Genomic DNA, 56,348 nt, shown 5'->3' on the forward strand with positions numbered 1-56,348 from the left:
AACATCGAGACGAAGAGGTAATAAGTGTTAGAGCGTCAGCAAGAGCTAATAGAAGTGATGACAAGAGTGGATGGCGCCGCTCCAGGCAGTGGCTTGAAAAAGCACCGCAAGATGACAATTAGTCCCTTTGTGATGCTACGTGGCGCCTCTTCCGTGTTTTACCAAGACTTGGCTAATATGACGTTTCGATTGCCTGATGAAATCGAGTCATGGCCGTTGACGATGGTCATGGGCGATTGCCATGTCTCAAATTTTGGTTTCTTTAGCGAAGAAGGCTCCCACGGCGAAGACGTGATTTTTGCGCCGAATGATTTTGATGATGCTTGTGTCGGACATGCGGGTTGGGATTTACTGCGCTTTGGAACGAGTCTATTGCTCTGCACAGATCATTGCCAAGGCATTGTGGAAGGCCGCTATCAACCTCTTGAACCGCTGAACAAAAACAAAGTGGTGGAAGCCAGTGAAGCGCGTCTAGCGTTAACGGCTTTTTGGCAAAGTTACCGTGATACCTGCCAACAACTGCTTGATAAAGACATGGATTACCGTCATGTACTGCAGGACTTTCCAGAGGAACATCTGCTTTATAAGCTGGAGCAAAAAGCGCGTCGTCGCCAAGTTGATGGTGAGGATTTTCTCAGTAAGAGCTCCTTGGCGAAAGCGGTTGATCTTGAACAGCGTCCACTGCGTTTTCGAGAGATACCTGAGAAGTTTAAAATCATCGAAGACGGTTCCACCTATCGATTGATAGAGCAAGTCTTTTCGCCTTATGTGGACGATACGATTCATCATATTGTAGAACGAGTTGGGGCAGGGACGGGCTCGGTCAATATGAAGCGTTATTACTTACTGGTCGGTCCAGAAAATGTGACAGCTGAGGACCTCGGGCTGTGTCATATTGTTGAAGTTAAGAAACAACGGGCGGCCGCGCCCTTGTTTGAATACCAAGATTTGAGCCTAACGAACTTACTGTCTCCTGCCCACTTGACGGTGAATTGTCAGCGCCGCATGCAGCGTAACCCAGATTTGGTTTTAGATGATGTGCTATGGCGCAAAGCGCATTGGTTAGTACGCTCTCGTCATCATGCTCGTGTCGGCATCGATCCAGACAATATTGCCTGCGGCAAACGCGCCATCAACGGTGGACTGCGTGAATACGCTACGGCATGTGGCGCTGCCTTAGCGCTTGCTCATGGTCGCTTTGACCGACGTTCCCAACGTTTCGAACAAGCGGTAGTGGCAACATCGGACGCTACTTGGTCTGAGCTTGAGCAACTCCAAATTGATTACGCCCAGCAAGTCATTGAAGACTGGCATTGGTTGTCATCGATTGAAACGTGCTACGAATCTAATTAAGAGATCTGGGGTTTTGTGTCCGTTAAACCTGCTATTTCAAATAGCCGCTGAGTATTGATCGGGTCAATCTGTTCTGGTTTAAGATGTCTTTTTGCGTAATTTAAGTAGACTTTGGAGTCGACAAATAATTTAAAGAGAGCCCCATCTAGGTGTTCATCTTTGACCATGAAGGCGATGATTTGCAGCGATTCAGACAAGGTTTTGGCAACCTTGTAAGGGCGATCTGCCGCGGTTAGCGCCTCAAAAACATCGGCAATGGCTAAGATGCGATCTTGTACTGACAATTGCTCTCGCTTGAGCCTCCTAGGATATCCTGTGCCATCCAGTTGTTCATGATGATTACCGGCGATATTGGGTACGTTTTTCAGCTCTTCTGGGAACGGGAGGGATGAGAGCATTTTTATTGTTTGTACCATGTGATCTTTGATGATGAAACGTTCTTCCTCTGTCAACGTACCGCGTTTTACACTAAGGTTATAAAGCTCGCCTTTGTTGTAGGCTTGAGCTGGTAGTTGCATATCAAAGCCCCAAATGTTCTGTGGATGATCGAATTCCACAGGGGGGCGTCGTTCGCCCCAGCTTTCAACATGCTCTGGTTTATTGGCCAGTAGTGTTTCGCGCCATGGCAGTGTTTCTGGATAGTGTGGAAGGTTTTGCTTCTCTTCTTGAGATAGTCCAATTCGATTGCTGAAATGTCTGACCCACTCTTGTTTGCCTATACTATGAAGTCTTTCTATATCATTCGACTCCATAAATTCCCCCCCAATATTAGCCTGGGCAATGAATGCAAAGTCTGCTTGCAATTGTTCCTGACGAGCGAGTTTTTGCTGGTTTAGAGCCGCTTCACTTTTTCCATCCAGACAGCCATTTAGGTAATCAATCTCGGCATCACGCCACAATACTTCAAAGCGCGTTCGAATTTCATGGATACGGTTGTAGATGGTCTCGAGCTTGGTCGCTTTATCCACCACATGGACCGGACTGGTTATTTTGCCGCAGTCATGAAGCCATGCGGCGATATGAAACTCACGACGCTGATATTCGGTCATGCTGAATTCAGCCAACTCTCCATCTTGCGAGCGTTCCGCTGCATCAGCTAATAGTTTGGCCAGTTCAGGAACACGCTCGCAGTGTCCACTGGTATAAGGAGACTTAGCGTCAATCGCATCGGCCAACAAGTGAATAATGCCATCTAAGAGGGCTTGTTGTGCTTCGAACTGTCTGCGGGTCGAAACAGCAGTGGCTGCCGCCCCCGAAACTTCTTCCATAAAACGATGGAAAGTTTCTTTATGTGCTAATGCACTTTCAGGAAGTTGAAGCACTAATGTGCCCAATATGGTCGCATCTCGGTCTATAAGTGGCGTCAGGAAAAGGTTTTCTTGATCAGCTGATAGCTGTTTTTTGATCATGCTTTCAAGCTCACTCCAGTGCTGACTGTGACAGGGAATGAGTACTGGACAATTTAAGTTTGTTTGCGTTGCCAGTTCCATGACTTGGTTTTCTTTGTTGAACAAATAGACGGCGCCGGCTTTAGAAGCGGTGATTGCCTGTAGATGATCGGAAACTTGTTCCAGCATACGCTCCATGTTTGGGTCATGTGCCAATTTATCCGTGATTGACTGGAAGTTATGAATCGTCAATGCCATATGATCCGTCAGCGATGACAGGACATTGATTTCTTTAACGGGAGAATGCACATCAATTTTACGGCTAAAGTCAAACGACGCCAGAGCACTGACCTCTTGTGACAACTGGTGTAACGGCCTTGAAATTGTTCGGCCAATTAGCCAACCGAAGATCATTAGGATCGCAATCACAGCGAGTGATAAAAGTAATTGGTTAAATAAATTAGCATTTACATCTTTCAATAATTCAGACTTGGGAATGGCATAGAGAAAATTCCATTGCTGCTGATTATTACGAAAGACTGGTAGGTTCATGCCGTACCAAGCCTCTCCTCCCACTTTAAAGTCGCTCAGTCCCTTGGTTGTTTGTGGTTGCTTCAACAGCTGAGCGAAAGTTGAATTTGGCAGATCCTGTATGGTTTTTAAGGTCGTTGAAGTCTTGTCCGATGAATGACCAATCAGTGAGATGTCCAAATTGCTGTGTCCCAGTACCCATTGGTTTTGATCAACAAGCGCCATCTGTACAGACTCACTGGGTGATAGTAGGTGCATAAAATTGGACAGATCATCGATGGATGCATCCACCCCTACTACGGCTTTCTTGCTCTCATGACGTTGAGCAAAGGTGGCGCCAATTTCTTCCGTCGTGAAGAACACATATGGGTGCGTTAATATTAGTGTGTCACTTGATTGAGCCTCTTGATACCAGAGCCGGTTTCTAGGGTCATAAGCATACTCTTTTGGTGTCACAGCACCTTCAATAGGTTGAAATGATGCATCATAGAAAGCCCATGTCGTTGTAAGTATGTTGCCGTAAAAGTCTCTATCAATGGCCTGAAGTAAGTAATTCGCACTGTCTGGTGCTGAGACACGCTCACGAGCTAGGGAGCTTTTTAGTGAGCGCAGTAAGAAAAAGTCACCATCCTCATAACCCACATAGACAGCACTAATAATGTGATTCAATGCCATCATACTAGCGAGTTTGGGGATTTGTTGTAGGCGATCTGACGTAGAAACCATGCCAGTAATGTCATCCATGGCGAGCAGATGAACACTCTGTTTTGCGGTATTGGTAACCGTTTCAATCTGCTTTTCCAGAGATAAGGTCGTTTGGTGAGCGGTTACCTCTACTTGATCGGTTAAAGAAGATCTTGCGTAAAAATAGGAACAGATCGTTAATGCAGAAGCCAAAATCAGCATGCTAATGATAATAGTGCCACTGAATAATAGTCGAACAGGAATGCCCATTCTTTTGGTGTGCTTGTCCATCCTTGAAAATCTCCGAAATAGATGAAATTACGGAAAAATAAACTGAGCTATATTTCAGTATTAGCTAGGAGTCTGGAATGGACAAGTTTTTTGAGACGATTTGCTTCTTTGGCGGATGAGAAATACGCAATTTTATCCAATACGTTTGTCGATCTTTCCGCTACTCTGAAGGAGTATCTTGTGCATTTGAAAAGAGGAGGGGGGAGATGTCAGACGGTAATCAGTTTCAATTTCTAAACAACCGAGTGCTAGACAATGTGATGCTGTTGAAAGCGTCGATGACGAACTTTTCCTACGGTAATCATGCCCATGAAGAATACTCCTTTGGTATCACTCTGTCTGGGCGTCAGGATTTCTTTGCTAATGGAAAATTGAACAAGAGTAATCCAGGGCAGGTGATCGCGTTGAACCCTGGGGATGCTCATGATGGTGAGTCAGGTGGTGATGCCGCGCTGACTTATGAAATGCTTTATGTGCATCCTGAACAATTTGCGCCACACCTTAAGGCGTTGAATGTGCGCCATGCGGAACATTTTCGTGTAAACGAGACGGTTTTTAGTGATCCTCAAGTTCAGGATCGTATTTTGCGGCTGGCGCGATTAATCGAGTCTCAAGGCGCAACGTCGAGCGAATACACCATGTTGATGTTTGAGCTGGCTGAGCAGTTAGTGCGTTACGAGTCTAAACGAGTATTGAGCCGTGACACTAAACGCCAATCGCGACTTGAACGTGCCAAAGAGTATTTACAAGATCACTATCAAGACGAAGTGTCTTTGGACAGTTTGTGCCAAGTGGCCTGCATGTCAAAGTATCACTTCTTGCGACTCTTCAAAGACTATACCGGTATGACGCCACACCAGTACTGGCTTAATATTCGTATCAACCGAGGTCGCCAAGCGCTTCGTTCAGGTGTGCCAGTTTCCGACATTGCTAATCACTTAGGCTTTAACGATTTAAGCCATTTTAATCGTCGCTTTAAGCCAGTATTTGGCATTACCCCGCGTCAGTATCAGCAGTTAATTCTGATTCCTTAACGCTTACTTTTTTCGTTCTTCTCTCGAATCTGACATTGCCCGTTGGAGGGTATCCTATGCTTGAAATTCTACTGTTTGCACTGGTGATGATGTATTCCCCTGGCCCAGTAAATATGCTGTCACTGTTTTCTGGAGTAAGCCACTATGGCTGGCAGACGTTACGCTTCTGTGGTGGTGTTGCCTTAGCGATGTGCACCCTGTTCTTATTGGTGGGCTACATTGGTGGTGCGATGGTGACGCCTGTCATGCAAGGTGTCGCGGCCAGTCTAGGAGGCCTGTATATCGCGTATTTAGCCCTAAAGCTACTGATCGCCAGCTATCGTCCACAACAGGCGGCCAACGCCAATCACGATATGACGTTTGTCTCGGGTCTTATTATGCAGTTGACCAATCCAAAGGCGATGATTGTCGTGTTGCCAGTGGTGACGGTGCAATTTCCTAATGCTCACATTGAAGGCATCAATGTGTTTTGGGTGTCGGTGTTGCTAGGCCTGATGGCTGGCGGTGCTCCAGCGTCTTATTTTCTTGCGGGTAAACAATTGAAACAGCTAGTACTCAAACCCTCTGTTATGTCATGGGTGCAACGTTTAATGGCGTTTTTAATGCTTTTGTTAGCAGGGCAGTTCTTATGGGATGGTGTTGGGTTGATGGCGGCGATAATTTAATCAAACCTTTGTCTAAACCTTGAAACAACCGTGTAGGAGCCGTGCAATCCTGCCGATTGGCTTGAAAACAGTACTTCTTTCTCCCAGTTTAATAATCACATGCAGGCACTTATTGAGTGCTGCTTGATTCACTTAAGTAACCAAGGAGAACGTTATGCAAGCGCAAACAACTGAGGTTCATCATATCGCCGACATCATTAAAGTTATGAACAGCGGCATTGAGTTTTATCAAGAAGCGAAAAGCAAAATTGAGCAGCCAGAATACACCGGCTTCTTTAATCGAATGATTGATGCCAAGGAAGAGGCTGTGTTTGAGTTACAGAAATTCGCCGTGGCGGAAACGGGCGCTGTAGAAAATGGTTCAGACACCATGACCCAAGCCCGCAAAGCTTACTCAAATTTGGTCGACAAGATGTCTTCCTCATCTACGGAAACTTATGTGAGCCAGCTTGAGGAAGTGGAAGACAAGGTGTTGGATGAAATTGATACGGCACTAAAGAAAGAACAACCTGCAGATTGTGAAGTTACTCTACGTCGAGTCTACACTCGTATGAAAGAGTGTCATGATGAAATGCGTATGCTGCAAAATGGCATTATGCACTAAATCATTTTCTCTGAAAGGTAAAAGCGCTGTTTCAATCGTTATTGAGGCAGCGCTTTTTTAATGCTCCGCCACCAGTGCTCGCTCTATGGGTTGCTGCACATTGAATCCTTTCAACGTAGATGCTTCATCGTACTGGGAAAAGTATTCTACAAAGCCTTCATCAACGACCTTTTTGTAACGTAAGCTGGCGTGACGTAAAAACAGTTTGCCCTGCTTTCGAATAGCAAACGCCTGATGTGTGATATTTAGATGCGTTCCGATCCATTGGCTCACATCGTAGTTAGGTCGTACCATGCTAATGACGCTGCCAGAGGGAATACGGTCTAACACTTCAGGTTGATTCAGTGCTGTTAGTGGTACGTAAGGCGTACGTACATAAATTTTAGGTAGGTTTTTACCAGCCTCATGCAGCGCTTTAAGCTGAGCTGTTTTATCGATTGAATCGGGCAAACCTTGCAGTCGATCCTGTTGCATTGCCTGATACCAGGCTGGTTTATCAATCAAGGTCTCTGCAAATGCGGTATGGTCTAGCGCGATGTCTTGCGTAATATCTCGTAAAGCCCACTGGTTGTTGGGTATCCAATCTGCGCTGGCGAAATGATTACGTGTGATAAAATCGACGTTGCCGTGTTGATAGCGAAGCTTAATCAAATTGCGCTCAAACTCAGAGGGCGAATAGGACATGGCGCCAGCGAGGACGGTTTCGACAAACGTTGTGCAATCAAACAGGTCAAAGCGAGATAATGGATCACGATCGAATTGACCGTTGGGGCCTTCACCTAAACCGCCATCTACATAGGGCAGTCCCAACAAAGGCTCGCTGAGAGGGATAATGCGCTCGCTGATCTTATGAGATGGTGAGGTAGTCATTTCTTCCATAAAGGTGTTTCTTGGCTGTGGCTTAAAGACGGAGCAGCCGCTTAGGAGGCTAAGTAATAGCACAAAAGAAAGATAACGTTTCATAACAGGCGCACTAATATTCAAAAGAGAAAGTGTGCCTGATTGCGAAGGGATCAACCAGCGAACTTACAAACATAAAAATCATTGCTGGCTTTGTTGGTTGGAATTGAGACCTGAAAGCGATTCAAATTCGTAAAGAATATGTCTGCCATTGAATTGATCATGTGTTGCTCGTATCTATGAGGCATCAAGATAAAATTTTATGGGAGAAAGACATGTCTCAATCAGAATCCGCGTTGTTTAAACCTGTTCAGCTAGGTGAATTATCGCTGCCGAACCGAGTCATCATGGCTCCTCTGACTCGTACTCGTGCGATCAACCACCAACCGAATGCTTTAATGGCAGAGTACTATGCACAGCGTGCCAGCACAGGGTTATTAATTACCGAATGTACGATGGTATCAGAAGGTACGTCATCGTTTGGTCATGATCCAGGCGTGTATTCAGCAGAGCAAGTAGAAGGCTGGAAGTTGACCACTGAAGCAGTGCACGAAGCTGGAGGCCGAATCTTTATGCAGATTTGGCACGCAGGTAGAGCAGCGCATCCACTACTAAACGATCATAAAGAAGCGGTTGCCCCTAGTGCTATTGCGATTCAGGGCGAAACTCATACCCCGGAAGGTAAGCAGCCTTACACGGTTCCTCGCGAGCTGACACAGGCTGAGATACAGCAGATCGTAAAAGATTTCCGTCGTGGTGCTGAGAATGCCAAAGCAGCAGGCTTTGATGGCGTAGAGATTCATGCCGCGAATGGCTATCTGATCGACCAATTTTTACGTGACGGCTCTAATAAGCGCCAAGATGAGTACGGCGGTTCTGTTGAAAACCGTAGTCGCTTCTTGAAGCAGATATTGGATGAAGTGACGTCAGTATTTGGTTCAGGGCGCGTCGGTGTGCGTTTGTCACCTTTGAATAGCTTCAATGATATGCGTGATAGCGATCCAGTGGCGCTGACCAAATACTTGGCATCTATGCTCAATGAATACGACTTGGCGTACTTACACCTGATGCGAGCGGACTTTTTCGACCAACAGCATGCAGATGTGGTGTCGGCTGCTCGCTCAGTGTACCGAGGTCATCTTATGGTAAATATGGGCTATACGCCTGATGAAGCGAACCAAGTGCTTCAAACGGAGCAGGCGGACAGTGTGGCATTTGGTACGTTGTTATTGGCTAACCCAGATTTCGTTGAGCGTATTCAAGCAGGAGCTGGCTTTAACGAGCCGAACCCAGAAACGTTTTATACCGCTGGCGCAGAAGGCTACACAGATTATCCCTTTATGAATACTTAAGATAGGGTAAGGTAACGCATTAATGTTTGCGCTGACTTTGTCGACTATCTTATTAAGCATAGGTGGCCAGCAATAAACCAACCACGCTGGCCACGATCAAAGGAATACTGGCTTTCATGCCCATTACTTTTCCTCCAATGCTACTGACTAAGCCCGCTTTCAAAATGCCGTTCACGCCTGCGGCGATCACGATACCCAATACCGCTGTCTCCAAACTCAGCCCTTCACGGCTCATGCCCGATAAGGATAGGTTGATTGGATCCACATCAGCGACGCCGGAGGCTGCGGCTAATAACAGCACTCCGGCATCCCCTAAAGTAGCTTGTAATCCTGCGCTCAGCAGCAGAATACCTGTGAGCAGTGCGCCAAAGGCTAACGCCGACCAAAGCGATAATGGCGAAGCGGGCGGGGCGACGTTTTCAGGCACACTTTGATTGCCTTGGTGCCAGAACCACAGCGCTGGTAAATAGGTCAAAATGGCCATCGTTAACGTCGGTAGTGCAAGGGGTTGCAGCAAGTCTGGGTTGATCACGCTAGCGACCAACAACACTCGTGGATACATGGTGCCGCAGGCAAACAGAACGCCTGCAGCCAGCAGCGGTGAGGCTTGAGGAACTTGTTTCGCCATTCTTGAAAATTGCAGTGTCAGAGCGGTAGAGGAAGCAAAACCTGCAAACAATGCCGTGGCCATGATGCCTTTTTTCGCACCAGCAAACTTCATGGCAAAGTAGCTGATAAACGAAATACTGGAAATCAGCACCACCATCCACCAGATTTCATAGGGGTTCAATGCTTGCCAAGGTCCCATATCTTCATTTGGAATAACGGATAAGATCACAACGGAAATGATCAGCAACTCAAGTGCTGCCCAGAGCTCTTTTTTTTCGATCAACCACAGCCAGCGGTGCATTTCGCCTTTTAAGCTAAGTAACAAGGTGGTGATCACAGCGAGTGAAGCCGCTTCGACCACGTAACCAATCATGACCATGGCGCCAAAGCTAAAGGCTAATAAGGATGCTATCAAAGAAGTCAGCGAAGCTCGGTCACGGGTACTGTTGATCACGTAAGAAGCGGTTAGGGCGATGGCCAAGCCGATGAAAAATACGCCCAAAAGGAAAGCGCCAAGTTGGTTGGCGATCATGGCGGATACTGCACCGAGTAACGAAATCAGGCCGTAAGTTCGAAGCCCAGCAATACGAGAACCTTCTTTTTGATCTCGGTATTTAAAACCCCGTTCAACACCAATCAATAAGCCCAGTGAAAGCGCGATAGCTAACAACACAATGGTATGGAAATCACTCGACTGCATAGCACCATCCTATTGTTTTTATTTGACTTATTTATTCTAAAGCGTAGCACATACGCAAAAATAAAATAGTTAGCATGTACTATTTAAAGCCTTTTTAGATGAGTGCTGATGTTTGCAGCAGTGTGCTTTAAAATAGCTGCATAGTCGTTAGCGAATGTCTTTTCACTAGCAAATACCTTAGGCCAAACTAGATTAATACAAGCTTCAACTTTATCTTCAAACATAATTGGGACAGCAATAGCTCGAAGGCCATCATTGGCTTTTCGTTCGCCAAAATAGGATGGAGAGCGATATGCGAACCCTTGTTGAAGAATTTGTTTATACAAAGCAGGCCAAGTTTCGTAAAACTGTTGTTGAGTGCTAGGAGGAAAATTTTTCCAAATGGAAGCTAGATAGCGTTCGCGGTCATTTTCAGTGCTGTATGCAAGTAGAGCTCGACCTGCTGCCGAGCGAAGCATGTTGACCTCTGTCTGGATACGACAATGATTAATGTGAAGTCTCGTGATCGCGCGCGTGCTTTCTACAAGAAAAAGCTTGTCACCAATTGGGATAAAAATATCAGAAGGCCAAAGTACTTTATCTGTCAATGCTTCCACGTGCTGACAGATAATTTCCAGCAGTGGCTGAGCTGTTGGAGGAATATGCATTTCAGTCTGTTTCGGTAGTAGCACATTGCTCCGATAGCGTTGATCAAGCAGATTTTGCCTGACGAGGTGCTGTTCAGTCAGACGTTTTAATAAGCGATGTGTGGTGCTTTTCGGAATCCCTGTACGTTGTGATACTTCCGACAGGGTTAGCCCTTGAGCATTACCAAGTTCCGCTAAGATTTGGATGCCGCGATCAAGGGCTAGGGTCATATATGGCACTCGTTAACTATTCAAATACGTCCAGGTCGTTGGCTAACACTACTTTGCCATCGTAATGCTGACGAACTTGCTCGGCAGTGGATTCTACTGGCTCAGCATAGAACAGTAAGTGGGTCAGTACCAGTAAACCAGGCTGAACTGCATTGGCGACCTTGGCCAATTCTGCTGCGGGCGTATGGGCTTGGGAGTGATAGTTTTGCCAAGCTGGAGAAACCTTTTTTAAAGCTTCATCATTGATCACTTCATGCACCAGAATATCGACCCCTTTGGCCATCTCAATTAGCTTCTCGCTGTAGCCTGTATCACCAGAAATAACGATGCTTTTATCCGGTGTGGTGATCTTATAACCGAAGGCTGGTTCAATATCTCCGTGGGGCACATCAAAGGCTTCGATGGTGACATCGCCATCTTTAAATACCCAACCGCCGTGCTCGTATTCGGTCACCTTGGTTTTATACAGCTCAGGGTTTTTCACCGGTTGCAAACCATGCAGTCGTAAATCCAAATCCACCTGCAGCATGTCATAGTAGCCGTTGGTCATAGCTTGAATACCTTTAGGGCCGAACACGGAAATTTGGTTATCACGACGCCACCACAGGGTGGATGCCAGCTCCCCATAATCTAAAATATGGTCACTGTGTAAGTGTGTGATGAAGAGGTTTTCGATTTTTGTCGGATGCAGTTGCGGAAAGCCATTAGCGGCCGCTTGGATAGTGCGGTGTACCGCGCCGGGCCCAATATCAAAAAGGTACGCTTTATCGTTGTACACCACGGCTGTAGCTGAGCCAACGCGCTCAGGATTGGTTACTGGTGTTCCCGTGCCTAGGGTAACGACTTGGGTTTTTGCCAATACTGGCAACGCCACCATACCAAGTGATAAAAGGGTGCATTGAGAGAGTTGTTTGATCATCGTCTTAGTCCACTCTGTTATTTTTATTGGGAAGACATCTGAGTACGGCCATACGCAGTGCAGCAGTGTTAACTGCCCGCTTATAATTGCGATCAAGATTGTAAAGGTAAATGGGAAAGTGCAAAGTGTTCCACTGACTGGAACACTTACATTAGGAGGGTGGACGTTTACGGATTAACTACTGGCTATCAAGTTGCTAAAGGCCTTGCTGATTAGGTCTTTTTTCACCGTAGTGCGTGCCACTGATTGATCAAACCAGAAGCTCATAGGTTGATCAAAGCCAATACCGTGCATGTAGTTGTAAAGAGCCTTGCGCAGGCCATTGCCGAGCATTTCATGGTCGGTACCGGTTGGGTCAAAGAAGTCCACGTCGTTCTCGGCAAACAGCGTCTCTGGGCGCTCTGCCAAGGTGATACCGTATTCTTCTGGCTTGATACCGATTGGGCTGTGAATAGTGGCGGCGAAGCGGTGCCAGTAAGCCGATTGGAAACAACCGTGAGACATCATTTGGCGTACCATTTCTAGGGCATCAACGGTCTCTTGCTCGGTTTGCGTTGGGAAACCGTACATCAGGTAGGCGTGGACTAAGATGCCTGCATCACTAAAGCCTTTGGTGACGCGGGCGACTTGCTCGACGCTAACGCCTTTTTTCATCAGTTTCAGTAGACGATCCGAGGCGACTTCCAATCCACCACTAACAGCAATACAGCCAGAGTCCGACAGCAATTGGCATTTCTCTGGGGAGAAGGTTTTCTCGAAGCGAATATTGCCCCACCAGCTGATGACCACGCCACGCTCGATTAAACGTTCCGCTAGGGCAAACAAGGCCTTCGGCGGAGCTGCTTCATCAACAAAGTGGAAGCCGGTCTGACCGGTTTCTTCGATCAATTGCTCGATACGATCTACTAAGATATCGGCACCAGCGTAGTCGTAGCGTTCGATGTAATCCAAGCTCACATCACAGAAGCTACACTTCTTCCAGTAACAGCCATGGGCAATGGTCAGCTTGTTCCAACGGCCATCGCTCCAGATACGGTGCATCGGGTTGAGCATTTCACACAAAGACAAATATTCCGTCAGGGGCAAACCATCGTAGACCGGCGCGCCCACTTCGGTTTGCGGAATGTCTTTTAGGTCTTTGTTGTCGTTGAAGTACACAAACGGCTCGCCGTCTTGGTCTTCAGCAAGGAAGTAAGTACGTACTAAATCATCGACTTCACACTTGCCATCAAAGTAATCCAACAAGGTCATAAACGGACGTTCGCCATCGTCGACACAGATAAAGTCGACGAACTCAAACACGCGGATATCTTTCAGTGCACGGAGTTCTGTATTCACAAAGCCACCGCCAAGCACCACAGGAATGTCTGGATTAATCTCTTTACAGGTTTGCGCGATACGTAGCGCACCTAGCATATTGCCTGGGAAAGGCACCGTTAGCGCGACCACGCTGGGTTGGGTTTCTTCAAGGTAAACTTCCACCAACTGCTCAAGGATCTCTGAACTAAAGCTCGGCTCGCCCATCAGGGTGTCGTACAGATCATCAAAAGTTGGGTTGGCTGCGGCTAAGCGCTCACCGTAACGGCTGACTTCAAAGTAAGGATCGACTCCTTGAGTGATCACGGAAGACAAATCATTGATAAATAGAGTCGCTAAGTACTTTGCTTTGTCTTGTACGCCTAAGTTACCAAATGCACTTTTCAGTACATCACCGGACACAGACTCCATCTGCTCAATGGCATCAAAGGCTGGGCCTTCTGGTAGAAATCGGCGCGAGTTAATGCGCATAGCAAGACTTGAGTCTTTGCCTTGTAAAAAGCGAATTACTGGCTCAACGCATAAACGGTAGCGATCAAACTCGGCTAGAAAGGTGTAAATCACATCCGGTAGCTCATCGTCATCGAAGGACTCGAAGTGCTCTTCCACATGCTGACGCATAATGTCCAAGCCCTGTACTGTCATCATCTCAAGGAATAACTCAATCGCAGGATCACGCTGCACCGCCTCGTAACCACGGGAGCGCAAAAAGCCCGTTAGATACGCCGTCGCGGGGTACGGGGTATTCAACTGAGTCATTGGAGGAGTCATTAAAAGAACGGTCATGGCAGGCCTATTGAAGAGTGGAGATAAGCTAATAATTTGTGAGGATTTTAGCATTTAATCACAAGAAAGGCGCGAGCCCCTTAATCTAATAAGGGGCTAAATGATCACTCTTCAGACGTTAAAAAATGGCTGATATCTTGGAAAATTTCAGCGTGTAATTGCTCTCTGGTGACGCCTTCGCCATCTAAACAAATGATACCATCCCCCTGTTCTTCTGCTTCTAAAAGTTCATAAGCATTTGCTTTACAAAGCTGCATGAAACTGAAATGCGTCGCTTTTGGGTAAATTTTGTAGCGGTTTGTCGGTAGCTCTAGTGATCGCGCGATAAAGCCAGATTCAATATCTACTGGTAAATCCCCAATATCGATGCCTGCTCCTAGTACCATTACCGAAGGCAAAATCTGCTTTAAGCTGGCGACTGAAAATGAATGTGCCAGTCCGAGGTCCAAACTAACGATTTTGTTAATACGCGAGTCTTCAAGGCCTGCGAGCATTGGTTCGGGGTTATCCAACTTCATTTCATTTGCTACGCTTTCAATTCTAGGGTTAGGGTGCTTGTTATAAAAGGTTCGCATTGCATGTGCGTCCACTGATGCGCCAGCGAGGAGCATCACCGTCCAACCACCTAGAGAATGGCCAATGGCACTGATCTGCTCAAAATTAATAGAAGGTTGCCATGCTGAACTGCTCAGCCAGTCAAGTGTGCGAGAAATATCCTTTGGTCGCTCCCACCATTGTGCGGCTGTATCAGTATTATGGTCAAAGGTCGAGGTGCCAGGGTGGTCTACAGAGGCGACCAGATAGCCTTGCTTGACGAGCAGGCTTGCCAACCAGTTTAAATTGCGCCAATGACCGCGATAGCCATGGGATAACAAAATTAACGGGTAGTTACCTGCTTTTAGGGGCGTATTGTTAGCCGCTAGCGTACCTTGAAAAGCGATATTATCGGCAATTAATGTGACTTCACGCTCTGCTGAGGTTGGATACCAAATGGTTACATCAAGCGGCCGATATGAATCATTAAGAATAGTTTTGTGCTGTATGCCTACTACGTGATTAAGTTCTACGGCAGAAGTGAGTTGAGTAAACATAAGCAAAGTTAAGTAGCAACAGGCAGTTGAGATCGTATTGTAGGTATTCATAGGGGGCTCCGAAAACAGTTGAATTGAGCCTTCATAATCAGTGAAATCTAGAGTAAATGCGTCCTCGATCCTGATCTAGTACGTCCTCAAAAGGGATATAGGTCAGCCATCATAGGCTTTTAGAAAGGCAGAACTAACTATGGTCAAACGAAAAAATCGAATCGTTCAGTTAAAGGGCACCACCGTAGAACGTGCGTTTGAAAAGGAGAGTGAGCTGCTAAAAAAGGTTCAGCAAAATACGTTGCAGCAAGCCTTGTTACTGTGGCAAACACCTGAGCCAACGGTGGTGTTGCCTGCTAGTAAAAAGTGGTTGGCCACTCCTGAGTTGATCGACCGGTTGCATGCAAAGGGTTGGCAAATATTGTCACGTAGAACAGGTGGCGCCCCTGTACCGCAAGTGGCGGGGGTATTAAACGTGTCGCATATGTATGTTTGGGATACAGATCAACCTTATTCAATTTCAGACAGCTACGAACGTTTTTGTGCCGCATTACAGCGCTTTTTCAAAGCCCTTGGCATAGAAACAGAAGCTCATGCCACGCCATTTTCCTATTGTGATGGGGATTACAATATCAATATTAAGGGCCAAAAAGTGGTGGGGACCGCACAGCGTGTCACGTTAGGACAACAAGGGGAAAAGATTGTCTTGGCGCAGGCTTGCATCTTACTCGAAGCAGACCTTGAACAACTGATTTATCCGATCAATTTGAGCAACTCACTCAATCACATTGACGAACAAGTGAAAGCGGAGGCTCATACCTGTTTAGCGGACCATCTAGTATCACTGCCAAGTGAGCAGAGCTTATATCAACAATTAATCCAAGCGTTCGCACCCGTGGCGTGAACGCTTATGGGTTTGGTCCTAGGGAATTCTTGTCACTTGTAATTGTTCGGCTGGCCTGCCTTCTAAGCCTAGAGCTTCAAGCGTCTATTGATTATTTTTCAACAAGTTTTAGTGGAGTATGGTATTGAGGTGGGCATCACTCAATTGGCGCATTTGACGCTCAATCCATTGCACTCTTTCAAATAAATGAGCACTGAGTCGATTCGGATTTCGCTGCTGTGGGTTAGGCAGTAATACGGCTAAACGAGCCGCTTGATTGGGGGTTAAATCACGTGCTGAGCGACCATAGTAATGTTGGCTAGCGGCTTCTACGCCGTAAATGCCTTTGCCAAATTCAGCAATGTTGAGATACACCTCAAGGATGCGCTTTTTACCCCAGATAGCTTCCAAACTGATCGCTAACCCTGCCTCTAAGCCTTTACGGATCAGGCTACGTCCAGGCCAGAGAAATAGGTTTTTGGCGGTCTGTTGGGAAATAGTGCTGGCGCCACGCAGACCTTCGCCATCGCTGTAATCTTCCAGTGCATTGCTGATGGCTGTGAAGTCGACACCAAAATGGTTTGGGAAGCGTTGATCCTCAGAAGCAACCACCGCGAGAGGCATGTAACTGGGTAGCTCATCGATCGCTACCCATGACTGTTGCACGGGGTAAGAACTTTGTAGCATAAACGCTGACGTCGGAGGCGGCACGAAGCGAAACAATAGCAAAACCAATACCAGCAGTAGAGCTAGCTTCCAGATAATGGACCAGAGCCAGCGGAGCATTTTAGATTTAGGTTTTGCCATTCGGATTCTCAATACGTAACAGAGTATTACTTCAGATATGACGTTAGCTTAACTCAAACGAAGTACAATATATTGTCTATATTTTGATCTCATTCTTCTGTTTGTTCGTATGAACAGTTATAAATTTATTTAATGGGATCTCTTATGAAAAAGTCAATTGTCATGCCTGTTTTGTGCTTGGGCTTAATGGCTTCACAAGCCAATGCTACCTTATCAGAATTAACAGATCTAAATAAGTTAACTTGGCAGAGCCGCATCATTGTTGCAAATAACCCAAACAACTCTCAGCAACTGATTAAAGTTTTTAACGATGAAAATATTGGTGTTATCGATCGAGACGTTGTTTGGTTCGTTATCAATGACGATGGTTCGATCAAGACAAATTACTCGGGTTTGGTAACTTCCGGCTTATCCGAAAGTGTCGTGAGAAAATATCAACTGAAAGACAATGAAATCATATTAATTGGTAAAGATGGTGGTTTGAAGGAACGTATCTCGGGGTTAGACTTAGAACGACTTTTCAGTGATATAGATCGTGTGCCTATGCGCATAAGTGAAATGCAAACAAAATAAGAATAGGGAGATAATCGTAAACTCACCGTAATGAGCAGAGCTCTGTGGTCTTTTGTTATAGAGTATAAATTGATTTAGAAATGATGTATTGCTGAAGGATTAGATATGAAGCTTTATTTATACGATCACTGTCCATACTGCATTCGTGCAGAAATGATTGCAAACTACAAAGAAGTAAATCAACAAAACGTTTACCTTGCCAATGATGACGAAGACTCTTGCTACAAATTGATTGGAGCAAAAATGCTGCCAATATTAGAGGATCAAGACGAAACTATTGGAGAAAGCCTAGACATTGCAAAAAGGCTCGATGAAATAGGAAAGACTGAAAAAATTATACGAAAGGGTGGTAACGATAAGCCGTTTCTTGATGTCCTCGGTGACGCAAACTTTTCTATTAATTGTTTACTGTTTCCTAGAAATATTCGAATTGGCCTTCCTGAATTCGAAACCATATCAGCACAGAACTACTTTGAGGCTAAAAAAGAGAAAATTATTAATATGACGTTCTCTACGGCCCTAGCTCAGACGGAAGAGCACATCGCACAGGTCGAAAAAGTGCTCAACAGCTTGCCAGATCTTCCTTTACCATCTCTACATGGAGGAACAATCAGCTGGGATGATGTGTTGATTTATCCAACTCTGAGAAATCTGACGATGGTCTCAAATCTAAAATTTCCTGCTCAGGTTTTAGAGTACATTGATCAAGTATCAAAGCTTACTTCTACTCATACCTATTTTGATAAGGCCATGTGATAGTTCAGTAGCAGAGTAGCTACATTGCTTATTGATAACGGCTAATACTTAAGTTTTCCTTGGGGTTATGGGTAAAACGATTAGCGTCACCGTAATCTCAAAGAGACAAGATACACTTGTCTCTTTGATTAGATGGATCACTACTCAGAAGCAATGATGTAACAGTGTGGGATGGAAGCATGGGTGTTTATTTTGCATTGTGACAGGGCATTTAACTCAGCTTCTTGCTTGGTGTCTCCTTCAGAGCCTCCTAGGACTCCTGAACGGTTGCCTGCAATGGCTTTATGTCCTGAGGTCGATAAGTAGTCTCGCCAGTGGTCAACATCACGATAAGCAATAATTTCTTTGGGGTAATCGGCTGGATTCAAGGGAGCACGATTTGTGGTTTCCTGATCCTCAACCAGACAATTGGCATGTTGTGACTGGCTGTAAGCCTGACATAGTCTGAGTGCCTCTTTACGTGCAATGTCGATCGAAAGTTTGTCATCTGCAAAGCCACTTGCAATGGGGCGTCCCGCCTCATTCCAAAAAACAGCAAACGCTTTATTACCCTTTTTGTTAAGGTAGGTGCGATATTCGTTTGCTAACCAATCTTCCGACTGCAGCATGCGAGTAAAGTGCATGCCAACTTGGCGTTGGTTGAGTTCATTTTGCTCAAAAACCCCCGTCTTCTGGAAAGCTGAGCAGGCCGTAATGAGTAAAAGTGTTGAGATAGCAGAAGTGGTTTTTAATAACGATAAGGCGGTCATATAACGTTCCTTGATAATGTAACCGTAAGAAGTGAGGTATCACAGCGCATTATAATGACTTTGCCAAATAGCTTAAGCACTTTATGACGTAAAAACTTGCAAAATTATAGCGTTGTTTTGCATTAGCCATCACACCGGTCACTGAGGTCAGTATTCTTCAATACTTTCCGTTTTAAACCGCCCATGCTCCAAGCTTTATTAATTAGCGATGGAGTCTTTTATGATCCTTTCCACTTTTATATCTATGAGCTTATTTGCGCTGGCAGCGTCTCTTTCTCCTGGGCCAGTCAATTTGGTCGGCGTCAGTAGCGGCGCTCGTTATGGCGTATTTGTAGGTTTAAAATTTGTCACCGGTGCGACCCTAGGTTTTATCGTGCTTTTTTTATTTATTGGTCTTGGCTTACAGCAATTGATTCAAGTTATGCCTACGCTGATGTTTTATCTCAAATGGGCTGGCGTCGTCTTTCTTTTATACATTAGCTATCAACTATGGCGCGACTCAGGCGAGTTGTCCTCAGACCAGCAAGAACGCCATCCTTCACCTTGGCTTGGAGCCGTAATGCAGTGGCTTAATCCGAAAGCTTGGCTAGCGTCGGCTTCAGGCATAGCGGCTTATATCGAACCCACTGATGTTCATGGGGTTTGGCTATTCGCAGGTATATATTTGGTTATCTGTTGGCTGTCGCTTATGGTGTGGGTACTGATTGGTGCGTGGATGAGAGAGTGGTTGGCTACCTCCAGTCGCATTAGACAACTTAATCGAGTACTTGCGATAGGTCTTTTGTTGAGTTGTGTGGCGATTCTGTATTAAGAGAATGAGCGGTTTGCTTTATATTGTTTAGGAGTAGCAGCGACTCTTTCTTTAAACGTACGTTGAAAATGTGCTTGATCGCTAAAACCAAATTGACTGGCGACATCGATTATCGAGACGCCATTTTTAAGGGCAATTTGTCCCAGTTGAATCCGACGATTTAAACGAAATGCGTGTGGTGATAGTTGGTAATAACGTTTGAACTGACGAGTAAGGTAGCCTGAACTCATTTCAAACTTCATGGCTACTTCTTCAATGCTCTCTTCTGAGTGAGAGTTCTCAATAAGATAATAGGCAACCTCTGATAAGGCGGTCGGAATTTTATTGGTTTGCGTTACCTCGGTACTTTTCAAGAAATTAAACAGCTTAAATAATGTGGACTGTAAGGCGTGAGACTTTGATGGAATGGAAGCATTCGACATTAAAAGCTGACAAAGACCTACAACTTCTTGGAACATCTCTGGATGCTGAATGATGTCTTGTTGAGTCGGTTCCCATCTCGAAGACAGGGCCTGTCCATTATTCAATAGCAAATGACCTAACCAATTACAGTCCAGGTGCAGCATATAGTATGACCAAGGAGAGTTTGACTGCGGATTACATGCATGTACTTCATGAGCATTCATGATCACCAAATCGCCTTGACTAACCTGATGGATACGATCACCACATAAGAATGAGCTATGGCCATCAAGGATCGCACCCAGAGACCATTGTTCATGGCTATGAGGTGTATAGCGAACATTGTGTCCGTCTTTGATATAGCGTAATTCGATTTGTTCCAAGCTTGAATCACGCCAAAAAATCGGTTGTGTATCAGGTGCCATATAGCGTCCTTTTCCGCAATGCCTGCTTTATTAGAAACGATATACGCAAGAATAAGATTAAGCCAGACTAAGAAGCCTTTTATTCCGCCATCAGTCTAAGGGGAGGGCTTAAGCCGTCGCCAAGAAATGGTTGCCTTTGTGACAAAGAATCTCGAAAGAGCTGCATAGCTTGCGGAAAGTTTTAAATAAATAGCCATCGATCAAACGAGTGAAGAAGGGAAAGATGTTGAGTTCCTAATTGTGCTACGTGTTAAAGAAAGAGCGTAATGAAAGCGAGATAGGCTACCCTGTGTTCAGGGTAGCCAGCCAAGCGTCAGATTAAGCGATTTTCTGACCCGCTGTTGGGCCTGATTTTAGTGTAAACACTTCATCGACTTTAATAAGCACGGCGCACTTAGGTGTTTTCATACCGTTGTTTTCTGCATATTGAACGGCATTATCAAAGTACTCACCGTCGTAATGCACTTCTGGAGAGCCGACAAAGCGGTAGCCATCCAAGTTTGGTCGATCAATGACCGCAATGGCGATTTTAGAGCCTTGCTTAATGTTTTCTAGTGTCTGACCGCCAGTGTTTTCATTGAAAATCAGATGGTTGCCATCAAAAACACGTAGTGAACGTTTAGGGCCGATGTTTGGCATACCTGATTCTTTGATGACGGTAGCTAGAATAGGGGTTTGCTCCGCTAGCATTTGCTGCATAGCATCGTTTAATTTTTGCTCAGACATATTATCATCATTCCTATATGACAGATTGAATTCTATTTTGAGAATAATAATCTATATTAATTGATAATAATTGTCATTAATGTTTTTAGGTGATGTTGTTCTTGAGGGTGGGCCAGGCACTCGGGTACCTGGCTGCGTAGGGAAGCTACTCTTTAGGAGGGGCGTAGGGCCCGTCAAGCAATCCGTAATTTAGGCGATTGATGGCGATGTGATTGGCTTTTCTCGACAATTCAGGCGTTTGATCGTCCATCGAGTTAATGATCTGCGTCGCCACGGCATTGATGACATTGCCTAGCAAGCCGCCACCCCCTGAGTCAGAACGCTGTGCGGCTGAGGCGTGAGCATCCCAGAGTAGGACTCCGGTTTTACTGTCGACCAAGCGCATACTGACATCGACCACAGTATCAGATGACAAGATGTTATATTTTTGTCCCCAATCGTTGATTTCGGTGTAAAGCACTGCGTCAGCACCTATGTGCTCATAGAGCTTGTCCATTGGCACTAAGTTCATTTCTTCGGGAGTGGGTAAACCATTTTCCTTGAGAAAGGTTTCAATGACGGCAACGGGGAAGACGTAATAGCCTTTTTCACCGAGAGGTTTACTGATTGTAGACAAGAAGACATACGGTGCATTTACTTCTAGAGAGCTATTTTTTGGCGGGATCACCAGAATAGAGCGTGGTTTTGCCGCCAGTAAAGCGTCGTAATTGTAGCTTGAAGGCGTTGTAGAGCAGCCTACTAAGAACAGGCTCAGTAAGCTGCCTATCAGCCATAACGATTTTCGCCATAACATCATTACTGCTTGGCTCCTTCTAGACGATTCAACATGCCATCGATTAGAACGGCCGATTCAGGAAACAGCGTTTTCTCTGTTTGGAATTCAGCTTTCGCTTGAGCCATATTACCTTCCAACGCGTACATGTAACCTAAATGAGCATGTATTCCTGGTGCGATACGTAAGCCATTTGCTGCGCTTTTTTGTATCACGGTTTCTAACTCTACAATTTGCATTGAAGCATCCGCACTGCCTGGCTCTAAGTACATTTTATAAACCAGCTGTTCGTAGTTGCCCCAGTAGAACGTTGGCTGGTGTGTAGAGCAGCCTGACAGGACAATCATACCGATGCCGAGAATTAGCCCGCATACTTTGCGGGCTTTTAAAGTTGGGAAATAAGCATGCATCTTATTGGACAGTCCAAGTACCGTTTTCTAAGTCTCGAACAATGTGGTTAACGGCTTCGGTGATGGCGAAGTTTAATACTTTGCCGTTCAGCGTGGCATCGTAGCTCGCTATTGAACCAAATCCGACCACTTCACGATTGCTCAACTCGTACTCGCCTGCGGCTTGGGTCGAGTAAACAATCTCACCTGTTAACACGTCTACGATATTCAAACTGACCTTGGCATAAGCGGTTTGCGTTTTGCCTGATCCAAGAATCCCAAATAGCTGTTTGTCACCTGTGACTTTGCGGCCAAACTCAGTGACGTCTCCGGTCAGTGTGTAACGAGCGCCAGTAAGTGCTTGCTTGGCACCATTTAGCTCAGCTTCACGTTTTAGGATCTCTAAGTTCTCACGATCAACCACTTTAAAACGGTTAGTCTGTTGTAAGTGTGTCTTAAGGATGGTTTTAGCTTGGTTCCCCAAACGGTCTGTATCGGTTGAAAACAGTCCTTGCATATAAGAAGAGCGGTTTTGAAAATTGCCGACGACCAAGGTGGTTTTAACGCCTTGATAATCTGTCTTGTAACTGGTCACGGTTTCAGACGCAACCACACGGTTTGATTCGGTAGTTGAACATCCTGTTGTTACTAGTATTGTTGCAGCGGCTAAACACATCAGGGACTTCTGAAGAACGGAAGACTTTGCCATGGTGTACTCCATTTAAATGCTGGTATGCGAAAGGTAGGCGGTGCCATGCACCGTGATAAGTATCATCTATTGTACATGATACTTATCACGGCAGAAGCATGGCTTGTAGAAAACACTACCTTACTCAGTTTTAAACTTGGCAACCATCAAATGCAGTTCTTTTCCTAAGGTATTTTGCTTATCACACAGCTCTGCCACATCCTTAGAAAGGTTTGAGACAGTATGGGCAGAATCACTTATCTGAGAAATATTATTATTGATATCTTCCGTTACGGCTCGTTGCTCCTCAGCTGATGCGGCCGTTTGCATTGTCATGTCTCTCATTTTCTTAACAACCTGTTCAATCTGCTCGAATGCATCGAGAGCTTGGTCGGATAAGCTAATGGCCGTTTTAGACTCATCAAGGCTGGTCTGCATAGAGTTGGATGCTTGTTTTGTCCGGCTAGCTAGTAAGTTAAGTATGTTACCTATTTGTTCAGTCGATTCCTGAGTTCTACCCGCGAGTGTGCGAACTTCATCCGCTACGACAGCAAATCCTCGTCCTTGCTCGCCTGCTCGAGCGGCTTCAATGGCGGCATTTAATGCTAGCAAGTTAGTTTGTTCGGCAATATCTTGGATCGTTGACAAGATCTGATTGATATTACTTGTTTCTTTCTCTAGTTCATTAATAATTTCATTAGAAGATTGAATACGTTGTCCCAGCTGATTTACACCTTGGGCACTGCTGAGCAATAAGTTTTTACCAGCAATAGTTGTTTCAAGCCCCTTATCTGAAAAGTCTGCAGAATGACTGCAACTTTCCGCTGCGTCGTTTGAAGCGATTAACATTTGTCGGCCTGATTCAACGATAAGCTCGATGGAGGCTAATTGTTGTGCCGAGGAGTCTGCTACTTGCTGGGCTTTAGAGCTGGTTTGTGACACAACGTTATTCATTTGCTGACTGGACTGTTTTATGTTCAGCATGAGACTTCGCGTGGAGTCAATAAACTGATTAAACCAGCCCGATAGCACGCCTGTTTCATCATTGTTTTGAGTGTCAATTTTAGCCGTTAGGTCGCCTTCTCCTTCAGCTAGTACTTTCAGCTGACTCGATACAGATTCGATTGGAGTCACTAAGCCTTTTGCTAGGAAGATTGCCGCGAACAAACACAGAGCCAATACGACAACACATGCAATAACGGTAGCTGTGATCAATTCGTTTTTACTGGCATAAATTTCTTCACTGGGCATCAGGCCAATAAACTTCCACTGCAAATTGGGCGACACAAAAACATTTGCGAAGTAGTCTTTACCATCTAACTCAAAATGGATGAGGCCTGAGTTAGTTCTCGCTATGCTCTGGTATGCTTCGCCTTTAAGCGACGAGATGTCTTTGAAGTTATTGTTGGGGTGCAGTGAGTCAACCAGCACCTTGCCAGTATTCTCAATGACCATGAGGCTACCCATGTCTCCTAATTTAGTCTTTTTAGCCATTTCTGTGAGTGTTTTAATAGATACGTCAATCGCAACAACTCCAGCCGGGGCACTATCTCGACCGTATGTGCGAACCGCGGAAACGTAAACTGCCTCATCTGGCTCCCAATAATATGCTTCCCGCATGACTGTTTTTCCTGGATTTTGCATTGCTGCAGAGTACCAAGATCGTTTTTTGGGATGCCATTCTGCGTATTGATAGGTACCAGGCCATTCCAGGTAGCCGTCCCCTTCATCCCCTATGTAGACGTATTCATAGTTAGGGTTGCTCTCACCCAAGCTTGAAAATAGCTCATATAATTCTCTTTCTCGACCGCCGTTTTGAAGGGCCGTGTCTTTAGGTGCTTTACCTTGTTCTTCGAAATAAGTGGTCAAGGGAAGGGCGTTTGTTTGAGAAACTGCCCTACTTTGAGAGAGAAATGCGACATTGTATTTCACATCTTCAAGAAACTTATCAAATGTTTGCTCGACTGCTCCGAGTGTCTGAGAACTACTTTTTTGAAAACTTTGTATTGCTTGTTCGGATGCCAAAAAACCAACAATAGAACTGATGATGAGGATGGGAATGAGGGTGGCGAGTGACAGTGTCAGCAGTAATTTCGTCTTAATTTTCATAGATATGTCCCAAGAAATATAATGGAGCGATGTCGATCAATTCACCATCCGTAGCACGAATACACATCATGCAAAGCATAGACAATGAGTGTTCAATTTACACGCACATATTGTTTTTTTTTAGGGTTAAATTGGTTTAGGTCATGAAGAATTAAGTATGCATAAAAAGTGCCAAAAATGAGGGTTTAATGTGGCTTTCAAAGTTTGGCTGCTAAAATGAGAGGATGCTAGCTAACGTTCGCAAAGCGAGTCGGTTGTTGTAGTGAGCAACGATTGTCTGACTTCGAAACAGCGCTGGCACTTCAATAACTGTTACTAAAACAATAAGGCTTAAGCCTACGGTGGGAAGTCCGAAGAGCATGAAAATGCCCAAGGCCATAATACCAAAATCTAAACAGCCTAATAGCCACTTTCCAAGATAGAAGTGGTGGGCTCCAGCAATAAACAGCCAGTTAAGACTGGCATAAGTATCAGGGTCTTTCAAATGGGGGGTATAGACTTTATAAAATGCTAAGCGCTGCTCTGCCGTTAAAGACCTTAACTGGCGACGAATCTGCTCTTCATCAGCCTGTACTTGTTGTTGGCGCAAATGCCAAGCTTCAAACATCAAACTCACCTACAATAATGGGTCATCAACATGTCCCACTTGGTCGCGAATGTTACAGCGTCGCAGCCGTTTTAGGGTTAGCCAGCCGCCACGCCTCAAACCATACTTCTCAATGGCTTGGATAGCGTATTCAGAGCAAGTAGGGTGGAAGTTACACGACACGCGAAACTGCTCCGTGCCGCCACCATTGGCTCGATAGTGGCGGATTCTGCGTATAACGAAGTGCTTTAAGAAAGCCATCAACAGATTATCGACCTAAGGTGATAATAACGGTTTCACGGGTCCAGAAAAGCCAGAAACGTTTCTTCTCAATGACCTGAAACACCAACTGCCAGCCCTCACTTGCGGCCTCGTTTAGCTTTGCTTCTAGACGCTTAATGGGCAAGCCCGAAGAACCTAGTAACAGGGTGCCACAACCCCCTTCCGTGACAATCTCGACTTTATATTCTTGATACATATCTTATCTCCATGACAGCGTTGAATAGAGCTAGTATGTCGCAAGTTAGAGCAAATGAACAAGGTATGGCATATGCCTTACTTGAGAGTCCGAGCCAAGCTGAAGGAATAGAGGTGGCGTATCAAGTGGTTTGCTTGCCCGTGCTAACGATTTGGAAAAATGTCGGCACTGAAAAGGAAGTCCAAGCCAGCAAGCAGCACATCGCCAATATACAAGACGGTTCGCCTCTTATTGTCGCATCTGCGCCGACGGTGCGAATAAATGAACAGTAGTAGCTAATAGAAGACTAACGAGATATTAGTGCAGCTTTGCGTCGCAGACGGCCCAGTCATGGCCGTCTGTCCAAACGTTACCTTCTTGTTTGGTAAGATCGGGGGAACCTTCACTAGGGCTAAAAAAGATGCCATTCGTCGCAGAAAGAGCTCGGCCATAAACAGCAATTTGCACGCGGTCTTGCTCAACCTTTTTCACCGTGCCGACACTGTTTTGCCAAGTACAGACCGTAGTGCCGACTGACTTTTTCAAAGTCAGATTCTGCTCAAACTTTGCTTTACGAAGTCGATTATCTTGCTCCTTCGCTGCTTGTTCCTGCTCCGCGGCTTTTTCATCGGCCTCTAATTGCGCCAGTAAACCGTCATCTTCTGACTCGGATGTTGCGTGTGTTGAAGGCTGCGTTTCCATAGCGGAAGGCATTTCTGTTTTCATCGTGCCATCGAACGAGTGATTGGGTGTCGAGTCACAAGCGACTAACAAAAGGGGGAGGGCAAAAAGACTGATAATGCGTACTAGCACGAAGTTTTCCTTTGAGTTCTAAACATGCAGCTATCATACCACGCTTAGAAACCAGCTATCTTTAAGAACTGCGCAGATAAAAACCAATAAAAGGGGACTTTTTATTGGTTTCACTGATTCTATTAGTGGCTTTATCACCATTTTGAATGGCGAGTAAAAACGCACAGAGGCTATTGAACCCCTTTCCACCAGCGCTTTTCAATAGGTGATCCCAATGGTGAGAAAACCTCTCCTACAACGGGAGTAGATAAGGTCACATTGTTCTGATTTGCGGCGCTGAGCACTCGTTCCAGCGGATCAGACCAAGCATGAAAGGCCAAGTCAAAAGTGCCATTATGAACGGGCATCATGACTTTACCTTTGACGTCTAAGTGAGCTTGAACACTTTGTTCGGGTGTCATGTGAATGTCTGCCCAGTCTTTGTCATAGGCGCCGGTTTCGATAAAAGTTAAATCAAACGGGCCGTAACGTTCACCAATGCGTTTGAAACCATCAAAGTAGCCAGAGTCGCCGCTGAAATATAGCGACGTATCTGGCGTTTTGATCACCCAAGAACCCCATAGGGTGCTGTTGCTATCGCTCATGCCACGGCCTGAAAAGTGTTGCGTGGGCGCAAAGGCTAATAAAACATCACCGATACTTTGCTCCTGCCACCAGTCGAATTCTTCAATCTGTTGCGAGGCGATACCCCAACGTTCAAGATCGCCACCTATGCCTAATGGCACATAAAATTTAGGCTGAGATTTTGTTAGAAACTCGATGGTTGGTTTATCCAAATGATCGTAGTGGTTATGGGAAATCAACACTCGGCTAATCGGTGGTAGTTCGTCCATGGCAATCGGCGTCGGATGAAAGCGTTTGGGGCCAGCGAAGGAAAAGGGCGATGCACGTTCGCCAAAGACCGGATCCAACAGCCAATATTCGCCATACATTTTCACCAGCAATGATGAGTGCCCAAGTTTGACGATATGAACTTGATCATCGCTCAATGCCTCCAAATCTGAACGAGATAGTGTCTTCATCGGTACCGAAGGCGGGACAGTATTGACCTTTTTCTCAGTAAAGAAGCGAATAAATAAACCAATGGTTTCGCCTGTCGAAGGCTTATTTCGAGGCGCTTCGTTATAGAACTGACCATCACGATAATGTTCTGACTGTGCAAAGGTTGCAGACTTAGACGCTATGGACGCGTTAAGCAGGTAGACACCAACCGCCAAAACGACCACCACCAAAAGCACCCATAGATACCATTTCATTCTTTAAACTCCAATTTGCCAACACGCAAAAGTAAACTACTCGGTGTAGTCTACTTTCAGTTTGGCTCTTAAGTAAACCCGTCGGTGTACTTTTTCCTTAATTGCGCTAAACTGTGGCCTCTTATCACATGGGTATGTCATGAAACTAAGCGATCGAAAACGTCTACAAATCTTAGATGCCGCAGAGGCCTTGTTTGCCGAGCACGGGCTAGAAACCACCAGTATGGACGCGATTTCAGCGCGTGCCGAAGTCTCCAAACGCACGGTTTACAATCACTTTGCAACGAAGGATGAGTTGTTTCAGGCCATTATGATCCGCATGTTCGAACGTCAAGCGGATGATGAGGTGGTGGTATTTAACAAAGAGCAGTCAGTTACCGATCAATTGACGAAAATTGCGGCAAGCGAAGTGGCACGCTTGTCATCGGACAGTTTTATTAAACTCGCAAAAGTAGGCTTTATCCAGCTGCTAACACAGCCAGAACTTGCAGAGCGATTTTCTCAGCAAAAAGTAGGCTGTCAGGTGTATCTGGATCAATTTCTTGCAGACGCGTGTGAACAAGGTGTGCTGCACATCGACGATATTCCATTTGCCTCCATGCAGTTCATTTATCAACTGAAAACCTTTGTGTTTTACCCAAGCCTTTTGGAATCTGAAACCGTGTCAGAGGCGCGCAAGGAGCAAGTGATCCGTGAAACCGTCAGTATGTTTTTAGCACGCTATGGCGAGCTTCTTAGGTAAAAAAGCTTTAGTAATCATTCAATAATTTAGCGGTAATCCTCCCTTTTTTAACTTAGTTCAAAAGTAGAGGTTAAGCAGCCATTAGAGGTGGCTTGCCTCCGTTAGCTGTATGTGGTCTTTCGTGATTGTAAAACCACAACCATTTCGTTGCATAGTCTTGCACTTCCTCAAGTGTTTCAAAAAGATGCTTGCTTACCCATCCATATCTAGCTGTTCGATTATATCGTTCAATATAAGCATTTTGTTGTGGATTGCCAGGTTGGATGTATTCAACTCTAATGCCTTTCTTTTTAGCCCAACAAGTAAACTCATGACTCACAAATTCCGGCCCGTTATCACAACGCAGTATCTGTGGTTTATTTCGCCATTCAAGCAATTGCTCAAGCGTGCGTATCACCCTCAAGGTCGGTAAGGAAAAGCCTGCTTCCATCGCTAGTCCTTCGCGCTTGAAGTCATCAATTACGTTAAATAGACGATAGTGGCGACCATCGATAAGTTGGTCATGCATAAAGTCCATAGACCAAACCTGATCTCGTTTGGTTGGCTCCTTCAAAGGTTCAGGTACGTTCCGCTTTAAGCGTCTTCTTGGGCGGATTCGTAGATTCAACGCCAACTCGCAATAGATTCGATAGACACGTTTATGATTCCAAGTATGGCCTTTTACGTTTCTTAGATAAAAGAAGCATTGCCCAAACCCCCCAATCCGTTTGAGCCTCTGCTAGGTCAACTAAAAGTTTAGCGATCAAAGCATTGTCATCATTTAGAACGCTTTTGTAGCGATAACAGGTTTCACTGATCATAAAAGCAGAGCAGGCCAAACGAATGCTCACGCTTTATTCGCTACAGCATGAAGTGCCATCTCTCGTCTAAGGGATGGCTTCACCACTTCTTTGCCATGGCTTCCTGAATGATTTCTGCCTTTAACCGTTCTTCTGCATACATCTTTTTAAGACGACGGTTTTCTTCCTCAAGCTCTTTCATGCGAGCCATTAAAGAGGCATCCATATCACCATATTCGGACCGCCATTTGTAAAATGTTGCCGAACTCATACCATGCTCTCGACATAGCTCAGGAATGGGAGTGCCAGCTTCGGCTTGCTTTAGTATGGCCATGATCTGGCTATCGGTATAACGTGATTTTTTCATGCAGAACCTCCTGCGTTTAGAATACGAGAAAATTCTACTTTTGGCTGCTGTTATTTTTCGGGGGGATTACCTAGCTTTTTGGCGCTGGTTGCTTCCCAGTGTGTATAGATAAATAACCTTAGTATTTAGAGCTTAAACAGCACTTCTAAAGTCTTCATTCCATAAATCATTAAAGCGAGCTCTACTGTGTTTTTCTTACCATAATATAAGAAGCAAAAGTTCACATTATTATCAAACTACAAGTTTGCACAAGCTAATGGTCATAATATATAAATCAATATTTGTTGAAATTAAAATGAGAGTTGCTTATGGATTGCAGAGTACTTCGAGAAGTTAGTCTCAAGTCTGATGGCCACATACATTGTGACGATAGTAACGGCTATACGATTCACCTTGGTCAGGTTGGTGAATCAGTCAATTGGAACATTAAAGCGTTACTAGAAGGGCCTATTTATCAACATATCCGTTCTTCTTTCTTTAAGGAGACTCCACCATGGGGAGATACCTGTAGAAAATGTGATCTATTCAATGTTGGCGGCACTCCAGAAGATACACTTTCAAAGTCGATCAAAATCAGAATTGAGCCAACATTAGACTGTGATTTAGCTTGCGCCTATTGTAAACGTAAACGCGAAGCGAGAATTCGAGAAGGTGACTGGAATCTTTCTTTAAAACGTTTTGAGCAGTTACTAAGTAGTTGTAAGAAAAACCAAATCGATGTGAGCTATCTTTCCTATCTGGGATGGGGGGAGCCTTTGAACCATCCAGAGTTCAAGCAACTCGTTCTGATCGGCAAACACTTTTATCCTGAAATGTTCCAAGAGGTGACTACCGTTGCTCAGAAAGGTTTCTTGGAAACATTAGGTAATACTCCTATCGACTTAATCACAATATCCTGCGATGGTGTTACACAAGAATCTTATGAGCGGTATAGGCGTCATGGGATGATAGAGAATGTGTTTAATTTTATGGAAGACTCCAAGAAATTTAAATCTAAGCATACGAAAGTCATCTGGAAATATATTGTTTTTAGTCATAATGATACCGACGAGGAATTATTAAAAGCTCAGCAACTTTCAGACCTTTATGATATTGATGAGTTGCACTTTGTTCTCACAAATACTAATAATGGGTCAAAGCGTTTTTATGCTCATAATTTGAATAAATTTCCAATTTCGTCAGATAAAGCTCGGGTTATAAATGCGGCGGCACTGCAAAAAGTTGAGCATGACTTGATTAACAAAATTAACAATAGAAGTCTCAATAAAAACTCTCTAAGGGGCTGGATTGATAAACTCTTCATTACAAATGGAAATCATTTGGTATGTGAAGGGTGGTTATTTGATATTGAATCAAAGCTGTCTAGCCTTGCAATTCGAATAAATAATCAAGCGTTCTTTCAGGCTATATCGATTAGGGAAACTCGAGTGGATGTCTCTGAGTATTTTGATAATAAGGTCTCTAAAGAGAGTGGTTTCATTGCCCGACTCCCTATCGATGATGCGGTAAAAAATGAATTCTCTGTTGAATTATTAGCGAAAGTTGGGGGGGACGAGGTGCGATATTTATTACCAAAAATAACACTCGAAAAGAGAATTCCTATTTCTGCGTTATAAAAGTAGCCTTTGATAATTTCATTGGTCGATAAGTGCTGAAAGGCTTTACCCTTTTGAAGAGCGCATATGCAGCTGCAATCCTAACAAGAAGTAGCGCAGAATTTGGTCTTTGCATTTACGGTATTGGCGGTTATCGGGCTTGCGGAAAAACGCGCTTAGCTCGTGTGGGCTGATGTTGAACTCTGCAAGGCGCATCACTTCCAACATATCCTCGGCTTTAAACGCCATGGCGATGCGCAGCTTTTGCAGAATGATGTTGTTGTTCAAACGGCTTTCCGGCACGGGCTTGTCGCCTTCGCGAGCACCACGTTTAAGCGTAATCAAACCGTTTAGAAAGGATGCCAACTCAATATCTTCCATTGGCTCAAAGCCATCCACATCGTCTTTCTTTAACCAAGCTTTGACTTGTTCTGCACTAATGCTCACATCGGCTAGCGCAAAAATCTCCACCATAGTGCTGTCTTTAAAATCGAAGGTGTAGCGCACACGGCGCAAAATATCATTGTTGGTCAACGTCGTTTCCAGTATTTGAGGGCTTTAATTACGTAAGGATACCATTAATCGTGTAAAGGATCTTAAAGGGATCTGGTGACACTCTTTAACTCTGATGATTTTTCTGTAGTATGCGCCCACTCACTTTATAGCATTTATAAACGCTAGGGTTGAGTTTTTGTCAATCGTCATCGTAGTAAGAGTATTTTTGCCCCATGGCAGATTTTAAAACCCATGTTACCGTTGCTGCCGTCATTAGTGTACCACTGGCTGTCAGCGCTTTTATCTTTGGCTTAGCGGATCTCAACGATACCATTTTGTATGGATTAGCGGGTATTTTAGGCGGCATGTTACCCGACATTGATGCAGATGAATCGATTGCCATACGGATCGTATTTCGTCTTTTTGCCACCTTGGTTGCGGGTCTTAGTCTCGTTGTATGGCTTGATAAAATGAGCTACTGGCATTTGCTGGCCCTCGCCATTGCCAGCTACTTTGTGATCCGTTTTCCGGTGCAATGGTGCTTTGAAAAACTCACTATTCATCGTGGCGTATTACACAGTGTTTTGGCGAACCTTCTTTTTACGGCTGTGGCGGTGCCACTTGCTTACCATGTGTTTACCCTTAACGCCCAGACCGCATGGGGCATCGGCGGCTTTATCTTCCTTGGTGCCACCATTCACCTGATCCTTGATGAACTCTATAGTGTGGAGTTGTCTGGCTTACGCGTAAAACGTTCCTTCGGCACCGCCATGAAACTCACCGATTGGGGGCAGCCTTTCACTTCGATCTTATTTGTTATTGGCTGTGGTGTTGGCTACTGGCTTAGTCCAAGCCCTGATGTGTGGATAGAGCTGTTTAGGCTAAGCTGATAAGAGAAGGTTACACAGTTTCTAAAGTGGTCTGTCCACTCAGACGTAAGGATAAAAATATGCCAAACATAAAACTCGATGAACAAGCGATCCAACAAGCTTTAAAAGAGCTGAACGCAAGCACTGCTCAAGAATGGATCATTGAAAATGGCAAACTTGCTAAGTCGTTTAAATTTAAAAATTTCCAACAAGCATTTGGTTTTATGACCATGTGCGCGCTCTACGCTGAGAAAAAAGACCATCACCCAGAATGGTTCAATGTTTACAACAAAGTGGGTGTGCAGCTAGTGACTCATGACGTAGCCGGTTTGTCGGCAAAAGATTTCGACCTTGCCAAACACATGGATGAATTTGCTGAGAATGTTTGAGACGTCTTTTCAGAACTTTTCTCAACAGTGTTCTGATGTCGGGTAATCCTCCCTTTTTTAACTTAGCTCAAAAGTAGAGGTTAAGCAGCCATTAGAGGTGGCTTGCCTCCGTTAGCTGTATGTGGTCTTTCGTGATTGTAAAACCACAACCATTTCGTTGCATAGTCTTGCACTTCCTCAAGTGTTTCAAAAAGATGCTTGCTTACCCATCCATATCTAGCTGTTCGATTATATCGTTCAATATAAGCATTTTGTTGTGGATTGCCAGGTTGGATGTATTCAACTCTAATGCCTTTCTTTTTAGCCCAACGAGTAAACTCATGACTCACAAATTCCGGCCCGTTATCACAACGCAGTATCTGTGGTTTATCTCGCCATTCAAGCAATTGCTCAAGCGTGCGTATCACCCTCAAGGTCGGTAAGGAAAAGCCTGCTTCCATCGCTAGTCCTTCGCGCTTGAAGTCATCGATTACGTTAAATAGACGATAGTGGCGACCATCGATAAGTTGGTCATGCATAAAGTCCATAGACCAAACCTGATCTCGTTTGGTTGGCTCCTTCAAGGGTTCAGGTACGTTCCGCTTTAAGCGTCTTCTTGGGCGGATTCGTAGATTCAACGCCAACTCGCAATAGATTCGATAGACACGTTTATGATTCCAAGTGTGGCCTTTTACGTTTCTTAGATAAAAGAAGCATTGCCCAAACCCCCAATCCGTTTGAGTCTCTGCTAGGTCAACTAAAAGTTTAGCGATCAAAGCATTGTCATCATTCAAAAGGCTCTTGTAACGATAACAGGTTTCACTGATCATAAAAGCAGAGCAGGCCAAACGAATGCTCACCGCCTTATTCGCTACAGCATGAAGTGCCATCTCTCGTCGAAGGGATGGCTTCACCACTTCTTTGCCATGGCTTCCTGTATGATCTCCGCCTTTAACCGTTCTTCTGCATACATCTTTTTAAGACGACGGTTTTCTTCCTCAAGTTCTTTCATACGAGCCATTAAAGAGGCATCCATATCACCATATTTGGACCGCCATTTGTAAAATGTTGCCGAGCTCATACCATGCTCTCGACATAGCTCAGGAATGGGTGTGCCTGCCTCTGCTTGCTTTAGTATGGCCATGATTTGGCTATCGGTATAACGTGATTTTTTCATGCAGAACCTCCTGCGTTTAGAGTACGAGAAAATTCTACTTTTGGCTGCTGTTATTTTTCGGGGGGATTACCGTCGGTTTTGGCAATGAGTTTAGAGTTTCAGTCAAAGCTTGATGCCATGGGGTATGCGCTTCTTTACCAAGGATTTCGACTAAGTGACGATTATCGAGTCGTAATGGGTATTGCCAGAGGTAATGCATTTCCAGCAGTTCCTTACTAGTACGATGGAGAGGTGATAAAACTCGGATAGCCCACCACGGAAAAGTGGCGATACGAGGGCGTTTTCCAGTATGCTGCTGAATAATATCAGCACTTATTTTAGTGACGAGGTGACCGTCAGGATCCCAGTGGCCGCGCATGTGAAAACAATCATAGTTAGGTAGCTGATCCCGCTTTTGAATGAGTTGCATCATAGTCTCGGCGACATCGGGTAGATAAGCCCACTGATGTCCTACGTGTGAGTGTGAAGGAGCTAGCAGCCGAGTGCTGTTGATTCCTTTGGTCGCAATGGCCTGATGGAACCAATCACTTTTTCCATTAGCACCAAAGAAGTCACCACAACGAAGCACTATGCAATGGCCCCCTTGATTAGCAAACTCTTTTAAACGTTGTTCCATTTGCACGCGCACCATACCTTTCTTGCTCGGAGGATGTTGTTCCGCGTCCTCAGCAATTTCTAGTCCTGCATCCATAGCATAGTTATAAATATTGCCAGGCATAAGGACACAGGCATTTTTCTGAAGAGCGACTTGTAGCGTATTTTCGAGCATGGGAAGAACTAACGTATTCCAGTCTCTATACCCAGCAGGGTTTACTGCATGAATGATGACATCGCAACCAACGCAGGCCTGCTCGACATCTTTAAAGTGGAGAGCGTCTCCTTGAAACCAGTTAATGTCTGATGTGAGAGAATCAGTATCAGGATTGCGGCTCAAACCGTTTACCTGCCAACCTTCTTGTAACAGACGGGTACACATTGTAGAGCCGAAGCTTCCTGTTGCCCCTAAGACTAGAGCACGGAGTATGGATTGCGTCGAAGGGATCATATTTTGAGACATAATTATTAACGACCTTACTAGTGAATTTTGAACAGATTAGTTACTGTTTTAGTAATAGAAAATTCTATAAGGTCTTTTAGCTGGTATTCATAAGTTTATGACTGCATCAATCAACTGGGCGTTGTATCACTCGTTTTTGGCTGTAATGGAACATGGCTCGTTGTCGGGGGCCGCACGTGCATTAGGTTTAACGCAGCCAACCATTGGCCGACATATTAATGAATTGGAGAAAGCGCTTGGAGTTGGCCTATTTGTAAGAAGTCAGAAGGGTTTATTAGCGACGGATGTCGCATACGAACTCCTTCCACAAGCTCAGAAAATGGCTAATATAGCCGCTTCTATGGCTCGTTCTGCTAGCTGTGGTGAAGATGTTTTAAACGGTACAGTACGGCTCAGTGCAAGTGAAATTGTTGGAATCGAAATCTTACCTAAAGTGTTGTCTAAGTTGCAGAGAGCACACCCAGAGTTGAAGATTGAAATGACGATATCGGATTCACCTCACGACTTATTAAACCGAGAGGCTGACATCGCCCTGAGAATGTTTCGGCCAACTCAGAATGCTTTGGTGACTCGTTTAATTGGTCAATTAGACTTGGGCATGTTTGCTCATCGGAGCTATCTTGATCAATATGGAACACCTCAAAACATCTCAGAGTTACAACATCACACATTAATTGGCTTTGATACGATATCTGACTACATGCGTAGCTATGTGGATGTACTTCCTATGACATTGGAGCCAAGCTTATTCCAATATCGTGCGGACAGCTCTTTGGCACAACTGGCCATGCTTAGGGCTGGTGTTGGGATTGGCGTATGCCAAAGCGCGTTGGTTGCTGATGATGGCGATATTCTGCCTCTACTAGAGGGGCAAATTAAATTGCAGTTAGAGATGTGGCTAACCATGCATGAAGACTTAAAGCGTAACCGTGCTTGCAAAGCTGTGTTTGATTTCTTAAGTGAAGAGCTTGAGCTTTTTGTCAGAAGGTGAAAATTTAAGTCATTGATTTTATTAAGTATTAATGAAGGGTCATAAAGCAAATTGGACATCCATATGTTAATAGGTGATTGGCTACTCGGCTCTACAAGAGTTAATTTAGAGGGAATCTTTAGCTAATTTATACGTAGCTAATTTGGCACTCATATCACAGGCTTTTAAAAAATAGTGACGGTACAGTTGATAGAAGCGAGTGATGTGCTGCGGTTTCTCGCCCTTGTATTGGTGCAAAAAATAAAAGTGCCAATTCTTACCGCGAAAATCGGGCAGTACTCTTTGCAAGCCTCCATCGTATAGGTGCGATTGCACCAGAAACTCGGGTAATAAAGCGACCCCCATATCCAATAAAGCGGCTTCCAAGCCTGTGGTTAAACTATTCACTTTTACGCAATAGTCGAGGCTAATCAGTTGCTTATTGCCTAGCTGGTTATCAAACACCTCGATTTGCGGCCTATGCCAAGCTGTGGCAATAAACTTGTGCTGTGAGAGTTCGGCTAACTGCTGGGCGCCGCCATATTGCGCCAGATAGCGAGGCGATGCACAGAACACCTCGGAGACGGTACTAACGGACAATGCGCGATAGTCACAGTCTTTGATATCTCCACCAAAAATCGCCGCGTCGAGATTGTGTTCGATCAGGTCTTGCCATTTTTCGGTCACCACGACCTCTGGTATCAGCAAGGGAAATTCGAGGCACAATTGTCGCACCGCGGGCATGACGATTTCTTTTTCTGAAAAGGGCGGCACCGACACCCTAAATGCCCCGCTGGGTTGAGCTTTGACCTGATTGAGCTCGGTAAAGGCCATATTGAGCTGTTGGTCAAGTAGCTCACTGCGCGCCAATAAGGTTTCTCCTGCCGCGGTCAGTACCACTCCTCGAGTACTACGAATCAGCAGTTGCTGGTCAATCGCTTGCTCTAAACGCTTAATTTGTTGGCTGATGGCCGATTTGCTCATGTCTAACTTCTTGGCCGCGGCGGTATAAGAGCGCTTGTTAGCCACCTCAGCAAAGGTGAGTAGCAATGGCGCGAGCTTTATATTGTTCACTTAATTAAACATCCTGTTAATTATCGATCTATTGTTTAATAAACAATACGTGCATAAGCTGGCAGAGTCCATTTATTAACCAAGGAGATAAACAAGATGGCTAGCTTTGTTGTTGTGGATGCAAACGTGATTGATCAAGAGAAATTGGCGCAGTACAGCTTGCAGGCGAAAGCAACTTTAGAAGTGTATGGTGGGCGTTTTATAGCCAAGGGTAAACCACACTTGCTTCATGGAGAGTCTGGTTACAGTAGTAAGTCGATTATAGAGTTCCCTGATGAACAGAGTGCTTTGGGTTGGTATCACAGTGAGGCTTATCAAGCATTAACAGATCTACGTGAGCAGGGCATTCGCAGTACTTTTCAATTATTGTAACGAGGGCTCGGGAGGACAATATGAAGCATGTAAAAGCAACGGAGCTGCCATCGCACAGCGTGCTGTTAGAGCGAATTGGCCGTTATGATTTTATAGACTGTTATTGTGTGGCATCTGCTTTAAAGCCACGTCAGGCGGCAGAGGTCATTACCGATTTCCCGCAGTGGGCGTGCTGGTTAATCAGCATTCGAAATGGCCTAACCAAACCCTTTGGTCTGTCTAGTGATCCTGTTGCGGCGGATAAGGTCGGCTTTTTTCCTGTCGAATCAGACAACGAGCATGAGCTGATTGCGGGGTTTAACGATAAGCATTTGGATTTTAGAGTATCGGTCATCTCCCATCAGGGGCACGTGTTCCTTGCCACTTGGGTGCATCCCCATAATTTCGCAGGGAAAATATACCTCAATGTGATTCTGCCATTTCATAAACTGATAGCCAAAGATGCCTTGGCTCGGGTGCGCTTTCAGGGGATGAGCTTTTCAAACAAGCACATAAACTTCTGACTATCATTGGGAGAAGAGTCATTGGCTGTTTAGGCTTCAGCAGTATTTACACTGGATAGAGCGCGTATCTGGTGTGGTATTTATGGGGCTGGCCACGTTACTGGTGGCTCGGTGAGAGATCAAGCAAAGAGTAGCTTTTGTTAGGGCTACTCTTTTAGAAAGGAAAACTGATATTTATCTACCCCACTGTTTAAGAGAGACCTTCTTTGGCAGAGCGACGGCCAAGCTTTGGCAGTGACCAATTAAACTTCACGGCACATACGGACAACAGAATCAGCGCGACACCGACTAATTGCCAAGCCGAAATGTGCGTTGCAAAGGCAATATGATCCACAAACAAAGCAGTGATCGGATAGATGAACGACAAGATTGCCAATAAATTGGTCGGCAGCTTTTGAAACGCATCGTACATAATGATGTACATAAAGCTGGTGTTGATCGCCCCCAAGATAAACAAGTCCAACCAAGAAACACTGCTCGACGGCAACGCTCCCCATTGCACAAATGGCAGCAGCATCAGCACACCGACACCCATCTGAATCAAAGCGACTAGATACGGTGGCACACTGCTTACCTGCTTGGTGATCAAGGTGGTTATTGTGTACAACAAGGCCGCCGCCAGCGCTAAGCCCAGGCCAAAGATGGCTTCAACAGAACGACTATCACCTTGCAACAAGCCGCGCACTTCCGCCATGTCCAATTCGATCACAAACCATAATCCAGTAAAGGAGACGATCAGCCAAAAAATCAATGAACCAGTGGGCGCTTGGCGAGCCAAAAATGCTCCGGCCAACACTAGCATTAACGGCTGCGTGTGATACGCCACCGTCGCGATAGAAAACGGGATATAAGAAAACGAGGCAAACAGAAATACCCAGTTCGCCACCAAGGTGACACCTCCTAACAGCACCAGAAAAAGCATGCTGCGCTGCTTGAGGGCTTCCGGTAACACGCCACGATAAAAGGCATAGGCCAAGAGCAGCCCTCCACCAATCACACAACGGAAAAACACCACATTCCAAAACGACTGTCCTGAATGCACCACAAAATAGCCAATGGTGCCTGACAGCATCATGGCGAGAATCATCTCTAGATTCCCTTTGGTCATGTCATTTACTTTCACGCTCTAATCTCCTAACGTTGAATAAGCATTAGATTAGTGGCTTTCAACGGGTATTGGCATGCATAAACCTGTGTAAAATCCGCCGTCGACATTTATAAGATGAGGCTAAAATGAGAAGTAACCTTAAAATCGAAGGTAAGGCGCTGGATGGTATTGATGTGAAGCTGGTCACGCTCCTCAATGACAACGCACGCATGAGCATAGCGGAGCTTGGACGCGCCGTGAATATGTCAGCGCCCAGCGTTAACGAGCGGCTTAAACGTCTAGAAGAAGCAGGCATCATCTCTGGCTACACCGTGACCTTAGATCCGGAACAAATTGGTTATACGCTGCAAGCGATCGTGCGCATGCGCCAACTGCCCGGCAAGCTAAAAGAGCTGGAGGAATTGATTCAATCTATCCCACAGTTTATCGAATGTGACCGCGTTACAGGGGAAGATTGCTTTTACGCGCGTCTTTGCCTGACGGACATCCACCAGCTCGATGAGATCCTTAATCGAGTTTGTGAAATCGCCGAAACCAACACCTCAATCGTCAAATCCACTCCGGTCAAACGCCGCCAAGTGCCATTGCTATTGGGTGGGAGTTAAGGCTTACTCTCGCATCTCTCTGACGCGCATCGGCATGCGATCAATATCCCCAAACAGGCGATCTAAATTCAATCCTGAAAGACGCTCTTTCAGTCCACCGTCCTTGCCAATCAGGATGACCTCATTGTCGCGAAGCTGATATTGGTTTCTTACTTGGCTTAACAAGCTTGGACTGACCGCACCTTGGTAATTGGTTTGCAATTCATCATCAGAAAACACAAACCAGATGACATCTCGATCAATGATGCCGCTGTTCTCCTGGCTAAATAGTTCGGTCAGCTGATCGCTGCTTTGCTCGCTATTCGCGACAATGATGCGGTTTTGCCATATTAAATCCCTTAAACCGGTTAGCTCACCCTGACTTGCATGAGCTGTCTGAGTAAGCGCTGTAACAACCAACACACAGGGAAGTAAGTAACGTTTCATAAGCCCCTCCTAAAAAAGTACACAGAGGGGGTACGCGAGCGACCTGTATGTAGATCCACCGAATTTCATAGGTAAAGGGCTTTAGTAATTATTAGGCTGCACGATCTTCTGTTTTTCCATTCTGCGATACACCGTAGGGCGTGACACGCCTAAGATTCTTGCCACCGCGGAGACGTTCCAGTGATGCTGCTGTAGTAAGTTCAATAAAGACGCATGTTCAGTTTCTTGGACGTGGTTTTCTGAGGTTGCTGTGAAAGACGTTATTTGCTGAATAAGAGCGCGGGATTCATCAGCAGGATGAGGCATAACCTCTTCAGGTAAGTGCTGCACGGTGATTTCATCGCTTTCACAGATGGCCTCGGCAAAGGTTAATGTATTGTTGAGTTGGCGAATATTCCCCGGCCAAGCGTATGCCAATAATGCACTCATGGCGTCGGCACGTAATCTCACGGATGGGTTGATCTTGTTCAGTAACACTTGAATCAGATATTGCTTGTCTGCTCGATCATTCAGCGTGGGCAACTTTAAGGTGGCGCCATTTAGGCGATAAAAAAGGTCTTCTCGAAAGCGTCCATCATTGATACGTCGTGATAAATCGCAATGTGTTGCCGCTAACACTCGAATATTAACAGCGACAGGTTGTACGGCTCCTAATGGTAACACCTGTCCTTCTGCCAATACTCGTAACAATCGGGTTTGTAAATGCAGTGGCATGTCGCCAATTTCATCTAAGAAAAGCGTGCCGCCGTCCGCTTGTTGAATTAACCCTTTTGCCCCTTTAGCGCGGCCGCCCGTAAAGGTTCCAGGGGCATAACCAAACAACTCGCTTTCAATTAACGACTCTGGAATCGCTGCACAGTTAACCGCGACAAATGGTTTATCAGTGCGATCGCTGCTGTTATGAATGGCCTGTGCGAGCACCTCTTTACCGGTACCGGTATCACCCAAAATCAGTAAGTTCATATCTCGATGGCGCAAGCGTTTTGCTAAACGAAGAGTTTTGCGCATGGCAGGGTCATCGGCGCACAGACTATCTAGCTCAGGCACTGATTCCTCTTGATCACTAAGTACATAGGACAGATGCTTTTGATACGACGTATTCATCGTGGGTTCGATCAACATTCCATACAAGGTTTGTTGAGTGCCCGATAGACGAAAGGCACGAACACCATCTTTGCTTTCATAGGTAATGGACAAAATATCCCGCCACTGACATTCCAATAACGCGGGCATAGAAATACTGGCTTGATGAGTGAGGTGGCATTGTGACAACAAAGCGCGCCCCGCTGTGTTCGCAGCCAGCACTTGTCCATCTTCATCTAAAGCAAATAAAAGCTGACCATTCACTTGAACCAACTCACGAGATTGATCGCATTTAAAGATTAAGCTGTGTCGATAACGGCGTAAAAAGTACGCATCTTCGATTAAACGGGCGTATAACTGCGTTAAATGCAGGGCAAAGTTTTGGCTATCCGGCGTGCGAGAAGAATGTAATGCGGAGATATCTAATACCGCCAGTAACTGGCCGAAGGGGTCTTTGATCGGGGCTGCAGTGCAGGTTAGGCCAATATGAGAGTTATCAAAATGATCGGTACGATGGCAAGTCAGCGCTTTCTGCTCTTGAATGCAGGTGCCCACGGCACAAGTTCCAGCGTATTGTTCACTCCAATCAGCACCTAGATAGAGTCCCGCTTTGCGCAGGCATTCGTCGTCTTTCTGATTGCCTAAAAACTGAACCGTGATCCCGCGGTAATCACTGAGCAATAACACATAACCTAGGCCAGCGACCTGAGTGAACAGCTGCTCAACACCGGCACGGGCGACATTTAGTAATTCATCCACCGAGTCTTGATGCTCCAGCAGGGTTTGCTGGGTCACGATGCGCGCTGGCCTCGGTTGGCTAGGATCTAAGCCATAGTCATGGAGGCAGCGCTGCCAAGAGCGTCCAATTAGCTCAGGTGGCAATGGACTGTTAGCTCTGGTTGGGTGTCTTCCATAGTTTAGAATCGTTTCTATATGACGGCTGTGTTGGCCAGTATCCCTCATGCTCACACCTTGTCTCTATCTGTTTATTTTTATTTTCGACTGCATTTGAGTCTAGCTCTGAAAAAGTGCTCTTTCTAGCTATCTTTACACAAGCGTTTCAAGCGCCTTGTAGCGCATGTGTATCTGTAACGTTGGCCGTTACACCTGTAACGAAAAGCATGACAGGTGCAACGCGTTAAAAAGTGATGTCACTAATAAAGTGGTTTAACAAGAATAATGGATTTAAAAATAAACCTTTTAAAATCATTAGCTTAAATAGGGTTTCGAGTTAAGAATCTAGTTTTGGCACATAAGCTGCTCCATTCACCTCACCAACAGAATTTCGTTGCATATCTAAATCGATACTTGTTGGACGTCTGGTTAAGCCAAACGCAGTTACAAAAACAATAACCTGCAATGGAGATACTTATGACCCACTCTGCATCTAAGCAAGCAATGCTGAGCGCCAATCATCAGCCCAACCTCGCCGTCATGGACTGGCTGGAAAAACTGTCGACTGCCTGCCACTCAAATTCCCCGGGCGATGTGGCTTCGCTATTTGAAGAAGACGGCTACTGGCGCGACTTAGTAACTTTTACATGGAATATAAAAACGCTGGAAGGCCGTGAGGCGATCCGTGACATGGTCAGTGCGACCCTCAGCCAGGTGCAACCTAGCAACTGGCAATTGGAAGAGGATGCCACAGAAGCAGAGGGCGTCATTGATGCTTGGATCACATTTGAGACGGCAGTGGCGCGAGGTCGAGGGTATCTGCGTCTGCGTGATGGACTGGCTTGGACGTTTCTAACGACAATGGTCGAACTAAAAGACTACCCTGAGAAACGTAATAAGCGTCGCCCTAAAGGGGCAGAACATGGTGCTAATAAAAACCGCCAAACGTGGCTGGAAAAGCGTCAATACGAAGAGCAAAACCTAGGTTACACAGAACAACCATACTGCCTCATTATTGGCGGAGGGCAAGGCGGTATTGGTTTAGCTGCTCGCTTGCGTCAACTAGAAGTCCCCACCATTGTTATTGATGCACAACCCAAGCCTGGTGATACATGGCGCAATCGCTACAAGTCCCTCTCGTTGCATGACCCCATTTGGTATGACCACATGCCATATATTCCTTTCCCAGAAAACTGGCCAGTGTTTACACCAAAGGACAAAATTGGTGATTGGCTAGAGATGTATACGAAAGTAATGGAGATTAACTATTGGGGCTCTACTCGTTGTACTCATGCGCAATACGATGAAGCGAAACAAGAATGGATCGTTAGTGTTGAGCGTGATGGTGAAGCCCTAACATTGCGTCCTAAACAACTTGTGTTGGCAACAGGCATGTCGGGTATTCCTAATATTCCTGATATTCCAGGTATGGAGAATTTTGAGGGGGAACAACACCACTCCAGCAAACACCCTGGCGGTGAAGCTTATAAGGGCAAGAAGTGCATCGTGCTGGGGGGCAATAACTCTGCCCATGATATCTGTTGCGCGCTTTGGGAAAACGATGCCGATGTCACCATGATCCAGCGATCATCAACGCATATTATTAAATCGGACTCTTTGATGGAGCTTGTGTTGGGAGGTCTCTACTCAGAAGAGGCCGTGGAAAATGGCATGACCACTTACAAAGCCGATTTGACCTTTGCTTCTATTCCGTTTCAGGTTATGCCGCAATTCCACATACCCGCGTACCAAGCAGTGCAAGAACGGGACAAAGAGTTTTATCAACGCTTAACCGATGCGGGATTCTTACTGGACTTTGGCGAAGATGGTTCAGGTCTCTTTATGAAATATCTGCGTCGCGGCTCCGGTTATTACATTGATGTTGGTGCATCTGATTTAGTTGCCAATGGCGATATCAAACTTAAATCCGGTGTGTCGATTGAATACATTAAACCCAAATCCGTTGTATTGACCGATGGCACGGAGCTTGAAACCGACTTAATTGTCTATGCTACAGGGTTTGGTTCAATGAATGGCTGGGCGGCGAAAATAATCTCGCAAGAAGTGGCCGATAAAGTGGGTAAATGCTGGGGCATGGGATCAAATACTGCTAAAGATCCAGGCCCCTGGGAAGGAGAATTGCGCAATATGTGGAAGCCAACTCATCAAGAAGCGCTCTGGTTCCATGGCGGTAACCTGCATCAATCAAGACATTACTCCCAATATTTATCGCTGCAACTAAAAGCCCGGATGGAAGGTATTGAAACCCCTGTCTATGGAATGGAGCCAGTACATCACTTGAGTTAAGCATGATGTAGCTGAATAAAAAGAGACAGGCCCATAACATTTAAAGGATCTGCCTCTTTTTGTTTTTAGACAGTAACTAATTGTTCAATAGGTCGATTACAAATACCATTGCTACGGATAAGCACACCAGTAATTTGGTTTTTAATAGGACTTACTAAGGCTGTATAGAACATGATCCACCTGCAAGACTACTTCGCCCGTATCAACTACCAAGGACCAGCGACACCAGAGCTTTCAACACTAAAAGCTATTCACGCTTTGCATCCGGCGCACATACCCTTTGAGAATATTGACGTCCTACTTGAGCGTGGCATCAGCCTGGAACTTGATAACATCCAGCAAAAACTCATCGGCAACCGCCGCGGCGGTTACTGTTTTGAGCACAATGCGCTGTTTATGGATGTGCTTAAACAACTGGGATTTGAAGTCGAATCGTTAATGGCGCGCAACGTTTGGCGACAACCCGCTGATATGCCATTCGGCCCAAGAACCCATCAAGTGCTAAGAGTTCGAGTCGAAGGCGAATGGTGGCTGGCAGATGTAGGCTTTGGTGGTCTTGTGCTGACCGACCCATTGCGTATGGAAACCAGTGAAGAGCAACTGGGGCAACATGAAGCATTTCGCATCCTGGCACAGGATCACGGCTGGATGTTGCAGGTGAACGTACAGGAGCAATGGGAAGACCTATACGATATTGCCAGCCAACCTCAAGAGCCGATCGAGATGGAAGTCGCCAACTGGTTCACCTCGGCAAGCCCCAACTCCAAATTCCGGCACAACCTAATGATGGCACGAGCAACGCCAGACACGCGTTATGCACTGTTGAACAACCGCCTAACCGTCCGCCCCCGCAACGGCGCAGTGGAGCAACGTGAGCTAAACCCAGAGCAACTAGCCGATGCGTTACAAGATTGCTTTGATCTAAAGGTAGAAAGCAACTGGATGCCACTGCTAGAAAAGATTGTTGAAATTGCGAATAAAGGGAAATAGCTTATCTGTAATTGAGAGGTATCAGAGAAGCGGGCCAGGTGAATGAATTTTCATCTGGCCTGATTTTGTTTTTTCTTACGTTTAACTCTTATCTGACTTTGATTGCTCATGCTTTATTCGTTCAACCATGTCTCTACCTGATTGAATGTGTTTTTTACGATAAATGATAAACGACTTGTACATTTTACTATTAACAAGCTTTATTGAAAAAATACAGACAGAAATACTCATTCCAGCTGCAATAAGGTTTTTCCATCCTATGACATCATAATAATATATATGCCCTACCACAGCGGCTATTGCAAAAATTGCAAAAAGAGCTGTAATAATATGTCTAGAATAATAAACACCTAGCATAGATATTGAGATGGACAATCCTAGCGCTATCAATGTAAAAGTTGAATACATTGAAATCTCTGTAAACTCTGACGGGCTCATATAGCGTGCAAGACTGCCTAATGGACTAGACATCGATAGAACAGCAAGAAAAAACAGGCCCAGAGACGCAGCAGCTGATTGCCAGTTTGGGAATGGTTTAGAATATCTGGGATCTCTCATTTCCCTATCCCTGTTAGCACGCCAATGGATAAACCGTCGATAGTTTTAGCTTTTGGATTTAGTGTACCATTTGCTTTTATGTTTCCAGTAACGGCTAGACTCGTACTTAACGCATCAATAAGATCTGATAAATTTGCTTTGTCAAAGGCTGTACTTGATATGGCTCTTTTGGCTAGGGGGCCATTAATAATGGTAGAGAAAAACGCGTTATTCACCATGGGGTGATTTTTTCGTACGATTTCTTTTGATATTTCAATTTTATTGCTAGGTGTTAGTGTTTTAAGAGTTGTTCTAACAGCTTCTTCGCCATAAGTGAGAAAGTCGACTTTCAAAGATTTAAGGGTTCTAAAAGTGCCGCCAACTCCAGCAGCAGCTGTCGCAATACCAATTTTATCAATAGCGCTCATGGTATTGTTATACCACTCTTCTGAATCGAGCTGCCTACTTAGCTTCCCTTCATTATAAAGCTGATCGGTAACTCGAACAGCACTATTCCCGCATTGTGCCAAGCTGGTTGCCATGGAAGCAGCAGACACAACAAAAAGAATGCTAGACAGGCCAAAGGTAAGCACTGATGTACCTGTCGCAAGTCCCATTCCAATCCAGCCTAGAACGACCCCAGAGCAATTAAAGGCAAGGCCTGTTAGTTCCGACATTAGAGTTGCTTCTTTGGCAGTTGATTGATTCTGTTTGATGTAGGAGCCAAAGTCACTTATTGAAACACTACCTGGTGGCTCTCTTAGAACAATATAGATAGGTTTGTCGTGTCTAACTGAGTCTATTTCTCTAAGCTTGAAGACAGTATCTTTATTATCAATATATATGACACCAGCTCCCTTATATATTGGTGTTTTATCAATCTCTGAGTAAAGTGTTTTTAGCATGAAAATTGCACTGGCTTGGCGTTCATACTTTGCTCGATTCTTATCTGCTTGAGCCATCATATAATTGATATCACCAGCGGTGGGGTTTCCAAAGAATTGGCCCCAATTTGAGCTTTGCATACTTTTAAAAGTCCTTTTAGGTTTGTAAGGCAGCGTAATATAACATGGATAAAATGAGCTGATTTTCTCTTTATTAGTAACTTTTTAGTAAGATTCTTGTAATTTTTAAGTCAGCATTAAAATTACCAGTATAAGAAGCAGTAAATTTGGGGAATGAAAATCGAGCTATGAACCACTAGAAGACCTAATAATTAAGTGTGTTATAAGTAGTTAAATTACCTGATATGAACAGGATGTTCGAGCAGGGCTCAGTAAGTAAACTTTATTTCAAAGGAGTGAAATATAGCAAGACTTCCCAGACTTTTCCTATTGGTATCCCTCAGCACATCATCTAGCATGGCAATAACCGCCAAGTGTGTTTTGCAAGCGAAGATGATTTTATTGCCTACACACATTGATTAACCGAGTATGCTGAACAGTTTCAGGTGAAAGTCCATGCATGGGTGTTTATGACCAATCATGTACATTTACTGGCGACGCCCATGATGCAAAATGGCATTTCGTTGATGATGCAGGCGCTTGGTCGCCGCTATGTGCGCTACTTCAATAACATCTATCAACGTACTGGTACATTGTGGGAAGGGCGCTTTAAGTCCTGTGTCATTTGTGCGGAGGAATATTTTTTTATTTGTCAGCGTTACATCGAACTCAACCCAGTCTGAGCCAATATGGTCTCCCATCCAGCTGAATACAAATGGTCGAGTTATCGCTTTCATGCACAAGAGTCTCTGGATCTACAAAGTCCGCTCTGGCAGCCACATGAGCTCTATCTGAAGTTGGGCCACCAGCAAAGAGCGCGATCAAAGCGTTACCAAGCATTATTCAAATACCATATTCCCGACGAAGAGCTTGGGCGTATTCGATCCGCCACGCACTCAGACATGGCATTGGGAAACGAACGCTTTAAAGAAGAGATCGAGCAGCTAACAGGTAGGCGAGTGACGCCAAGGAAGCGTGGTCGAAAACCGAGTCAGATGGATTAATTTTCATCTGACTCCAATTGGATTCACGACCCCGAGTTCATAGACGGTTTTGTCGGAAGCATCATACAATAAGTAGAGCTGATGAAAGACAAAATTGAATCAGGCCTAACTTGATAGTAGTGATTCAGTTATATTGAAAAATATACTTGTCTTCACTAGCATAGCTACTGAGAGCTTCGGATATCCCTGCTTAGGTAGCCCACCGAAGACATACGAAGTAGAAGGCCGTGCTTAGCATGGCCTTTTTCGTTCTATGAGCTTCAGAAAACTTTTACAAAGCTAAGATTTTGATTACAAACGGCTATTTCTCTCAGAAAATAGTTACGAAGCGAAACTACCTGCTCGATATCTGTACAAATAATCAGTGTTTGCCTATAGTTTTTATGTTGTCACTTACGGATTGAGGAGCAACGTATGCCTAAGGCAAGAAGCCAACAAATTAGTTTATCTGATACCCCCTATTATCACTGCGTTTCACGTTGTGTCCGCCGAGCATTTTTATGTGGCGAAGATAATTCGACTGGTCAAAGCTACGAGCATCGCCGTAGTTGGGTTGAGATGCGCCTGCTTCACTTAAGTCGAATATTTGCCATTAAAGTATGTGCTTATGCTGTTATGAGTAACCACACCCACGTTGTACTTTATATAGATGCTGAGACGGCGGATAACTGGTCGACCGAGGAAGTATTAAGCCGTTGGCATCAACTCCACAAAGGCACCATGCTTACTCAGCAATATATGATGAACGGCAGCATCCCTGAGTATCTACGGTCTTTATTAGATGAGACGGTTACAACATACCGGCAGCGTTTAATGGACATTAGCTGGTTCATACTCTAAAGAGCACGCGTGAAAGAGCTAAATGAAAACATTGCTCGCCAAGCAAATCTTGAAGATAAATGCACAGGCAGATTCTGGGAAGGGCGCTTTAAGTCCCAAGCTCTGCTAGACGAAGCGGCGCTGATTGCGTGCATGGCTTATGTTGACCTCAATCCAGTGAGGGCCAAGATTGATCACACGCCAGAAACCTCAGCCTATACCAGTATCAAGAAACGCCTCAAGGCTGCTAAATGTAATCATCAATCCAAAATGCTTTACCCCTTTGTCGGAAATCCAAGAGAAAGCCAGCCAAAAGGACTCCCTTTCAAACTTGAAGACTATCTTGAACTGGTCGATCTAACAGGCCGCATAGCGCGACAAGATAAACGCGGCAGTATCGACTTATCTTTGGCCCCCATTCTACAACGCCTCAACATTCCTTCTGAGAACTGGCTTACCATCGCCATTGAATTTGAACAACATACCCATGCCGCAGTGGGCACAGAGCTGATCCTATCTAACTACTACCAGAATGCAGGTTACAAACGCCGACCGAAAATAGGTAAAACGAAACAGCTACTCGCTTAGTAATCTCTCATTTTCTTCTCATCTAGTATTGCCTGACTTGGCAAGAGTACAGTACGCCTATAAAACGCTAAATCTCGATAATTTCTACGATATGGATGGTAACGAAGCAGAAAAAGGCCAGTTTTCTTGGAGCTTTCTTGTTGCTTGGAAGTGAATACTAAATCACTTTTTATGGTGGGTGGCCTGTTAATATTCCTTGTCAGTTTTGAGAAATATATTACGCAATGGGGGTTGCAAAATTGGGGGCAGATGAAAAATATAATGCCCTGTCATGCACGCAAGCTAACAGCGTTCTTGCTACCTTGTTTGACACTGTATAAGGCTTCATCTGCTTTGAGAAAGGCATCACGATATTGCTGGGTAATCGGCGCTACTCCTATGCTAATAGTAATGTTTGCATCTATCGCGAAGTTTTCCTGAGCTACGGCTTCACGTACAGCATTTAGCTGCAGCTCAATCTTGTGGCTATTCGTCTCATTGAATAATAGCGCGAATTCCTCGCCCCCCCAGCGGGTAACTAGTACCTTATCCGAGTCGAACGAAGCGTCGATCATCTGCGCCAGATGTTGCAATACCATATCGCCGGTGTGATGACCAAAGGCATCATTGATGCGTTTAAAATCATCCACATCAATTAACGCAAAGTAGCCGAAATGGTTTGCTTCGAGCACGGCGTCCTCTAAATAACGGCGATTGTATAAGCCGGTGAGAGGATCTTTAAAAGCCATCTCCGCGAGCTTTTGATTACTTGATTCAAGGGCGCTTTGAATACGTAAACGACTGCTCTCGTAGAAATAGGTAATCCCAGAGATCACAACAAAGACAATCCCCAGCTGCATTAAGCCAATTGGACCAAATGACGCGGGCTTCCAAACGTCAAAATGACTGATACAGAGCCACAGATAGCCCACAAAGTAGACCGTATTAAACAGCATGCCAAGCCTAATCCCAGCGAAGAAAATGCTCAGGATTGGACACAACAGCACCAACGCTAAACTGTAGGAACGATTGTTGACCAGCATCATGGTCAGAAAACACAGCCCCATGACCACTATCAGCAGAATGAAGGCCGCGGTGCGTACTCTACGTTTTTTTAGCAACAAAAACAGCGCCAGATAACTGAGCAACATGCCTATTGATTGGGCGGCAATGAGGAGAGGGTAGCGGCCAGTGTAAATATTAAAACTGAGGAAAAAGGTGAGTGCTGCCGCGATGATTAATGTCGTGGACAGTACGATTGAGACATAACGGTAATTATCATCCGTTTTTGCAATGCCCATTTTCTTCGACACAAGGTAAGAAAGCATGTAATTCAATCCATCTGGTCAGGTGGAAAGATTCTAGCAAATTGGGATCAAATGAACATAGCTCGCATGCTCACCGAGTTGGCATAAGTAGGCGAGTAACGCCAAGATAAGGTAATTTTATTCTAACGCAGACACGATGTTTAAATGGATAAGGAGTCATTATGGCCAATCAAAAACTCACTGAGCAGGAGATTCAAGCCGCGTTGGTGAGTTCAATTCTGCTGCGGCCCAAGCTTTGGCTGAGCTCGAGAAGGCAGTGTTTTGATGAAGTGAATATCAAAAGCGGATGGCAAAAAAGCTTTATAGCTATTTTGTGCTTGAAAGTAGAAGTCAGTCGCTAAGCAATTTACCTTCATCAGTTGAAGCAAATGGTGCTGTGATGTATCTATCTCAGAGTCAGATGTCCTATTTATCTGAGAACAAGAGCTTAAAGGCACGCTATCATAATATGTCTAGAATAATAAACACCTAGCATAGATATTGAGATGGACAATCCTAGCGCCATCAATGTAAAAGTTGAATACATTGAAATCTCTGTAAACTCTGACGGGCTCATATAGCGTGCAAGAGTGCCTAATGGACTAGACATCGATAGAACAGCAAGAAAAAACAGGCCCAGAGACGCAGCAGCTGATTGCCAGTTTGGGAATGGTTTAGAATATCTGGGGTCTCTCATTTATCTATCTCTGTTAAGAAGAGATCGAGCAGCTAACAGGTAGGCGAGTGACGCCAAGAAAGCGTGGTCGAAAACGGAGTCAAATGGTTTATTTTCATCTGACTCAATTGTTCACATCTGCCCCTAATTGCTTATGACTCCACACCAGCCATCATGTGCTTCGCTACATGAGGGTGGATCGGCGTCAGTCCAGATTTAATGCCAAAGGGCTTAAACACGGTATCAATCATCGACTGGGCTTGGTTGCCTTTGTCTTGCTCAATATCTGTGAGTGTACGGCGACTGACTCCGACAAACTCCGCGTAGCGGGTTTGAGAAAAGCCTAAGACCTCTTTGCGTAGCGTCTTAAGCATTTGCCCTTGGCTGATTTCACCTAGTAAATGCTGTTGTAGCAGTTGTACCAACAATGCCTGGCGTTCGGCAGGTGTCATGCTCATAAAAGCCCCCAGCGAGTCAGTTTAGTTTCCAGCCACTCAATAGAATAATCCATCTCATAGCCAAGGCTGCATCGACTGGCGTTGCCTCTCTCTGGCTCAGCAATATTGACGATAGCGATGTCATGCCATTGTTGATCGAATAGTGCTTGGATAGTAAGGGATTTAATAAGATACCTGATTGAGCAGTATTTTGCTCATTCTAGACTTTATTAACTGTTTTTGGGAAATATATTTCTCAAAAAAATCTAAAATACTTATTTTTGAGAAATATAATGCTCAATTAAATGGGGCAGATGAAAGTAGATCACAATCCTGTTAGAGCCAATATGATCTCCTATCCAGCTGAATACAAATAGTCGAGCTATCGCTTTCTGAGCGAAGCGTTACCAAGCATTATTCAAATACCATATTCCCGACGAAGAGCGTGGACGGATTCGATCCGCCATGCATTCCGATATGGCATTGGGAAACGCACGTTTTAAAGAAGAGATCGAGAAGCTAACAGGTAGGCGAGTGACGCCAAGGAAGCGAGGTCGAAAACCGAGTCAGATGGATTAATTTTCATCTGACTCCAATTGTTCCACAGAGCAACGAGAATTAAATCCAGAGCAACTAGCCGAGGCGTTACAGGAATGCTTTGAACTTAAGGTCGAAAGCGACTGGATGCCGCTGCTAGAAAGGATTGTTGAAATTGGGGGCAGGGGAAAAGAGTTATGGGTAGCCGAGAGGATCTACGGAAACGAGATAGATGGATTTTTCTTCTCGGCATTGTTGCCCAAAAGTTAGGGGAGCCGTAGCTCCCCTAATAAATTCTTAACCACCAACTTTAATAGGCATATTCATAAAAATCTCCTTTATGAGCAATTTTTAAATTTCTCATCAGTTGTATAGGCCAGTTATCTTCTCATGTAAAGTTTCTCGAGGCAAGGTTTGATAGATTAAAGCCAATGAATGCGGACACTGCATGATTCATTAAATCGTAAATTTTCGCACTTCCAAGCTAATGCCCTAGAAACTCCTTCATCCCTTGGGATAGGTGATTCTATATCAGAAGTAGAAGCAGGCTTGCCTTCGACAGCACTTAGTCCTCGATCAACATCCAGCTGATCAACAGTATGAGACATCTGGATAGTACCTTCCACATCTGGAGGGCAGAAAAAAACCATTGTTGCTTGCTCGTAGCATGCATCGCTGCGCCGATCATTCATGCAGGTCATGAATTCACTTTTAGAAGCGTTGTTCAACTGTTTCATTGTATTGAAGATGCTATATGTAACGCTGATTCTGTAATCCTTTTCTGCTTCTAAATAATCATCAAAAAATATGAAAAGTGTCGTTAATAACCCGTTTTCAATAGCCATTGTATTTGTTCTTTCTACTTCAAAAACCTTATGGCTTATAATCTCGTTGTCTTCAATACGTTCAACATTAACTTTGTATCGTTTGATTTCGTCTACATCTGCAGCCAGTTGAAAGTGAAAACATCTTAGTGGTTCTAGAGGATTTATTATTTCAATTTGCTTAACTTTGTCAGGATTTACGCTTCTTTCATCATCAGAAGGGAATAAACAATATGGTAATACACTAATCTCTTTCTTTATATATTTTACTCTATGATGCTCTAGTACAGTAAAAGCATCATAAAGATCTTCTCTTGTCTTATCTAATTTGGTTCTTTGTTCTTCGTCTCTTTTTTTAAAGGAGACTTCATTTTCTCGGATCTTGTTTAATTTAATAATAGCTCTTGCTAACGCTAGCTCACACTCTGACTTCCATGCACCCTCGTTAAGCTTATTGATTGCAGAACTGAAGTCTAAGGTTCCAACAAGAGGGGTTAATCGTATGACTTCATGGCAGTTTTCTGATTTTTCAGACCTTCTTACACCATGGTTAATAGAACTTGAAATTACCCTTTCGATATAATCTTTAACTCCATTAAAGCCGTTAAATGTTTCACTTGATTCATCATCGAAACCAATGGCGATATTATAAACACCATCACATAGACGGAACTCTTCTACTGGTAAATTTTCACATAATCCACCATCGACATAGTAAGTATCAGATGCGTGTGCATGAAAAATCAGAGGAAGAAAGCAAGAATGTACAACAGACTCAAGAACTTTTTCTTGTGGGGTCAAAGTAGTTGAAAAGGTCTTCTTTGAACGGGTGGAAAGATCTGTTACGACAACACTTAAAGGGTGCTTTAAATTCTCAAAAATAGAGGAACCGTCAATGTATTCAGAGAACAGTCCGTCAACAAAGTTCTTTAATGCTTTAGGTTTATATAAGGTCTTTCCCTTATAGATACTGTTAACTGCACCTAAAGTTTTGTTGAAAAGCTTCGGCTCAATAGATAAATCTGACTCAAGCTTAGTGAATAGAGAAGAAATTCGTTCTTTAGCTATGTCGAAATTAAAGTCGCAGGCAAGAAGAGCTGCAACAATAGAGCCTGCAGAGGTGCCAGCGAGAGCTACTATCTCAATTTTCCCTGATCGTTCTAATTCCTGTATTTTGGATGCGCATTCTATCAAAGCGGCTAATTTAGCTCCTCCTCCTTGAAATGCCAAATTTAGCTTTATTGGTTTAGTAATTCCTGATAGCACGGTTCAGCTCCATTGATAGTAAAGGCTTGTTAAATGAATAGGGAAGTTCTATGTATTGTTTGACGGCGCCTAGTGCGCCTCGTCCCAGTTGTTCCCAACCCCAGCTTCCACAAGCAAAGGCACGTCGATCTCGCTACTGGTCTGCATAATCTCGACGATCTTCTCTTGTGCAGCCTCAAGGTCTTTCTCGACCACTTCGAAGATCAATTCATCGTGTACTTGCATGATCATTTTCACGTCTAAGTCGGTTTCGGCGAGCCAATCGTGCATGTTGATCATGGCGCGTTTGATGATGTCGGCGGCGGAGCCTTGCATCGGGGCGTTGATCGCGGTGCGTTCTGCGGCTTGGCGCATCATGGCGTTACGGGCTTTGATCTCTGGTAGGTACAAGCGACGACCGAAGATAGTTTCCACGTAGCCTTTTTCTTTGGCGCTTTCTCGGGTGTTGTCCATGTAGGTGCGCACGCCCGGGTAGCGTTCAAAGTAGCGCTGAACGTATTGCTGTGCTTCTGGACGGCCGATGCCAAGTTGTTTCGCGAGGCCAAAGGCGGACATGCCGTAGATTAGACCGAAGTTGATGGCTTTAGCGCGGCGGCGTTGTTCCGTAGTCACTTCGTCTACTGTGGTGTCGAAGACTTCTGCGGCAGTGGCTTTATGCACGTCCACATCGTGGGCGAAGGCATCTAATAGACCCTTATCTTGTGATAGGTGCGCCATGATGCGTAGCTCGATTTGCGAGTAGTCGGCGGCGATCAGCTTGTAGCCTGCTGGTGCGATAAACGCTTGGCGAATACGGCGACCTTCGGTGGTACGAATCGGGATGTTCTGCAAGTTTGGATCCGTCGAAGATAAACGACCAGTCGCAGTCACCGCTTGGTGATAAGACGTGTGAATGCGTCCGGTCTTTTGCAGCATCTCTGGCAGCTTGTCGGTGTAAGTCGACTTTAGCTTCGACATACTGCGGTGTTCCATGATCAAACGTGGCAGTTCGTATTGTTCCGCCAGTTCTTGCAGGATTGGCTCGGCAGTAGAAGGTTGGCCTTTTGGCGTCTTCTTAATGACTGGCAAACCTTGTTTCTCAAACAGGATTTCTTGTAGCTGTTTTGGTGAGCTTAGGTTAAAAGCTTGCCCCGCCTCTTCATGAGCTTTGATCTCGATCTCCTGCAATTTAGCAGCGATCTCGGCGCTTTGTGCATGCAATAGGTCTGGATCGATCAAGGCACCAGTTTGTTCCATTTTCGCTAACACAGGCACTAATGGCAGTTCGATGTCTCTTAGGACGTTAACCAAATCACCTTCTTTTTCCAGTTTCGGC

At 44.9% G+C, this 56,348-nt stretch carries 56 protein-coding genes and 2 pseudogenes (1 of these 58 cut by a window edge); 24 read left to right on the forward strand and 34 right to left on the reverse strand.

Annotated features, from left to right (window positions below):
* Window positions 1–24: 24 nt before the first annotated feature.
* On the forward strand, window positions 25–1,353 hold the full coding sequence (locus tag ACXAC1_RS09005; protein WP_475061022.1) for a DUF2252 family protein: 1,329 nt from the start codon (window positions 25–27) through the stop codon (window positions 1,351–1,353).
* Here the strand turns inward: ACXAC1_RS09005 and ACXAC1_RS09010 are convergent.
* On the reverse strand, window positions 1,350–4,247 hold the full coding sequence (locus ACXAC1_RS09010; RefSeq protein WP_475061024.1) for an HD domain-containing phosphohydrolase: 2,898 nt from the start codon (window positions 4,245–4,247) through the stop codon (window positions 1,350–1,352). The genes ACXAC1_RS09005 and ACXAC1_RS09010 overlap by 4 nt on opposite strands.
* Window positions 4,248–4,453: 206 nt before the next feature.
* On the opposite strand from ACXAC1_RS09010, the gene ACXAC1_RS09015 reads away from it, so the two are divergent.
* The 3 genes from ACXAC1_RS09015 to ACXAC1_RS09025 all read left to right on the forward strand — a co-directional run bounded on the left by ACXAC1_RS09015 (window position 4,454) and on the right by ACXAC1_RS09025 (window position 6,550).
* Window positions 4,454–5,281: an AraC family ligand binding domain-containing protein gene (locus ACXAC1_RS09015; protein ID WP_475061026.1), complete on the forward strand. Its 828-nt coding sequence runs from the start codon at window positions 4,454–4,456 to the stop codon at window positions 5,279–5,281.
* Between the two features lie 56 nt (window positions 5,282–5,337).
* Window positions 5,338–5,946, forward strand: coding sequence for a LysE family translocator (locus ACXAC1_RS09020; RefSeq protein ID WP_475061029.1), 609 nt, complete (start codon window positions 5,338–5,340; stop codon window positions 5,944–5,946).
* Between the two features lie 154 nt (window positions 5,947–6,100).
* Complete coding sequence (locus ACXAC1_RS09025) at window positions 6,101–6,550, forward strand: PA2169 family four-helix-bundle protein (RefSeq protein ID WP_475061031.1); 450 nt, start codon at window positions 6,101–6,103, stop codon at window positions 6,548–6,550.
* 57 nt (window positions 6,551–6,607) lie between these two features.
* Here ACXAC1_RS09025 and ACXAC1_RS09030 read toward each other — a convergent pair whose 3' ends face one another.
* Entirely contained in the window at window positions 6,608–7,429 is an 822-nt protein-coding gene (locus ACXAC1_RS09030) for an N-acetylmuramoyl-L-alanine amidase-like domain-containing protein (RefSeq protein ID WP_475061033.1), read from the reverse strand.
* 296 nt (window positions 7,430–7,725) lie between these two features.
* On the opposite strand from ACXAC1_RS09030, the gene ACXAC1_RS09035 reads away from it, so the two are divergent.
* On the forward strand, window positions 7,726–8,802 hold the full coding sequence (locus ACXAC1_RS09035; RefSeq protein WP_475061035.1) for an alkene reductase: 1,077 nt from the start codon (window positions 7,726–7,728) through the stop codon (window positions 8,800–8,802).
* A 52-nt stretch (window positions 8,803–8,854) separates the two neighbouring features.
* On the opposite strand, the gene ACXAC1_RS09040 is transcribed toward ACXAC1_RS09035, so the two are convergent.
* From ACXAC1_RS09040 to ACXAC1_RS09060, 5 genes are all read right to left on the reverse strand, one after another.
* Window positions 8,855–10,111, reverse strand: a complete 1,257-nt coding sequence (locus tag ACXAC1_RS09040) for an MgtC/SapB family protein (protein ID WP_475061038.1) — start codon at window positions 10,109–10,111, stop codon at window positions 8,855–8,857.
* A gap of 83 nt (window positions 10,112–10,194) precedes the next feature.
* Window positions 10,195–10,968, reverse strand: coding sequence for an IclR family transcriptional regulator (locus ACXAC1_RS09045; RefSeq protein WP_475061040.1), 774 nt, complete (start codon window positions 10,966–10,968; stop codon window positions 10,195–10,197).
* 16 nt (window positions 10,969–10,984) lie between these two features.
* Entirely contained in the window at window positions 10,985–11,887 is a 903-nt protein-coding gene (locus ACXAC1_RS09050; RefSeq protein ID WP_475061043.1) for an MBL fold metallo-hydrolase, read from the reverse strand.
* 174 nt (window positions 11,888–12,061) lie between these two features.
* The gene (locus tag ACXAC1_RS09055; protein ID WP_475061045.1) at window positions 12,062–13,990 is read right to left on the reverse strand and encodes a B12-binding domain-containing radical SAM protein; all 1,929 of its coding nucleotides are present in this window, start codon (window positions 13,988–13,990) and stop codon (window positions 12,062–12,064) included.
* Between the two features lie 104 nt (window positions 13,991–14,094).
* Window positions 14,095–15,132, reverse strand: coding sequence for an alpha/beta hydrolase family protein (locus tag ACXAC1_RS09060; protein ID WP_475061048.1), 1,038 nt, complete (start codon window positions 15,130–15,132; stop codon window positions 14,095–14,097).
* Between the two features lie 139 nt (window positions 15,133–15,271).
* Between ACXAC1_RS09060 and ACXAC1_RS09065 the strand changes: the two genes are divergently transcribed.
* Window positions 15,272–15,976, forward strand: coding sequence for a lipoate--protein ligase family protein (locus ACXAC1_RS09065; protein WP_475061050.1), 705 nt, complete (start codon window positions 15,272–15,274; stop codon window positions 15,974–15,976).
* Between the two features lie 108 nt (window positions 15,977–16,084).
* On the opposite strand, the gene mtgA is transcribed toward ACXAC1_RS09065, so the two are convergent.
* Complete coding sequence (gene mtgA / locus ACXAC1_RS09070) at window positions 16,085–16,762, reverse strand: monofunctional biosynthetic peptidoglycan transglycosylase (RefSeq protein ID WP_475061053.1); 678 nt, start codon at window positions 16,760–16,762, stop codon at window positions 16,085–16,087.
* 144 nt (window positions 16,763–16,906) lie between these two features.
* Between mtgA and ACXAC1_RS09075 the strand changes: the two genes are divergently transcribed.
* Window positions 16,907–17,335 (forward strand): DUF4174 domain-containing protein, encoded by a 429-nt coding sequence (locus ACXAC1_RS09075; RefSeq protein ID WP_475061055.1) that lies wholly within the window; start codon window positions 16,907–16,909, stop codon window positions 17,333–17,335.
* Window positions 17,336–17,440: 105 nt separating this feature from the next.
* The gene (gene grxB, locus ACXAC1_RS09080; protein ID WP_475061058.1) at window positions 17,441–18,091 is read left to right on the forward strand and encodes a glutaredoxin 2; all 651 of its coding nucleotides are present in this window, start codon (window positions 17,441–17,443) and stop codon (window positions 18,089–18,091) included.
* Window positions 18,092–18,231: 140 nt separating this feature from the next.
* Here the strand turns inward: grxB and ACXAC1_RS09085 are convergent, their stop codons facing one another.
* Complete coding sequence (locus ACXAC1_RS09085; protein ID WP_475061061.1) at window positions 18,232–18,840, reverse strand: hypothetical protein; 609 nt, start codon at window positions 18,838–18,840, stop codon at window positions 18,232–18,234.
* Between the two features lie 220 nt (window positions 18,841–19,060).
* On the opposite strand from ACXAC1_RS09085, the gene ACXAC1_RS09090 reads away from it, so the two are divergent.
* On the forward strand, window positions 19,061–19,651 hold the full coding sequence (locus tag ACXAC1_RS09090) for a LysE family translocator (RefSeq protein ID WP_475061064.1): 591 nt from the start codon (window positions 19,061–19,063) through the stop codon (window positions 19,649–19,651).
* On the opposite strand, the gene ACXAC1_RS09095 is transcribed toward ACXAC1_RS09090, so the two are convergent.
* The 9 genes from ACXAC1_RS09095 to ACXAC1_RS09135 form a co-directional block, all read right to left on the reverse strand.
* Entirely contained in the window at window positions 19,648–20,478 is an 831-nt protein-coding gene (locus ACXAC1_RS09095) for an AraC family transcriptional regulator (RefSeq protein WP_475061067.1), read from the reverse strand. The two genes, ACXAC1_RS09090 and ACXAC1_RS09095, sit on opposite strands and share 4 nt — an antisense overlap.
* Window positions 20,479–20,796: 318 nt before the next feature.
* Entirely contained in the window at window positions 20,797–21,204 is a 408-nt protein-coding gene (locus tag ACXAC1_RS09100) for a pyridoxamine 5'-phosphate oxidase family protein (RefSeq protein WP_475061070.1), read from the reverse strand.
* Between the two features lie 145 nt (window positions 21,205–21,349).
* Window positions 21,350–22,000 carry a DUF799 domain-containing protein gene (locus ACXAC1_RS09105; protein ID WP_475061073.1) on the reverse strand — a complete coding sequence of 217 codons (651 nt, stop codon included), beginning with the start codon at window positions 21,998–22,000 and terminating at the stop codon, window positions 21,350–21,352.
* Entirely contained in the window at window positions 22,000–22,323 is a 324-nt protein-coding gene (locus ACXAC1_RS09110; protein ID WP_475061076.1) for a DUF4810 domain-containing protein, read from the reverse strand. Before ACXAC1_RS09110 ends, ACXAC1_RS09105 begins: the two co-directional genes overlap by 1 nt.
* 64 nt (window positions 22,324–22,387) lie before the next feature.
* Window positions 22,388–23,074 (reverse strand): CsgG/HfaB family protein, encoded by a 687-nt coding sequence (locus ACXAC1_RS09115; protein ID WP_475061079.1) that lies wholly within the window; start codon window positions 23,072–23,074, stop codon window positions 22,388–22,390.
* 120 nt (window positions 23,075–23,194) lie between these two features.
* Window positions 23,195–25,162, reverse strand: coding sequence for a methyl-accepting chemotaxis protein (locus ACXAC1_RS09120; protein ID WP_475061082.1), 1,968 nt, complete (start codon window positions 25,160–25,162; stop codon window positions 23,195–23,197).
* Between the two features lie 211 nt (window positions 25,163–25,373).
* Window positions 25,374–25,769, reverse strand: a complete 396-nt coding sequence (locus ACXAC1_RS09125; protein WP_475061085.1) for a TM2 domain-containing protein — start codon at window positions 25,767–25,769, stop codon at window positions 25,374–25,376.
* Window positions 25,770–25,778: 9 nt separating this feature from the next.
* On the reverse strand, window positions 25,779–26,009 hold the full coding sequence (yidD, locus tag ACXAC1_RS09130; protein ID WP_475061088.1) for a membrane protein insertion efficiency factor YidD: 231 nt from the start codon (window positions 26,007–26,009) through the stop codon (window positions 25,779–25,781).
* Between the two features lie 7 nt (window positions 26,010–26,016).
* Window positions 26,017–26,226 carry a DUF4177 domain-containing protein gene (locus ACXAC1_RS09135; RefSeq protein WP_133564735.1) on the reverse strand — a complete coding sequence of 70 codons (210 nt, stop codon included), beginning with the start codon at window positions 26,224–26,226 and terminating at the stop codon, window positions 26,017–26,019.
* 35 nt (window positions 26,227–26,261) lie between these two features.
* On the opposite strand from ACXAC1_RS09135, the gene ACXAC1_RS09140 reads away from it, so the two are divergent.
* A complete protein-coding gene (locus tag ACXAC1_RS09140) occupies window positions 26,262–26,498 on the forward strand; it encodes a hypothetical protein (RefSeq protein ID WP_475061091.1) in 237 nt (78 codons plus the stop codon).
* A 25-nt stretch (window positions 26,499–26,523) separates the two neighbouring features.
* Here ACXAC1_RS09140 and ACXAC1_RS09145 read toward each other — a convergent pair whose 3' ends face one another.
* Both ACXAC1_RS09145 and ACXAC1_RS09150 read right to left on the reverse strand, forming a co-directional pair.
* Window positions 26,524–27,018, reverse strand: coding sequence for a hypothetical protein (locus ACXAC1_RS09145; RefSeq protein ID WP_475061094.1), 495 nt, complete (start codon window positions 27,016–27,018; stop codon window positions 26,524–26,526).
* Between the two features lie 170 nt (window positions 27,019–27,188).
* Entirely contained in the window at window positions 27,189–28,274 is a 1,086-nt protein-coding gene (locus ACXAC1_RS09150) for an MBL fold metallo-hydrolase (RefSeq protein ID WP_475061096.1), read from the reverse strand.
* Window positions 28,275–28,413: 139 nt separating this feature from the next.
* Between ACXAC1_RS09150 and ACXAC1_RS09155 the strand changes: the two genes are divergently transcribed.
* A complete protein-coding gene (locus ACXAC1_RS09155; protein ID WP_475061098.1) occupies window positions 28,414–29,016 on the forward strand; it encodes a TetR/AcrR family transcriptional regulator in 603 nt (200 codons plus the stop codon).
* A 70-nt stretch (window positions 29,017–29,086) separates the two neighbouring features.
* Here the strand turns inward: ACXAC1_RS09155 and ACXAC1_RS09160 are convergent.
* Window positions 29,087–30,162 (reverse strand): annotated as a pseudogene (locus ACXAC1_RS09160) (IS3 family transposase).
* Window positions 30,163–30,470: 308 nt separating this feature from the next.
* Here ACXAC1_RS09160 and ACXAC1_RS09165 point away from each other — a divergent pair.
* Window positions 30,471–31,778 (forward strand): radical SAM protein, encoded by a 1,308-nt coding sequence (locus tag ACXAC1_RS09165; protein WP_475061100.1) that lies wholly within the window; start codon window positions 30,471–30,473, stop codon window positions 31,776–31,778.
* 45 nt (window positions 31,779–31,823) lie between these two features.
* Here the strand turns inward: ACXAC1_RS09165 and ACXAC1_RS09170 are convergent, their stop codons facing one another.
* Window positions 31,824–32,291, reverse strand: a complete 468-nt coding sequence (locus tag ACXAC1_RS09170; protein ID WP_475061103.1) for a YehS family protein — start codon at window positions 32,289–32,291, stop codon at window positions 31,824–31,826.
* A 194-nt stretch (window positions 32,292–32,485) separates the two neighbouring features.
* Between ACXAC1_RS09170 and ACXAC1_RS09175 the strand changes: the two genes are divergently transcribed.
* Together ACXAC1_RS09175 and ACXAC1_RS09180 are read left to right on the forward strand one after the other, a co-directional pair.
* Entirely contained in the window at window positions 32,486–33,142 is a 657-nt protein-coding gene (locus ACXAC1_RS09175) for a metal-dependent hydrolase (RefSeq protein ID WP_475061105.1), read from the forward strand.
* A gap of 59 nt (window positions 33,143–33,201) precedes the next feature.
* Window positions 33,202–33,510, forward strand: coding sequence for a 4a-hydroxytetrahydrobiopterin dehydratase (locus ACXAC1_RS09180; RefSeq protein WP_475061107.1), 309 nt, complete (start codon window positions 33,202–33,204; stop codon window positions 33,508–33,510).
* A gap of 80 nt (window positions 33,511–33,590) precedes the next feature.
* Here ACXAC1_RS09180 and ACXAC1_RS09185 read toward each other — a convergent pair.
* Both ACXAC1_RS09185 and ACXAC1_RS09190 read right to left on the reverse strand, forming a co-directional pair.
* Window positions 33,591–34,666 (reverse strand): IS3 family transposase gene (locus tag ACXAC1_RS09185; RefSeq protein ID WP_475058452.1). Its coding sequence is split into 2 segments (ribosomal slippage): window positions 33,591–34,405 and window positions 34,405–34,666, totalling 1,077 coding nucleotides; the frame shifts between segments, so codons are not numbered across the junction.
* Between the two features lie 34 nt (window positions 34,667–34,700).
* Window positions 34,701–35,723 carry an NAD-dependent epimerase/dehydratase family protein gene (locus ACXAC1_RS09190; protein ID WP_475061110.1) on the reverse strand — a complete coding sequence of 341 codons (1,023 nt, stop codon included), beginning with the start codon at window positions 35,721–35,723 and terminating at the stop codon, window positions 34,701–34,703.
* A 97-nt stretch (window positions 35,724–35,820) separates the two neighbouring features.
* Here ACXAC1_RS09190 and ACXAC1_RS09195 point away from each other — a divergent pair, with 97 nt between their 5' ends.
* A complete protein-coding gene (locus tag ACXAC1_RS09195; RefSeq protein ID WP_475061113.1) occupies window positions 35,821–36,714 on the forward strand; it encodes a LysR family transcriptional regulator in 894 nt (297 codons plus the stop codon).
* Between the two features lie 105 nt (window positions 36,715–36,819).
* Here the strand turns inward: ACXAC1_RS09195 and ACXAC1_RS09200 are convergent, their stop codons facing one another.
* Window positions 36,820–37,767: a LysR family transcriptional regulator gene (locus tag ACXAC1_RS09200; protein WP_475061116.1), complete on the reverse strand. Its 948-nt coding sequence runs from the start codon at window positions 37,765–37,767 to the stop codon at window positions 36,820–36,822.
* Window positions 37,768–37,863: 96 nt separating this feature from the next.
* Between ACXAC1_RS09200 and ACXAC1_RS09205 the strand changes: the two genes are divergently transcribed.
* Both ACXAC1_RS09205 and ACXAC1_RS09210 read left to right on the forward strand, forming a co-directional pair.
* Window positions 37,864–38,139 (forward strand): DUF1330 domain-containing protein, encoded by a 276-nt coding sequence (locus ACXAC1_RS09205; RefSeq protein ID WP_475061119.1) that lies wholly within the window; start codon window positions 37,864–37,866, stop codon window positions 38,137–38,139.
* Between the two features lie 20 nt (window positions 38,140–38,159).
* Window positions 38,160–38,642, forward strand: a complete 483-nt coding sequence (locus tag ACXAC1_RS09210; RefSeq protein ID WP_475061122.1) for a DUF2867 domain-containing protein — start codon at window positions 38,160–38,162, stop codon at window positions 38,640–38,642.
* Window positions 38,643–38,832: 190 nt separating this feature from the next.
* On the opposite strand, the gene ACXAC1_RS09215 is transcribed toward ACXAC1_RS09210, so the two are convergent.
* Complete coding sequence (locus ACXAC1_RS09215; RefSeq protein ID WP_475061125.1) at window positions 38,833–39,765, reverse strand: DMT family transporter; 933 nt, start codon at window positions 39,763–39,765, stop codon at window positions 38,833–38,835.
* Between the two features lie 110 nt (window positions 39,766–39,875).
* Between ACXAC1_RS09215 and ACXAC1_RS09220 the strand changes: the two genes are divergently transcribed.
* Window positions 39,876–40,355, forward strand: a complete 480-nt coding sequence (locus ACXAC1_RS09220; RefSeq protein WP_475061128.1) for an Lrp/AsnC family transcriptional regulator — start codon at window positions 39,876–39,878, stop codon at window positions 40,353–40,355.
* 3 nt (window positions 40,356–40,358) lie between these two features.
* Here ACXAC1_RS09220 and ACXAC1_RS09225 read toward each other — a convergent pair whose 3' ends face one another.
* On the reverse strand, window positions 40,359–40,781 hold the full coding sequence (locus ACXAC1_RS09225) for a DUF4174 domain-containing protein (RefSeq protein ID WP_475061130.1): 423 nt from the start codon (window positions 40,779–40,781) through the stop codon (window positions 40,359–40,361).
* Between the two features lie 81 nt (window positions 40,782–40,862).
* On the reverse strand, window positions 40,863–42,827 hold the full coding sequence (locus ACXAC1_RS09230; protein ID WP_475061132.1) for a sigma-54-dependent Fis family transcriptional regulator: 1,965 nt from the start codon (window positions 42,825–42,827) through the stop codon (window positions 40,863–40,865).
* Window positions 42,828–43,235: 408 nt separating this feature from the next.
* On the opposite strand from ACXAC1_RS09230, the gene ACXAC1_RS09235 reads away from it, so the two are divergent.
* Together ACXAC1_RS09235 and ACXAC1_RS09240 are read left to right on the forward strand one after the other, a co-directional pair.
* Entirely contained in the window at window positions 43,236–45,065 is a 1,830-nt protein-coding gene (locus tag ACXAC1_RS09235) for an NAD(P)-binding domain-containing protein (protein ID WP_475061134.1), read from the forward strand.
* 171 nt (window positions 45,066–45,236) lie between these two features.
* Complete coding sequence (locus ACXAC1_RS09240) at window positions 45,237–46,055, forward strand: arylamine N-acetyltransferase family protein (protein ID WP_475061136.1); 819 nt, start codon at window positions 45,237–45,239, stop codon at window positions 46,053–46,055.
* A gap of 81 nt (window positions 46,056–46,136) precedes the next feature.
* Here the strand turns inward: ACXAC1_RS09240 and ACXAC1_RS09245 are convergent, their stop codons facing one another.
* Window positions 46,137–46,613, reverse strand: a complete 477-nt coding sequence (locus tag ACXAC1_RS09245; RefSeq protein ID WP_475061139.1) for a hypothetical protein — start codon at window positions 46,611–46,613, stop codon at window positions 46,137–46,139.
* Window positions 46,610–47,617, reverse strand: coding sequence for a hypothetical protein (locus ACXAC1_RS09250; RefSeq protein WP_475061141.1), 1,008 nt, complete (start codon window positions 47,615–47,617; stop codon window positions 46,610–46,612). The genes ACXAC1_RS09245 and ACXAC1_RS09250 overlap by 4 nt, the downstream gene beginning before the upstream one ends.
* A 449-nt stretch (window positions 47,618–48,066) precedes the next feature.
* On the opposite strand from ACXAC1_RS09250, the gene ACXAC1_RS09255 reads away from it, so the two are divergent.
* From ACXAC1_RS09255 to ACXAC1_RS09265, 3 genes and pseudogenes are all read left to right on the forward strand, one after another.
* Window positions 48,067–48,279, forward strand: a complete 213-nt coding sequence (locus ACXAC1_RS09255; RefSeq protein ID WP_475061143.1) for a transposase — start codon at window positions 48,067–48,069, stop codon at window positions 48,277–48,279.
* A 6-nt stretch (window positions 48,280–48,285) separates the two neighbouring features.
* Window positions 48,286–48,600, forward strand: a complete 315-nt coding sequence (locus ACXAC1_RS09260) for a hypothetical protein (RefSeq protein WP_475061146.1) — start codon at window positions 48,286–48,288, stop codon at window positions 48,598–48,600.
* A 414-nt stretch (window positions 48,601–49,014) separates the two neighbouring features.
* A pseudogene (locus tag ACXAC1_RS09265) lies at window positions 49,015–50,007 on the forward strand (transposase).
* A gap of 269 nt (window positions 50,008–50,276) precedes the next feature.
* On the opposite strand, the gene ACXAC1_RS09270 reads toward ACXAC1_RS09265, so the two are convergent.
* Entirely contained in the window at window positions 50,277–51,314 is a 1,038-nt protein-coding gene (locus ACXAC1_RS09270) for a GGDEF domain-containing protein (RefSeq protein ID WP_475061149.1), read from the reverse strand.
* Window positions 51,315–51,475: 161 nt separating this feature from the next.
* Here ACXAC1_RS09270 and ACXAC1_RS09275 point away from each other — a divergent pair, with 161 nt between their 5' ends.
* Window positions 51,476–51,655, forward strand: a complete 180-nt coding sequence (locus tag ACXAC1_RS09275; protein WP_475061151.1) for a hypothetical protein — start codon at window positions 51,476–51,478, stop codon at window positions 51,653–51,655.
* Window positions 51,656–52,121: 466 nt separating this feature from the next.
* On the opposite strand, the gene ACXAC1_RS09280 is transcribed toward ACXAC1_RS09275, so the two are convergent.
* The 3 genes from ACXAC1_RS09280 to polA form a co-directional block, all read right to left on the reverse strand.
* On the reverse strand, window positions 52,122–52,427 hold the full coding sequence (locus tag ACXAC1_RS09280) for a helix-turn-helix domain-containing protein (RefSeq protein WP_475061154.1): 306 nt from the start codon (window positions 52,425–52,427) through the stop codon (window positions 52,122–52,124).
* Window positions 52,428–53,365: 938 nt separating this feature from the next.
* Entirely contained in the window at window positions 53,366–55,033 is a 1,668-nt protein-coding gene (locus tag ACXAC1_RS09285; protein WP_475061156.1) for a patatin-like phospholipase family protein, read from the reverse strand.
* A gap of 69 nt (window positions 55,034–55,102) precedes the next feature.
* A protein-coding gene (gene polA / locus ACXAC1_RS09290) for a DNA polymerase I (RefSeq protein WP_475063808.1) crosses the window boundary here: on the reverse strand, window positions 55,103–56,348 show its 3' portion. It continues 1,484 nt past the right edge of the window; 1,246 of the gene's 2,730 nt are visible here — the last part of the coding sequence; its start codon lies off the right edge, out of view; the stop codon is at window positions 55,103–55,105.

The organism is Marinomonas sp. AWM4_232 (assembly GCF_056158325.1).

What these genes read in the sequence shown, in the direction of transcription:
- ACXAC1_RS09020 (WP_475061029.1), top strand. Translation starts at nt 5,338, where the DNA reads ATGCTTGAAATTCTACTGTTTGCACTGGTGATGATGTATTCCCCTGGC.
- ACXAC1_RS09065 (WP_475061050.1), top strand. Translation starts at nt 15,272, where the DNA reads ATGGTCAAACGAAAAAATCGAATCGTTCAGTTAAAGGGCACCACCGTA.
- ACXAC1_RS09135 (WP_133564735.1), bottom strand. Translation starts at nt 26,226, where the DNA reads ATGTATCAAGAATATAAAGTCGAGATTGTCACGGAAGGGGGTTGTGGC.
- yidD (WP_475061088.1), bottom strand. Translation starts at nt 26,009, where the DNA reads ATGGCTTTCTTAAAGCACTTCGTTATACGCAGAATCCGCCACTATCGA.
- ACXAC1_RS09195 (WP_475061113.1), top strand. Translation starts at nt 35,821, where the DNA reads ATGACTGCATCAATCAACTGGGCGTTGTATCACTCGTTTTTGGCTGTA.
- ACXAC1_RS09270 (WP_475061149.1), bottom strand. Translation starts at nt 51,314, where the DNA reads ATGCTTTCTTACCTTGTGTCGAAGAAAATGGGCATTGCAAAAACGGAT.
- ACXAC1_RS09155 (WP_475061098.1), top strand. Translation starts at nt 28,414, where the DNA reads ATGAAACTAAGCGATCGAAAACGTCTACAAATCTTAGATGCCGCAGAG.
- ACXAC1_RS09090 (WP_475061064.1), top strand. Translation starts at nt 19,061, where the DNA reads ATGATCCTTTCCACTTTTATATCTATGAGCTTATTTGCGCTGGCAGCG.
- ACXAC1_RS09260 (WP_475061146.1), top strand. Translation starts at nt 48,286, where the DNA reads ATGGTCTCCCATCCAGCTGAATACAAATGGTCGAGTTATCGCTTTCAT.
- ACXAC1_RS09190 (WP_475061110.1), bottom strand. Translation starts at nt 35,723, where the DNA reads ATGTCTCAAAATATGATCCCTTCGACGCAATCCATACTCCGTGCTCTA.
- ACXAC1_RS09220 (WP_475061128.1), top strand. Translation starts at nt 39,876, where the DNA reads ATGAGAAGTAACCTTAAAATCGAAGGTAAGGCGCTGGATGGTATTGAT.
- ACXAC1_RS09030 (WP_475061033.1), bottom strand. Translation starts at nt 7,429, where the DNA reads ATGGAAGAAATGACTACCTCACCATCTCATAAGATCAGCGAGCGCATT.
- ACXAC1_RS09175 (WP_475061105.1), top strand. Translation starts at nt 32,486, where the DNA reads ATGGCAGATTTTAAAACCCATGTTACCGTTGCTGCCGTCATTAGTGTA.
- ACXAC1_RS09240 (WP_475061136.1), top strand. Translation starts at nt 45,237, where the DNA reads ATGATCCACCTGCAAGACTACTTCGCCCGTATCAACTACCAAGGACCA.
- ACXAC1_RS09180 (WP_475061107.1), top strand. Translation starts at nt 33,202, where the DNA reads ATGCCAAACATAAAACTCGATGAACAAGCGATCCAACAAGCTTTAAAA.
- mtgA (WP_475061053.1), bottom strand. Translation starts at nt 16,762, where the DNA reads ATGGCAAAACCTAAATCTAAAATGCTCCGCTGGCTCTGGTCCATTATC.
- ACXAC1_RS09015 (WP_475061026.1), top strand. Translation starts at nt 4,454, where the DNA reads ATGTCAGACGGTAATCAGTTTCAATTTCTAAACAACCGAGTGCTAGAC.
- ACXAC1_RS09085 (WP_475061061.1), bottom strand. Translation starts at nt 18,840, where the DNA reads ATGACCGCCTTATCGTTATTAAAAACCACTTCTGCTATCTCAACACTT.
- ACXAC1_RS09235 (WP_475061134.1), top strand. Translation starts at nt 43,236, where the DNA reads ATGACCCACTCTGCATCTAAGCAAGCAATGCTGAGCGCCAATCATCAG.
- ACXAC1_RS09120 (WP_475061082.1), bottom strand. Translation starts at nt 25,162, where the DNA reads ATGAAAATTAAGACGAAATTACTGCTGACACTGTCACTCGCCACCCTC.
- ACXAC1_RS09250 (WP_475061141.1), bottom strand. Translation starts at nt 47,617, where the DNA reads ATGCAAAGCTCAAATTGGGGCCAATTCTTTGGAAACCCCACCGCTGGT.
- ACXAC1_RS09115 (WP_475061079.1), bottom strand. Translation starts at nt 23,074, where the DNA reads ATGGCAAAGTCTTCCGTTCTTCAGAAGTCCCTGATGTGTTTAGCCGCT.
- ACXAC1_RS09105 (WP_475061073.1), bottom strand. Translation starts at nt 22,000, where the DNA reads ATGATGTTATGGCGAAAATCGTTATGGCTGATAGGCAGCTTACTGAGC.
- ACXAC1_RS09095 (WP_475061067.1), bottom strand. Translation starts at nt 20,478, where the DNA reads ATGGCACCTGATACACAACCGATTTTTTGGCGTGATTCAAGCTTGGAA.
- ACXAC1_RS09150 (WP_475061096.1), bottom strand. Translation starts at nt 28,274, where the DNA reads ATGAAATGGTATCTATGGGTGCTTTTGGTGGTGGTCGTTTTGGCGGTT.
- ACXAC1_RS09060 (WP_475061048.1), bottom strand. Translation starts at nt 15,132, where the DNA reads ATGAATACCTACAATACGATCTCAACTGCCTGTTGCTACTTAACTTTG.
- ACXAC1_RS09230 (WP_475061132.1), bottom strand. Translation starts at nt 42,827, where the DNA reads ATGAGGGATACTGGCCAACACAGCCGTCATATAGAAACGATTCTAAAC.
- ACXAC1_RS09245 (WP_475061139.1), bottom strand. Translation starts at nt 46,613, where the DNA reads ATGAGAGATCCCAGATATTCTAAACCATTCCCAAACTGGCAATCAGCT.
- ACXAC1_RS09165 (WP_475061100.1), top strand. Translation starts at nt 30,471, where the DNA reads ATGGATTGCAGAGTACTTCGAGAAGTTAGTCTCAAGTCTGATGGCCAC.
- ACXAC1_RS09125 (WP_475061085.1), bottom strand. Translation starts at nt 25,769, where the DNA reads ATGTTTGAAGCTTGGCATTTGCGCCAACAACAAGTACAGGCTGATGAA.
- ACXAC1_RS09010 (WP_475061024.1), bottom strand. Translation starts at nt 4,247, where the DNA reads ATGGACAAGCACACCAAAAGAATGGGCATTCCTGTTCGACTATTATTC.
- ACXAC1_RS09100 (WP_475061070.1), bottom strand. Translation starts at nt 21,204, where the DNA reads ATGTCTGAGCAAAAATTAAACGATGCTATGCAGCAAATGCTAGCGGAG.
- ACXAC1_RS09045 (WP_475061040.1), bottom strand. Translation starts at nt 10,968, where the DNA reads ATGACCCTAGCCCTTGATCGCGGCATCCAAATCTTAGCGGAACTTGGT.
- ACXAC1_RS09050 (WP_475061043.1), bottom strand. Translation starts at nt 11,887, where the DNA reads ATGATCAAACAACTCTCTCAATGCACCCTTTTATCACTTGGTATGGTG.
- ACXAC1_RS09275 (WP_475061151.1), top strand. Translation starts at nt 51,476, where the DNA reads ATGGCCAATCAAAAACTCACTGAGCAGGAGATTCAAGCCGCGTTGGTG.
- ACXAC1_RS09110 (WP_475061076.1), bottom strand. Translation starts at nt 22,323, where the DNA reads ATGATTGTCCTGTCAGGCTGCTCTACACACCAGCCAACGTTCTACTGG.
- ACXAC1_RS09205 (WP_475061119.1), top strand. Translation starts at nt 37,864, where the DNA reads ATGGCTAGCTTTGTTGTTGTGGATGCAAACGTGATTGATCAAGAGAAA.
- ACXAC1_RS09210 (WP_475061122.1), top strand. Translation starts at nt 38,160, where the DNA reads ATGAAGCATGTAAAAGCAACGGAGCTGCCATCGCACAGCGTGCTGTTA.
- grxB (WP_475061058.1), top strand. Translation starts at nt 17,441, where the DNA reads ATGAAGCTTTATTTATACGATCACTGTCCATACTGCATTCGTGCAGAA.
- ACXAC1_RS09040 (WP_475061038.1), bottom strand. Translation starts at nt 10,111, where the DNA reads ATGCAGTCGAGTGATTTCCATACCATTGTGTTGTTAGCTATCGCGCTT.
- ACXAC1_RS09025 (WP_475061031.1), top strand. Translation starts at nt 6,101, where the DNA reads ATGCAAGCGCAAACAACTGAGGTTCATCATATCGCCGACATCATTAAA.
- ACXAC1_RS09035 (WP_475061035.1), top strand. Translation starts at nt 7,726, where the DNA reads ATGTCTCAATCAGAATCCGCGTTGTTTAAACCTGTTCAGCTAGGTGAA.
- ACXAC1_RS09225 (WP_475061130.1), bottom strand. Translation starts at nt 40,781, where the DNA reads ATGAAACGTTACTTACTTCCCTGTGTGTTGGTTGTTACAGCGCTTACT.
- ACXAC1_RS09255 (WP_475061143.1), top strand. Translation starts at nt 48,067, where the DNA reads ATGACCAATCATGTACATTTACTGGCGACGCCCATGATGCAAAATGGC.
- ACXAC1_RS09140 (WP_475061091.1), top strand. Translation starts at nt 26,262, where the DNA reads ATGTCGCAAGTTAGAGCAAATGAACAAGGTATGGCATATGCCTTACTT.
- ACXAC1_RS09280 (WP_475061154.1), bottom strand. Translation starts at nt 52,427, where the DNA reads ATGAGCATGACACCTGCCGAACGCCAGGCATTGTTGGTACAACTGCTA.
- ACXAC1_RS09055 (WP_475061045.1), bottom strand. Translation starts at nt 13,990, where the DNA reads ATGACCGTTCTTTTAATGACTCCTCCAATGACTCAGTTGAATACCCCG.
- ACXAC1_RS09075 (WP_475061055.1), top strand. Translation starts at nt 16,907, where the DNA reads ATGAAAAAGTCAATTGTCATGCCTGTTTTGTGCTTGGGCTTAATGGCT.